Origin of the sequence: Kitasatospora indigofera, assembly GCF_014655955.1 — a bacterium.
Classification (GTDB): Bacteria; Actinomycetota; Actinomycetes; order Streptomycetales; family Streptomycetaceae; genus Kitasatospora; species Kitasatospora indigofera.
In genome coordinates this window covers 56,050-113,144 of record NZ_BNBO01000021.1, presented here as the reverse complement: position 1 = coordinate 113,144, position 57,095 = coordinate 56,050, and the positions used below count along the sequence as shown (strand labels likewise).

49 protein-coding genes, 1 other RNA gene and 1 pseudogene (2 of these 51 only partly in view) are annotated in these 57,095 nt (G+C 75.3%); 21 read left to right on the top strand and 30 right to left on the bottom strand.

Translation table 11 applies throughout. The features are described 5' to 3' along the window. The 4 genes and pseudogenes from IE329_RS19560 to IE329_RS19545 all read right to left on the bottom strand — a co-directional run. A pseudogene (locus IE329_RS19560) lies at positions 1 to 828 on the bottom strand (YCF48-related protein); its annotated part reaches 1,773 nt to the left of the window's first position; the annotation flags it as partial. A 153-nt stretch (positions 829 to 981) separates the two neighbouring features. Further along, positions 982 to 2,175, bottom strand: a complete 1,194-nt coding sequence (locus IE329_RS19555) for an MFS transporter (RefSeq protein WP_229927596.1) — start codon at positions 2,173 to 2,175, stop codon at positions 982 to 984. Between the two features lie 314 nt (positions 2,176 to 2,489). Then, entirely contained in the window at positions 2,490 to 3,161 is a 672-nt protein-coding gene (locus IE329_RS19550) for a response regulator (protein ID WP_190212212.1), read from the bottom strand. Beyond that, positions 3,158 to 3,979 carry a sensor histidine kinase gene (locus IE329_RS19545; RefSeq protein WP_190212211.1) on the bottom strand — a complete coding sequence of 274 codons (822 nt, stop codon included), beginning with the start codon at positions 3,977 to 3,979 and terminating at the stop codon, positions 3,158 to 3,160. The genes IE329_RS19550 and IE329_RS19545 overlap by 4 nt, the downstream gene beginning before the upstream one ends. 379 nt (positions 3,980 to 4,358) lie before the next feature. On the opposite strand from IE329_RS19545, the gene IE329_RS19540 reads away from it, so the two are divergent. Continuing rightward, on the top strand, positions 4,359 to 4,889 hold the full coding sequence (locus IE329_RS19540) for an NUDIX hydrolase (RefSeq protein WP_229927595.1): 531 nt from the start codon (positions 4,359 to 4,361) through the stop codon (positions 4,887 to 4,889). A 251-nt stretch (positions 4,890 to 5,140) separates the two neighbouring features. Here IE329_RS19540 and IE329_RS19535 read toward each other — a convergent pair whose 3' ends face one another. Then, complete coding sequence (locus IE329_RS19535; RefSeq protein ID WP_190212210.1) at positions 5,141 to 5,473, bottom strand: hypothetical protein; 333 nt, start codon at positions 5,471 to 5,473, stop codon at positions 5,141 to 5,143. 240 nt (positions 5,474 to 5,713) lie between these two features. On the opposite strand from IE329_RS19535, the gene IE329_RS19530 reads away from it, so the two are divergent. Beyond that, complete coding sequence (locus IE329_RS19530) at positions 5,714 to 8,929, top strand: hypothetical protein (protein WP_190212209.1); 3,216 nt, start codon at positions 5,714 to 5,716, stop codon at positions 8,927 to 8,929. A 114-nt stretch (positions 8,930 to 9,043) separates the two neighbouring features. On the opposite strand, the gene rnpB is transcribed toward IE329_RS19530, so the two are convergent. From rnpB to IE329_RS19515, 3 genes are all read right to left on the bottom strand, one after another. Beyond that, positions 9,044 to 9,446: RNase P RNA component class A (gene rnpB, locus IE329_RS19525), an RNA gene on the bottom strand. A gap of 13 nt (positions 9,447 to 9,459) precedes the next feature. After that, entirely contained in the window at positions 9,460 to 10,953 is a 1,494-nt protein-coding gene (locus IE329_RS19520; protein WP_190212208.1) for an MFS transporter, read from the bottom strand. Positions 10,954 to 10,980: 27 nt separating this feature from the next. Then, on the bottom strand, positions 10,981 to 12,432 hold the full coding sequence (locus IE329_RS19515) for an RNB domain-containing ribonuclease (RefSeq protein ID WP_190212207.1): 1,452 nt from the start codon (positions 12,430 to 12,432) through the stop codon (positions 10,981 to 10,983). Positions 12,433 to 12,630: 198 nt separating this feature from the next. Here IE329_RS19515 and IE329_RS19510 point away from each other — a divergent pair, with 198 nt between their 5' ends. Together IE329_RS19510 and yaaA are read left to right on the top strand one after the other, a co-directional pair. After that, positions 12,631 to 13,071 carry a DUF3995 domain-containing protein gene (locus IE329_RS19510; protein WP_190212206.1) on the top strand — a complete coding sequence of 147 codons (441 nt, stop codon included), beginning with the start codon at positions 12,631 to 12,633 and terminating at the stop codon, positions 13,069 to 13,071. Positions 13,072 to 13,229: 158 nt separating this feature from the next. Then, positions 13,230 to 14,027: a peroxide stress protein YaaA gene (yaaA, locus tag IE329_RS19505; protein ID WP_190212205.1), complete on the top strand. Its 798-nt coding sequence runs from the start codon at positions 13,230 to 13,232 to the stop codon at positions 14,025 to 14,027. Positions 14,028 to 14,182: 155 nt separating this feature from the next. Here yaaA and IE329_RS19500 read toward each other — a convergent pair whose 3' ends face one another. Genes IE329_RS19500 through IE329_RS19490 form a run of 3 tightly spaced genes read right to left on the bottom strand, consistent with a single transcriptional unit; the run spans position 14,183 to position 16,941 of the window. After that, positions 14,183 to 15,334: a bifunctional RNase H/acid phosphatase gene (locus IE329_RS19500; protein WP_190212204.1), complete on the bottom strand. Its 1,152-nt coding sequence runs from the start codon at positions 15,332 to 15,334 to the stop codon at positions 14,183 to 14,185. Positions 15,335 to 15,337: 3 nt separating this feature from the next. Further along, entirely contained in the window at positions 15,338 to 16,081 is a 744-nt protein-coding gene (locus IE329_RS19495) for a zinc ribbon domain-containing protein (protein WP_190212203.1), read from the bottom strand. 23 nt (positions 16,082 to 16,104) lie between these two features. After that, positions 16,105 to 16,941 carry a Nif3-like dinuclear metal center hexameric protein gene (locus tag IE329_RS19490; protein ID WP_190212202.1) on the bottom strand — a complete coding sequence of 279 codons (837 nt, stop codon included), beginning with the start codon at positions 16,939 to 16,941 and terminating at the stop codon, positions 16,105 to 16,107. A 742-nt stretch (positions 16,942 to 17,683) separates the two neighbouring features. Between IE329_RS19490 and IE329_RS19485 the strand changes: the two genes are divergently transcribed. The 6 genes from IE329_RS19485 (at position 17,684) to IE329_RS19460 (ending at position 25,129) form a co-directional block, all read left to right on the top strand. Then, positions 17,684 to 20,014, top strand: coding sequence for a S9 family peptidase (locus IE329_RS19485; protein WP_190212201.1), 2,331 nt, complete (start codon positions 17,684 to 17,686; stop codon positions 20,012 to 20,014). 278 nt (positions 20,015 to 20,292) lie between these two features. After that, positions 20,293 to 20,448 carry a hypothetical protein gene (locus tag IE329_RS19480; RefSeq protein WP_190212200.1) on the top strand — a complete coding sequence of 52 codons (156 nt, stop codon included), beginning with the start codon at positions 20,293 to 20,295 and terminating at the stop codon, positions 20,446 to 20,448. A 236-nt stretch (positions 20,449 to 20,684) separates the two neighbouring features. After that, positions 20,685 to 21,347, top strand: a complete 663-nt coding sequence (locus IE329_RS19475) for a class I SAM-dependent methyltransferase (RefSeq protein WP_190212199.1) — start codon at positions 20,685 to 20,687, stop codon at positions 21,345 to 21,347. A 557-nt stretch (positions 21,348 to 21,904) separates the two neighbouring features. After that, on the top strand, positions 21,905 to 22,984 hold the full coding sequence (locus tag IE329_RS19470; RefSeq protein WP_190212198.1) for a hypothetical protein: 1,080 nt from the start codon (positions 21,905 to 21,907) through the stop codon (positions 22,982 to 22,984). Between the two features lie 7 nt (positions 22,985 to 22,991). Continuing rightward, positions 22,992 to 24,023: an N-acetylmuramoyl-L-alanine amidase gene (locus IE329_RS19465; RefSeq protein ID WP_229927594.1), complete on the top strand. Its 1,032-nt coding sequence runs from the start codon at positions 22,992 to 22,994 to the stop codon at positions 24,021 to 24,023. 173 nt (positions 24,024 to 24,196) lie between these two features. Then, positions 24,197 to 25,129: a hypothetical protein gene (locus IE329_RS19460; protein WP_190212197.1), complete on the top strand. Its 933-nt coding sequence runs from the start codon at positions 24,197 to 24,199 to the stop codon at positions 25,127 to 25,129. A gap of 97 nt (positions 25,130 to 25,226) precedes the next feature. On the opposite strand, the gene IE329_RS19455 is transcribed toward IE329_RS19460, so the two are convergent. The 3 genes from IE329_RS19455 to IE329_RS19445 form a co-directional block, all read right to left on the bottom strand. Then, entirely contained in the window at positions 25,227 to 26,285 is a 1,059-nt protein-coding gene (locus IE329_RS19455) for a prenyltransferase/squalene oxidase repeat-containing protein (protein ID WP_229927593.1), read from the bottom strand. Beyond that, positions 26,282 to 27,040 (bottom strand): class I SAM-dependent methyltransferase, encoded by a 759-nt coding sequence (locus tag IE329_RS19450; RefSeq protein ID WP_190212196.1) that lies wholly within the window; start codon positions 27,038 to 27,040, stop codon positions 26,282 to 26,284. Before IE329_RS19450 ends, IE329_RS19455 begins: the two co-directional genes overlap by 4 nt. A gap of 92 nt (positions 27,041 to 27,132) precedes the next feature. Beyond that, a complete protein-coding gene (locus IE329_RS19445; protein ID WP_190212195.1) occupies positions 27,133 to 28,440 on the bottom strand; it encodes a glycosyltransferase family 4 protein in 1,308 nt (435 codons plus the stop codon). 263 nt (positions 28,441 to 28,703) lie between these two features. Here IE329_RS19445 and IE329_RS19440 point away from each other — a divergent pair, with 263 nt between their 5' ends. From IE329_RS19440 to IE329_RS19415, 6 genes are all read left to right on the top strand, one after another. Further along, on the top strand, positions 28,704 to 29,318 hold the full coding sequence (locus IE329_RS19440) for a TetR family transcriptional regulator (protein ID WP_073927489.1): 615 nt from the start codon (positions 28,704 to 28,706) through the stop codon (positions 29,316 to 29,318). 340 nt (positions 29,319 to 29,658) lie between these two features. After that, positions 29,659 to 30,945, top strand: a complete 1,287-nt coding sequence (locus IE329_RS19435; protein WP_229927592.1) for a prenyltransferase/squalene oxidase repeat-containing protein — start codon at positions 29,659 to 29,661, stop codon at positions 30,943 to 30,945. After that, positions 30,942 to 31,607 (top strand): SCO2322 family protein, encoded by a 666-nt coding sequence (locus tag IE329_RS19430; RefSeq protein WP_229927591.1) that lies wholly within the window; start codon positions 30,942 to 30,944, stop codon positions 31,605 to 31,607. Before IE329_RS19435 ends, IE329_RS19430 begins: the two co-directional genes overlap by 4 nt. A 100-nt stretch (positions 31,608 to 31,707) precedes the next feature. Next, on the top strand, positions 31,708 to 32,811 hold the full coding sequence (locus IE329_RS19425) for an energy-coupling factor transporter transmembrane protein EcfT (RefSeq protein WP_229927590.1): 1,104 nt from the start codon (positions 31,708 to 31,710) through the stop codon (positions 32,809 to 32,811). Further along, the gene (locus IE329_RS19420; protein ID WP_190212194.1) at positions 32,808 to 34,457 is read left to right on the top strand and encodes an ABC transporter ATP-binding protein; all 1,650 of its coding nucleotides are present in this window, start codon (positions 32,808 to 32,810) and stop codon (positions 34,455 to 34,457) included. The genes IE329_RS19425 and IE329_RS19420 overlap by 4 nt, the downstream gene beginning before the upstream one ends. Further along, complete coding sequence (locus IE329_RS19415) at positions 34,397 to 35,413, top strand: ECF transporter S component (RefSeq protein WP_373311237.1); 1,017 nt, start codon at positions 34,397 to 34,399, stop codon at positions 35,411 to 35,413. Before IE329_RS19420 ends, IE329_RS19415 begins: the two co-directional genes overlap by 61 nt. Positions 35,414 to 35,424: 11 nt before the next feature. On the opposite strand, the gene IE329_RS19410 is transcribed toward IE329_RS19415, so the two are convergent. The 4 genes from IE329_RS19410 to IE329_RS19395 all read right to left on the bottom strand — a co-directional run bounded on the left by IE329_RS19410 (position 35,425) and on the right by IE329_RS19395 (position 41,058). Next, positions 35,425 to 36,636 (bottom strand): beta-ketoacyl-[acyl-carrier-protein] synthase family protein, encoded by a 1,212-nt coding sequence (locus IE329_RS19410; protein WP_190212232.1) that lies wholly within the window; start codon positions 36,634 to 36,636, stop codon positions 35,425 to 35,427. A 233-nt stretch (positions 36,637 to 36,869) separates the two neighbouring features. Continuing rightward, a complete protein-coding gene (locus IE329_RS19405) occupies positions 36,870 to 37,202 on the bottom strand; it encodes an antibiotic biosynthesis monooxygenase family protein (RefSeq protein ID WP_190212192.1) in 333 nt (110 codons plus the stop codon). 257 nt (positions 37,203 to 37,459) lie between these two features. Beyond that, positions 37,460 to 38,812, bottom strand: a complete 1,353-nt coding sequence (locus IE329_RS19400) for a type III PLP-dependent enzyme domain-containing protein (protein WP_190212191.1) — start codon at positions 38,810 to 38,812, stop codon at positions 37,460 to 37,462. 167 nt (positions 38,813 to 38,979) lie between these two features. Next, positions 38,980 to 41,058, bottom strand: coding sequence for an MDR family MFS transporter (locus IE329_RS19395; protein WP_190212190.1), 2,079 nt, complete (start codon positions 41,056 to 41,058; stop codon positions 38,980 to 38,982). A 311-nt stretch (positions 41,059 to 41,369) separates the two neighbouring features. On the opposite strand from IE329_RS19395, the gene IE329_RS19390 reads away from it, so the two are divergent. After that, entirely contained in the window at positions 41,370 to 42,401 is a 1,032-nt protein-coding gene (locus IE329_RS19390) for a peptidoglycan-binding domain-containing protein (protein ID WP_190212189.1), read from the top strand. Positions 42,402 to 42,491: 90 nt separating this feature from the next. On the opposite strand, the gene IE329_RS19385 is transcribed toward IE329_RS19390, so the two are convergent. The 4 genes from IE329_RS19385 to IE329_RS19370 form a co-directional block, all read right to left on the bottom strand. Beyond that, complete coding sequence (locus tag IE329_RS19385) at positions 42,492 to 43,076, bottom strand: TMEM165/GDT1 family protein (protein WP_229927589.1); 585 nt, start codon at positions 43,074 to 43,076, stop codon at positions 42,492 to 42,494. 210 nt (positions 43,077 to 43,286) lie between these two features. Further along, positions 43,287 to 44,075: an ABC transporter permease gene (locus tag IE329_RS19380; RefSeq protein ID WP_190212187.1), complete on the bottom strand. Its 789-nt coding sequence runs from the start codon at positions 44,073 to 44,075 to the stop codon at positions 43,287 to 43,289. Between the two features lie 6 nt (positions 44,076 to 44,081). Then, positions 44,082 to 45,692: a dolichyl-phosphate-mannose--protein mannosyltransferase gene (locus tag IE329_RS19375; RefSeq protein WP_190212186.1), complete on the bottom strand. Its 1,611-nt coding sequence runs from the start codon at positions 45,690 to 45,692 to the stop codon at positions 44,082 to 44,084. A 196-nt stretch (positions 45,693 to 45,888) separates the two neighbouring features. Further along, positions 45,889 to 47,181, bottom strand: coding sequence for an MFS transporter (locus IE329_RS19370; protein WP_190212185.1), 1,293 nt, complete (start codon positions 47,179 to 47,181; stop codon positions 45,889 to 45,891). Positions 47,182 to 47,353: 172 nt separating this feature from the next. On the opposite strand from IE329_RS19370, the gene IE329_RS19365 reads away from it, so the two are divergent. Beyond that, positions 47,354 to 47,914, top strand: coding sequence for a MarR family winged helix-turn-helix transcriptional regulator (locus IE329_RS19365; protein WP_190212184.1), 561 nt, complete (start codon positions 47,354 to 47,356; stop codon positions 47,912 to 47,914). A 72-nt stretch (positions 47,915 to 47,986) separates the two neighbouring features. Here IE329_RS19365 and IE329_RS19360 read toward each other — a convergent pair whose 3' ends face one another. The 6 genes from IE329_RS19360 to IE329_RS19335 form a co-directional block, all read right to left on the bottom strand. Beyond that, entirely contained in the window at positions 47,987 to 49,168 is a 1,182-nt protein-coding gene (locus tag IE329_RS19360) for a hypothetical protein (protein WP_190212183.1), read from the bottom strand. A gap of 78 nt (positions 49,169 to 49,246) precedes the next feature. Beyond that, a complete protein-coding gene (locus IE329_RS19355; protein ID WP_190212182.1) occupies positions 49,247 to 49,777 on the bottom strand; it encodes a SigE family RNA polymerase sigma factor in 531 nt (176 codons plus the stop codon). Positions 49,778 to 49,974: 197 nt separating this feature from the next. Beyond that, positions 49,975 to 51,792, bottom strand: coding sequence for a glycosyl hydrolase family 18 protein (locus IE329_RS19350; RefSeq protein WP_190212181.1), 1,818 nt, complete (start codon positions 51,790 to 51,792; stop codon positions 49,975 to 49,977). Positions 51,793 to 52,100: 308 nt separating this feature from the next. Then, entirely contained in the window at positions 52,101 to 52,613 is a 513-nt protein-coding gene (locus IE329_RS19345) for a Uma2 family endonuclease (RefSeq protein WP_190212180.1), read from the bottom strand. A gap of 185 nt (positions 52,614 to 52,798) precedes the next feature. Then, a complete protein-coding gene (locus tag IE329_RS19340) occupies positions 52,799 to 53,419 on the bottom strand; it encodes an FxLYD domain-containing protein (RefSeq protein ID WP_229927588.1) in 621 nt (206 codons plus the stop codon). A gap of 149 nt (positions 53,420 to 53,568) precedes the next feature. Then, a complete protein-coding gene (locus tag IE329_RS19335) occupies positions 53,569 to 54,129 on the bottom strand; it encodes a DoxX family protein (RefSeq protein WP_190212179.1) in 561 nt (186 codons plus the stop codon). 142 nt (positions 54,130 to 54,271) lie between these two features. Between IE329_RS19335 and IE329_RS19330 the strand changes: the two genes are divergently transcribed. Continuing rightward, positions 54,272 to 54,595, top strand: a complete 324-nt coding sequence (locus tag IE329_RS19330) for a barstar family protein (protein ID WP_190212178.1) — start codon at positions 54,272 to 54,274, stop codon at positions 54,593 to 54,595. Positions 54,596 to 54,637: 42 nt separating this feature from the next. Further along, complete coding sequence (locus tag IE329_RS19325; protein ID WP_190212177.1) at positions 54,638 to 55,270, top strand: MarC family protein; 633 nt, start codon at positions 54,638 to 54,640, stop codon at positions 55,268 to 55,270. 137 nt (positions 55,271 to 55,407) lie between these two features. Here IE329_RS19325 and IE329_RS19320 read toward each other — a convergent pair whose 3' ends face one another. Together IE329_RS19320 and IE329_RS19315 are read right to left on the bottom strand one after the other, a co-directional pair. After that, a complete protein-coding gene (locus IE329_RS19320) occupies positions 55,408 to 55,941 on the bottom strand; it encodes an NADPH-dependent FMN reductase (RefSeq protein WP_190212176.1) in 534 nt (177 codons plus the stop codon). A 24-nt stretch (positions 55,942 to 55,965) separates the two neighbouring features. Further along, positions 55,966 to 56,400: an Lrp/AsnC family transcriptional regulator gene (locus tag IE329_RS19315; RefSeq protein WP_190212175.1), complete on the bottom strand. Its 435-nt coding sequence runs from the start codon at positions 56,398 to 56,400 to the stop codon at positions 55,966 to 55,968. Between the two features lie 248 nt (positions 56,401 to 56,648). Here IE329_RS19315 and IE329_RS19310 point away from each other — a divergent pair, with 248 nt between their 5' ends. Continuing rightward, positions 56,649 to 57,095, top strand: partial view of a tryptophan 2,3-dioxygenase gene (locus IE329_RS19310; protein WP_190212174.1) — the 5' portion only. Its footprint extends 384 nt past the window's final position; only the first 447 of its 831 coding nucleotides appear in the window; its start codon is at positions 56,649 to 56,651; its stop codon lies beyond the right edge, outside the window.

Sequence of the window (57,095 nt, the reverse complement as noted above, 5' to 3'; positions counted from 1 at the left end):
GGAGTCGCCGACCGCCCAGCCCTGCCGGGCGTCGGGGGCGAAGGCGAGCGCGACCACGTCCTTGGCCGTGCCGCTGGGCTGCGGGGACCAGCTCCGGCCGCCGTCGTGGGAGGCGAGGACGACGCCGTCGTCACCGGAGGTCCTGACCTCTCGGCCGTCGGGCGCGGCCCACAGCCCGTACAGGTCGAGCCCGGTGCCGGCGTCCGCGGCGGCCCAGGTGGCGCCGCCGTCCTCGGAGCGCAGCACGGTGCCCGTCCGGCCGACCGCCCAGCAGAGCCGGGGCGAGACGGCGTGGATGCCGCGCAGGTCCACCGTCGTGCCGCTGTCCTGGACGACCCAGGTCGCGCCGCCGTCGGTGGTGGCGTGGACCGCACCGCGCTTGCCGATGATCCAGGCGGTCCGCTCGTCCAGCGCGAAGCAGCGGGTGAAGTGGGTGTCGTCGGAGCGCTGCGGCTGCCAGCTCGCCCCGCCGTCGACGGAGACGAGGACGGTGCCGCTGTCGCCGACCGCCCAGCCGGTGCGGCCGCCGGGCGCGAAGGAGACGCCGTAGAGGTTGCGGTCGGTGCCGGTCTCCCGTGCCTCCCAGTGCCGGCCGCCGTCGGTGGTGTGCAGGAGGGTGCCGTCGCGGCCGGCGATCCAGCCGCGCGCGGTGTCGGCGAAGCAGACGGCGCGCAGGTCCTTGTCGGTGCTGCCCTGCGCGTGCCAGCGGTGGCCGCCGTCGCCGGTCGCGAGGATCATGCCGCCGTCGCCGACGGCCCAGCCGTGCGCCTCGTCGACCAGGCAGACACCTTGGAGATTCACGCTCCGCGGAGCGATGGTGCGGGTCATGGGTGAACCTTCGCTGTGGGTGAGGGTGGTGGGGGTACTCGGCGCAAGGGCGGGGCCGGGCGGGGCCGTCGGGCGGGACGAGCCTCAGGCCGGCACGGGACCGCAGGCCGGGACGGGCTTCAGGCCGGGACGGGCTTCAGGCCGGGACGGGCTTCAGGCGCTCGCGGCGACCGGCTCCGCCGCCGCGGCGCGGGCGCGGGAGCGGGTGCCCCGGGCCACCACGGCCGGCATCGCGGCGCCCAGCACGGCGTACGAGACGCCCAGCACGATCCAGCCGGCCGCGCCGTGGTCGATGACCAGCCAGGCGAAGACCGCGGGGGCGAACATCTTGCCGATGTCGCCGCCCATCTTGTAGGTGCCCTGGTACTGGCCCTGGGCGTGGTCGGGCGCGAGGTCGAAGGCGATGGTCCAGCTCCCCGCCGCCTGCCGGATCTCGCCGAGCGCGTGCAGCAGGGCGCCCAGCACCAGCAGGGCGCAGGCGAGGGCCAGGCCGGCGCCGCTGGTCATGGCGAACACGACGCAGGCGACCGCCACGCAGCCCGCGCCCTGGAGGCTCGCCCAGGACGCCGACCTCGGGTTGTCGGTGCCGCGCGCCACCCTGGTCTGGAAGGCCACCACGAAGGCGGTGTTGATCAGCAGGATGACCGCGCTCATCCAGCGCGGCGCGCCGGTGTGGTGGATCACCCAGAGCGGCAGCACCAGGTCGAGCAGCAGGGCGTGCGTGACGAGCAGCCCGTCCAGGGCGGTGAACATCAGGAACGGCACGTCGCGCAGCACCGCGAAGGCCGCGCCCGCCGAGGCCGGCACCGGTGGCACCGGGGCCTCCTTGGCGGTGAGCAGCCCGGTGACGAGGAAGCAGACGGCGGTGAGCACCACGGCCCCCTGGTAGCCGGCCCGGGCGCCCCAGGCGAGGACCAGGCCGGACAGGCAGGCGCCGATCGCGATGGTCACGTTGAGTGCCGCCCGGATGTACGCCATCACCCGGACCCGGTCGCCCTGCGGCACGTTGGCCGCGATCATCGCCTTGCGGGCGTTGTTGCCGGAGCGGTAGGCGAGCCCCTGGACGGAGGTGACGACCAGGTACGACCAGAAGCCCTCGACGAGCAGCAGCGCGGCGGTCAGCGGGGCCAGTGCCAGGAACGACCACATCTGGACGGTCCGCGGCCCGGCCCGGTCGGCGAGGTGGCCCAGCGGGATGCTGGACACCAGGACCAGGGCCGCCGTGATGCCCAGGCTGACGCCGAGTTCGCCGGGCGTGAGGTGGACCATCGTCACCGCGTAGATCGCGTTGATGGCCATCCAGAGCCCCTGCCCGAGGGCCATCACCATGGTGATGAACGTGAGCATCCTGGCGGGTCCGGGCGGGGGAAGAATACGGGTCAGCACGGATCGGTTTCCTGTCGCATCATCCTGGCGCGGAAATTCCTGGGAAATTCCTGTGCCCTCGGTCCTGGCTCTGGATTCTTCCTGGAGGCTAGGTCATCACGAGGGCGCCGCAATCGTTGTGAGCGCAAACCGACTTGACTGCGGAAAGTGGGTTCTGCTCATTTGTCCAACGGCCGGTCGGGCTCCACCCGGCGGCCCCGGCCGGCCGCGCCGGGACACCGGTCCGGCGGCCCCGGAGATGCCCCGGCGTTGCCCCGGCCCGGCCGCGGTCGGCCTCAGCCGCCGGAGTACATGTGCTCGGGCCGCCCGCTGTCGCCGTAGCGCAGGGTCATCTCCAAGGTGCCGGTCTCCGCCAGGTACTTGAGGTAGCGCTGGGCCGTGGAGCGGCTGATCCGGGCCTGCTCGGAGACCTCCTGGGCGGACACCTGGCACTCGGCCCCGGTGACGATGCAGGAGATCAGCTCGGCGGTGCGCTCCGAGTACCCCTTGGGCAGGCAGTGCGCGGCCTCGGGCGTGCGCAGGCTGCCCAGCATCCGGTCGATCCGGGCCTGGTCCATCTCGGTGCCGTCGTCGATGGTGCCGCGCACCTGGGCGTAGGCCTCCAGCTTGCTGCGCAGCCCCTGGCTGGTGAACGGCTTGACCAGGTAGTGCAGGACGCCGGCCCGCATGGCCTCGCGGACGGAGGCCGGCCGGCGGTCGGCGGTCACCATGATGACGTCGATGTCGTGGCCGAGCTGCCGGAGCCGGCGGGTGAGGGAGAGTCCGCTCTCGTTCGGCAGGTGCTGGTCGAGCAGGATCAGGTCGATGCCGCCGCGCTCGACGGCGGCGAGGGCGGGGGCCGCGCTGTGCGCGATGCCGGCGACCCGGAAGCCCGGGACCTCGGACACGTAGTGGGCGTTGATCCTCGCCACGTAGAAGTCGTCGTCGACGACCAGGACGTCGATCACGCCGCGCCCCGCTCGCCGCCCCGGGAGGTCACGGGTGTCCGTGCGGACCTCGGCGGGGCGGCCGGCACCCGCACGGTGAAGACGGCGCCGCCGCCCTCCCGCCCGGCCACCGTGACCGAACCGCCCCGCTCCTCGGCGACGGCCCGGACGAGCGCCAGGCCGAGCCCGCGGTTCGGTGCGTCCGCGCGCCGCTTGGTGGAGAAGCCCAGGCCGAAGACCGACTGCCGCAGGTGCGGTGCGACGCCCGGCCCGTTGTCGGCCACCCGCAGCTCGACCGCGCCCGCGGCCAGCCCGAGCCCGACCTCGACCCAGGGGTCGGCCCGGCCGGACTCCAGCACCGCGTCCGTGGCGTTGTCGATCAGGTTGCCGAGCACGGTGACGATCTCACCGGCCCGGACGGGACAGCTCGGCAGCGAGGCGTCGGGGCTGAGCCGCAGCCGCACCCCGCGCTCCGCGGCGGCGAGCAGCTTCCCCACCAACTGGGCCCGAACCAGCGGGTCTTCGACCCGGGCCAGGACCTCGGAGACCGCGACGAGCGGAACGCCGGGCGTCGCGGCGATCAGCTCGGGCCGTCTCTCCGCGTGTCTGGCGAGTTCCATCAGCCCGTACAGGGTGTGCAGCGTGTTGCGCCGCTCGTGCCGGCGGACACCCGCATCGGTCAGGTACCGGCCGCCGGGCGCGTCCAGCAGGGCGGGCCCGACGGACAGCAGGGCGGCGTCGGCCTCGCCCCGCCGGGCACGGGGACGCGCCGCGCCCGCGTTCCGGTTCCGTCGTGCGGCCGGTGACTGCGTGACGTCCGGGGGTGTGTGATGAGTCACGTGGAACAGCTTTCCTGTGGCATGCACCTGCTGAAGAGAGAACCATTACATCCAGATCACGGGCCGATCAGCAAGATCGGGAGAGTAAAGAGATCGCCCGGACGCCACCCCTGGAATGCAACCACGGCAAAATCCTGAAATGCCCGATTCGACCGCGTACTTCGGCCCGGTGATTACCCTCCGTGAGTTCACTCCCCCCGGCGGGACCGTGCATTCCGGAGCCCCGCGCGGCCGCCGTTCCGACGGGCCGGGCGGGGCGGTGCCGGGCTCCCGGCCCGCCGTTCCGGCTGCTCACCGGCGGGCAGGGCGCGCCTCGCCGCCGGGGAAGGACCTCTGACAGGATGACGCCCACCGGCGTCGACATTCCTGAGAGGTCCCGTTGAGCGAGTGGACGATCCACGGCAGCCGCACCGTCTACAGCAGCCCGTGGATGGAGCTGGCCCTGGTCGACGTCGAGCCGCCCGGGTACCCCCGCTACGAGCACCACCTGGTGCGCTGGGCACCGGTCGCGGCGACGGTCGTCCTGAACGAGCGGGACGAGGTGCTGATGATGTGGCGCCACCGCTTCACCACCGACACCTGGAACTGGGAGATCCCCTGCGGCATCGTCGAGGACGGTGAGGAGGTCGCGGCCGCCGCCGTCCGCGAGGTCGAGGAGGAGACCGGCTGGCGCGTCGGCGCGGTGGAGCCGCTCGTCTACACCCAGCCGGTCGGCGGGATGAGCAACGCCGAGCACCACGTCTTCCTGGCCCGGGGCGCCGAGTTCGTCGCCCCGCCCGTCGACACCCACGAGGCGGACCGCATCGAGTGGATCCCCCTCGACCGCGTCCAGGCCATGATCAACCGGCGCGAGATCGTCGCCGGCGTGGCCCTCACGGGCCTGCTCCAACTCCTCGCCCGCCGGCCCTGACCCGAACCGGCCGGGCGCCCCCGGGCACGGGCGTCCGGGCAGCGCACAGCCGTGGCCTCCGCCCGCGCGGCGGGCCGGTTCCCCGCCGACCGTGCGTCCGGTGCCCGTCGGGCGACGGCCGGCAAGGTGCCCGGTCGGCGACGTGCCGGGCCGGCGAGGTGCCCGGCCGGCGAGGTGCCGGACGACCCACGCGTCCGGCCCGGTCCCACCCACGCTGTTGGTCAGAGCCGGGCCGGACGCCGGGCGGTGGCTCAGTCGCTGATCTGCGTGTGTGCCGGTCCCGAGTCGTAGCGGTCGAGGAACTCGTCCGCCGTGAGGTCGAGCGCGTGCAGTTTGGAGAACACCTCCGTCCCCACGCCCAACTCCTCGTCACCGTCGGAGATCCGGTGGGCCTGCACCATGTCGAGGACTTCGAAGTCGCTCTCCCCGGCGTACTCCGCCGCCTCCCGCTCGGCCAGCCCGATCGCCTCGTCGAGGGACCGGGCGCGGAACAGCACGACGCGCTCCTCGTAGGGCCGGTTCTCCCAGGGCAGCCATCGGTAGAAGGTTCTGGCGCTGTACCACGCCTTCGGCTCTTGATTCATTGCGCCACGCTCTCCGCTGCGTCGTCTCCGGGGCACCCTCACCCCGGAGGGGCGGACCCGGCGCACGGCCGGGCCCGCCCCTGGTCGGGTTCGCTTCCTCCCTACCACCCCGTGACCGGAGGATCGGGCCCTGCGCCCCGCGTCAGGTACGGAAAACCGGTTGCGCACCGCCGGGGCCGACGCCATGATCACGCCCATGATGATCCGAAAGGCTGGCCTCGCGAACTCCCGGTGATCGCGATGACCTACGACGTTCCCCAGCATCCCGCCCTGTTCGACCGGCTCCCCCGGCCCGCGCGCCAGGCCGCTCTCGCACACCACGCCAGGGCCCTTGCCCCTGACGCGTACGAGGAGCTGCGCGCGGCCCTCGACTCCGGCGACTCCCAGGACCGGCACACCGCACTCTTCTTCGCCGTGGTCCGGCGCGACCTGGCGAGAGTCGTCACGGCTCTCCACGATCCGCTGCTCCGCCCCCGCGCCCTGGCGGCCGCCGGCCGGCTGCCCGTCCCGGACGAGGTCCTGGCCGAGGTCGCCCGCACGGCGCCGCGGGCCCACCGGCACGCCCTCTACCGGCTGCTCCGCCGGAGCAGGCGCCACGCCCTCGCCGACCGCCTGCTCCCCGAGGTGGACCAGCTCCACGGCGGCCAGGAGGCGGCCCGGCTCCTGCCCGCCTGCACCCCCGCCCTGGTCGACGCCTGGCTGCCCCGGCTGCCCGTTCCCGAGGGAGTCCTCTGCTCGCTCGCCCGGACCGCCCCCCGCGCGCTGACGGAGTACCTGCTGCACCAGGCCGACCGACCCGCCGACGCCCGGCTCCCCGTCCGGCAGCGCGACCGGCTGATCACCGGGGCGGCCCGCCGCGACCGGGGGGCCGGACTGGCCGTCCTCCACCACCGCCCGGACCTGCTGCCCGCCGAGGCCGTCGTCCACCTGCTCGCCGAACCGGCCGCGCTGGTGGCCACCGTCCGGCGGAACGCGGTCGACCTGCCCGTTCCGGCCGGCGAACTGCCGGAGCGGGTCCGCCGGGCCCTGCGTGCCCTGCCGGCCGAGGAGCTGGCCCTGCTCGCCAGGGCCTGCCGTCCGCGAGCACCCCTCGGCCCGTTCCGGCAGCCGAGGCCCGAGCCCGTGCTCCAGCTGCTCGAACCGTCCGAGCGGCACCGCGTCGCCCGTGAACTGCTCGCCGCCCAGCCGCGCAACCGCCCGCACGGTCCGCTGCTGCTCGCCCTCGACCCGCGGGAACGGGCCCTCGTGGTGCGCGACCACCTGGCCGGCCGGAAGGGCCGGGAGAACCGCCTGGCCGCCACGGTCAGGTTCCTTCCCCTCGCCGAGGCCGAGGACCGGCTCGCCCGGCTGGCCGGGGACCACAGCCGGCACATGCGCTGCTACGGCTGGTCGGCGCTGCTCCAGTGCGCCGCGCTCAACGGCGATCCCGCCGAGTACGCCCGGGTGCTGCGGCGCAGCGAACGGGCCTGGCACGACCACCCCGAGGTCCGGGAGCTCGCGCTGCTCCGGGCGGCCGAGACGCCGGAGGAGTTCCTCGCCGCCGTGCCGGAGGACGTCCTGCGCGACGCGGCCATGACCGTCCTCCAGGCACGCGACTCGACCGCGCGCTGCCTCGACGCCACCGCGCGCTGGCTCGCCCGGACGATCCGTCAGGCCGCCGGGGCCCGCGACACCGGCCGGGTCGCCGAACTGCTGGCCGTCCTCGCCCAGCTGCGGGAACACCCGCGCTGCACCGAGCCGGTCGGGCCATTGGTCGGGCACCGGCCCTTCGCGTGGAAGGTCTGGGCACGCCTGCGTTCGGACCCCCGGCTGCGCGGGCCGGAGCGGCTGCTGTCGGCGGCGGAGATGCTTCCCCGCCTTCAGGTGGTCGATCACTGGTCGCTGGGGATCGTGAACGGCGAGGACGACCTCGCGGTCCGCGCCCGCGCGGTCCGGCTGCTGCTGCGGAAGAAGTGGACCCGGGAGCGCCGCTGCGAGCAGGTGGTCCGGGCCGACCCGGCCCTCGCCGCGACGGACGAGGTGTGGCGGGTGCTGGTCCGGCGACGGACCGACCTGATCGGCCCCGTCCTGACCGCCCATCGCCGGCTCGCGCTGCCCTGGGTGCCGGCCCTCCCCGCGGACGCCTCCCGTACGGACCGGGCCCTGCACACCGCGCTGGTGGCGCCCCTGGCCCACGGCGAGGACCGGACGATCACGCTGCGCACGGCCGCCGCCGCCGTCCTCACCGACCCCTCCGACCTGCTGGAGGTGATCGGCCGGGCACCGCAGCCGGTGGCCGCCGCGGCCCTGCTGCGGCTGGCGGAGGTCGGCGATCCCGCGAGGACCCTGCCCGTGCTGCTCGCCCAGCTGGGCGGCGGGGTCCGCGGCCGGGCCGCCGCCCGCGGCCTGCGCCGGGTGCTCGCCCGCACGCCGGACGGCGAGGCCGTGGCGCTGCTGCGCGGGACGCTGCTCGCGCCGGACCTCCCGGTCGGCGTCGGCAAGGAGCTCGCCCGGGCCCTCGCCGACCTCCCGCCGGACGCGGCTGCCCGGACGGCCGTCGCCGTCTGGGACCACCCGGGCCTGCACCGCGATGTGCGGGCGGCGCTGGGCGAGCTGATGGTGTGCCTGCTCGACCGGCCGGGTGTGGGCGACCGGCTGCACGGATGGCTCGGTGAACCCGCCGTGCGGGAGGCGGTGCTGGCGGCCCGCGCGCGTCCGCTGCCCGGACCGGCGCGGGCGGCGTGGGAGGAGTTCCTGGCAGCGGCGGCGGTCCATCCCGACCCGGACGTGGTGGAGGACGCCTTCGGCGCGGTGGTCCGGCGCGGCCGTACCGGCGAGGCGGCGGCCCGCGCGGCGGCGGCGCAGCTGCTGGCCTTCGGCCGGGCGGACCGGGTCTGGCGGAAGGCCGCGACGGTGTTCTCCCTCCGCCCGGAGGAGCCGGCCGTGCGGGCCCGGTGGCCGGAGGTGGTCTCCCGGCTGGCCGAGCTGGCCACCGGGGGCGACGGCCGACGGGAGCAGGCCCGGCTGCGGCTGGCCGGACTGGCCGGCGGCACCTTCGGCACCCTGGCGCCGGAACTGCTGGACGGCCTGGTCGAGCCGCTCACCCGGGCCGGCCTGACGGGCCGGGCGGCGCGCGCGGCGCAGATCGTCGCGGTCCGCGCCCTGACGGCCGGCGATCCGGCGCCGCACCTCTGGGACCGCTGCCTCGACCTGGCGGAGGGCCATCCGCTCCGGCTGGCCCAGGTCGCCCAGGACTCCGGCCTCGCCTGGGACGACCGCCCGCCGCCCGAGGCCGCCCTGGCGGTGCTCCAGCATCTCCGGGCCCGCGCCACGACCGCCGCCGCCGCGCTCGCCGTGGAGCTCGTCAGCACCATCGGCGGGCGGGAGTCCTGGCCCCCGCACTGGCAGGAGGAACTGGCCCGCTGGCAGGCCCACCCGGACCCGGACGTCGCGGAGGCGGCCCTGCTCGCCCGCTGAGCGGACGGGCTGCCGTCACGGCCCGGAGCGTCGGCGTCCAGACAACCGGGGCGGACGCAGAAAGGCCCCCTGGCCTGCACGAATGCAGGCCAGGGGGCCTTCTCGGCTGAGCGACGGACGAGCCGGCCTGTACGCCGGGTTTTGTCTCCCGGGGTGCTTGCGCGGCCCGGGGAGGCGGTCATCCATCTAGGGCTGCCGTTGCCGACAGCCTCGTGCGGTCTACCCGCGAGCTCGGGCGAGCAGCCCTCGAACACTCGCGCACGGTGCCCGGAGGCACCGATCTTGACCTTGCTCCGAGTGGGGTTTACCTAGCCGGCCGAGTCACCTCGGTCGCTGGTGGTCTCTTACACCACCGTTTCACCCTTACCGGTGGCCGAGGCCGCCGGCGGTCTGTTTTCTGTGGCACTGTCCCGCGGGTCACCCCGGGTGGGCGTTACCCACCACCCTGCTCTGTGGAGCCCGGACGTTCCTCGGCGGGCCCCCAGAAGGGACCCGACGCGACCGCCCGGCCGGCTCGTCCGCCGTAGTGGTCATCGTAGCCGCTCGGGCGGCGCGTCCCCTACCCCGGCCGGGTCGGGGGTCCGTCCGGGGAGGCGGTCGGGGCCGAATCCGGCGGCGACCTCGGCCGCGGTGCGGGCGGCCCAGCCGGTGGTGGTGACCAGGCCGAGCAGCAGGACGGCGAGGCCGAGGCCGATGATGATCCACCAGCCGGCGTGGCTGGCGGCGGCGAAGCCGGTGGCCACCGGGCCGACGACGGCCGAGGTGACGACGGTGCCGATCACGGCGACCCCGAGGGACTGGCCGACCTGACGGCTGGTGGAGGCGACCGCGGCGGCGACGCCGGCCTGGGCCCGCGGCATGCCGGAGACGGCGGTGTTGGTGATCGGCGCGTTCACCATGCCGAACCCGAAGCCGAACAGCGCGTACGCGACGAGCAGCAGTGCGGCCGGGGCGTCCGCGGTGAGCCTGGTCAGCAGCAGGCCGCTGGCGGCGAGGCCGAGCCCGGCGGCGACCAGCGGCCCGCGCGGGCCGCGACTGCCCACGATCCGCCCGGAGAGCGGGGCGCAGACCAGCATCATGCCGGCCATCGGCAGCGTCCAGAGTCCGGCCTCGACCGGGCTGTAGTGCCGGACGTCCTGGAGGTAGAGGGTGTTGAGGAAGAGGAACCCGCCGAGCGCCGCGAAGGCGCAGACGGCGGTGACGGTGGCGCCGGTGAACGGGACGCTGTGGAAGAACCGCAGGTCGATCAGCGGCTCCGGGACCCGCCGCTCCCAGAGCGGGAAGGCGGCCAGGGCGGCCAGCGCGACGGCCGCGAGGGTCAGGATCAGCGGCGAGGTCCAGCCGTGCTCCGGGCCCTCGATGATGGCGGCGGTGCCCGAGCCGAGCAGGACGATCATCAGCAGCTGTCCGACCGGGTCGAGCCTGCGGGGCTTCGGGGAGCGCGACTCGGGGACGTAGCGGGCGGTCAGCAGGCAGGCGACCAGCCCGACCGGGACGTTGATCAGGAAGACCGACGGCCAGCCGGCGCCGGCGACCAGGAAGCCGCCGAGCAGCGGGCCGAGCGCCATGCTGATGCCGACCACGCCGCCCCAGATGCCGATGGCCCGGGCCCGCTCGCGGGGGTCGGTGAAGGTGTTGGTGATGATCGACATCGCCACCGGGTTGAGCATCGCCCCGCCGACGGCCTGCAACGCCCGGGCCGCGATCAGCCACTCCAGGCTCGGCGCGAGGCTGCAGAACAGCGAGCCGAGGACGAACAGCAGCAGCCCGGTCTGGAAGACCCGGCGGCGGCCGAAGCGGTCGGCCACCGAGCCGAACAGCATCAGCAGGGCCGCGAGCACCAGGGTGTACGCGTCGATGATCCATTGCAGCCCGGAGGCGGGGGCGTCCAGGTCCTTCTGGATCGCCGGGAGCGCGATGTTCACCACGGTGTTGTCCAGACCGACGATGAACAGACTGAGGCAGCAGATCCCGAGGATCAGCTGCCGGCGGCGGCGGCCCGGCGGGGCGGTGAGTTCGACCACCCGCTGATCATCGCACCCGCCGGGGCGCTACGCGGGGGCGAAGCGGACCGTACGGGTGGCGGGGTCCGCCGCCGTCAGCCGGACCCGGATCAGCTCGCCCAGCGGCAGCCGCCGCCCGCCGTCCCCGTCGCACCTGGCCCGGACGGCCGGCTCGCGGAGCTGGACGGTGCCGGTGGCCGGCTTGCGCTCGTCGACGTCGATGACCACCGCGTCGAAGTCCTCGCCCTCGCGGCCGTGCAGGAGTTCGGCCTCCACCAGGTCCACGCAGGCCCGCTCCACCTCGTTGGCCCGGCGGTCCCCGCCGGCCATCAGCGCGGGCAGCAGGGGCAGTGCCCCGCGCACCCAGGACGGCACGTCGGCTCCCCCGGCGACGGCCACGCAGATCTCCAGCGCGAAGCGGTCGGCCAGCCGGCGCAGCGGCGCGGTGCAGTGCGCGTACGGCGCCGCGAGGGCGGCGTGGCCCGGGTCGGCGGGCGCCGGCAGGCCCTGCGACTCGTCGAAGGAGTGGTAGCCGGCGCCGCGCAGCAGGCCGGTGCACTCGTTGAGGAAGGCGGCGTTCAGCGGCACGTGCGGGTCCAGCGAGCGGATCAGCTCCGGGTAGCGCACGGTGTCCGGCCAGTGCACCCGCAGGGCCTCGGCGGTCCGGCGCAGCCGGGCGTAGGCGGACTCGGGCGCGGCGGGCAGGGTGCGGAGCAGGCCGACGCCCGCGTCGAGCATCAGGTCGGCCGCCGCCATGCCGGTGAGCAGGGAGATCTGGGCGTTCCAGCCCTCCACCGGCAGCTGGGCCCGGTAGGCGAGCCGGTAGCCGTGCGGGCTCTCCTCCACCTCCTGCTCGGGGACGGGCAGGCTGATCCCGCCCCGGGCCTGTTCCTGCTGCTCGCGCAGCCGGCCGACGGTGGCGAGCAGGGTCTGCTGCTCGTCGGCGGTGCCGGAGTCCAGGGCCTGCTGGACGCCCGCGTAGTCCAGGCGGCGGCGCGAGCGGACCTGGGCGCGGCGCAGGTCGGCCAGGACCACGGCGCCGTCGGCGTCCAGGTCGATCTGCCAGAGCAGGGCCGGCCGGACCTCGCCCGGCAGCAGGCTGGCGGCGTCCTCGGAGAGCCGGGCCGGATGCAGCGGGACGCGGCGGTCGGGGAAGTAGAGGGTCTGCACCCGGCGCCGGGCCTCGGCGTCGACGGCGCCGCCGGAGCGGACGAAGGCGGCCACGTCGGCGATCGCGTAGTGCACCCGGAAGCCGCCGGGGCGGTGCGCCAGGTGCATGGCCTGGTCGAGGTCGCGGGAGCCCGGCGGGTCGACGGTGAACAGCGGCAGGTCGGTGGCGTCGTGGCCGGGCACCCGGGGTGCCCCGGCCACCTCCTCGGCCTCGGCCAGCACCTCGGCGGGCCACTCGGCGTGGATGTCCAGGCGGCTGCGCAGCTCGGCCAGCTCCGCGTTGATCCGGGCGGAGTCGGCGGCTACGACGCTCAGTTTTCGACGGGGCATGCGCGCAGAATAGGACGTTCCGGGTGATTCCCGGTGGATCTCGGCGACCGGACCGGCGGCGCCGCGGGACGGCGACCGCCCCTGGGGACCCTCCGGCACCCGGCCTGACGGGTCGTCGGGACCGTGGCCCCGGGGCGGGGGCGGCCCGGAGCGGCGATCTGACGGGTCGTAGGGTGGCGGTGTCGAAAGGGGCGGACGATGGACGCGGTACGGGGCACGGGCACGGCGGTGGCGGGGGCGCTCGCGGCGACCGGCGCACTGCACGCGGTGTGGGCGGCGACGCCGTGGCCGCTGCGGACGCGGGAGGACTTCGCGGACGCGGTGGTCGGGGTCGGCGTGGAGGGCCTGCCCTCGCCGTCGGCCTGCCTGGCGGTGGCGGGTGCGCTGGGCGCGGCCGCGTACCTGGTGGGCGCCCGGGCCGGTGCGCTGCCCGCGGCCGGCCCCCGGTGGGCGCGCAAGGCGGGCTCGGGGACGGTCGCGGCCGTCCTGCTGGCGCGGGGCGCGGGCGGGCTGCTGCTGTTCGCGGGCGGGCGGATCGAGCGGACGGAGCGCTTCCGGCGGCTGGACCGCCGCTACTACTCGCCGCTCTGCCTGGCACTGGGCGCGGGCGCGGGCCTGGTCGCGGCCGCCGGGGACTGAAGCCTCGCGCGGGGGCGCGGACCGGGCCCCGGCGACGCCCCCGGGCGGCGGACGGGGGCGCGGTGGCGTCCCCCGGCGCCGGACGCGGTTCCGCACGCCGGGCCCGGGTTGCGTAGGGTGTCGGGGTCAGCTGCCACAAATTGTTGAGGAGTGCCGCCGTGCTGGTCCTGTTGCCGCCCTCGGAGGGCAAGGCCGCGTCCGGGCCCGGGGTGCCGCTGGCGCTCGGCGGGCTGTCGCTGCCGGGGCTGACCGGGGCGCGCGAGAAGGTGCTGACCGCACTGGTGGAGCTGTGCTCGGGGGACACCGACCGGGCGGCCGAGGTGCTGGGCCTGAGCCCCGGCCTGCGCGGCGAGGTGGCCCGGAACGCCGGGCTGCTGACGGCGGGCGCCCGCCCGGCCGGCGAGGTGTACACCGGGGTGCTGTTCGACGCGCTGGGCCTGGCGACGCTGGACGAGGCCGCGTACGCGCGGGCCGAGCGCGCACTGCTGGTGTTCTCGGGGCTCTGGGGTGCGGTCCGGATCAGTGACCGGATCCCGTCGTACCGCTGCTCGATGGGAGTGAAACTCCCGCCGCTGGGGGCGCTCGGGGCGTACTGGCGGAGTGCGACGGCGACCGTGCTGCCGGAGGTCGCCGACGGGCTGGTGCTGGACCTGCGCAGCTCCGCCTACGCGGCGGCCTGGAAGCCGGCCGGCGAGCTGCTCGCCCGGACCGCGACCGTGCGGGTGCTCCAGGAACGCGAGGTGGACGGGGTGCTGAAGCGCTCGGTGGTCAGCCACTTCAACAAGGCCACCAAGGGGCGGCTGGTGCGCGACCTGCTGGTCGCGGGCGCCGAGCCGAAGACGCCCGAGGCCTTGGTGGACGCGCTGTTGGCGCTCGGCTACCGGGTCGAGGTGGCCGCCCGCGGCACCGCCCGCAAGGCCTGGCAGCTGGACGTCGTGGTCACCGAGATCCACTGACCCGGACGCGGTACGCGGAGGAGGGGCGGCACGTACTCGCGTACCGTGCCGCCCCTCCTCCGCGTACCGCAGGCCGTACCCCCGGCCGGCCCGGCGGCGGACGGTCAGCACGAATGGCCGGTCAGGGCAGGTGGCCGGTCAGGGCAGGTGGCCCGTCAGCGCAGGTGACCCGTGTCGTTCAGCAGCCGCACCGAGGCGTTGCCGTCGGTGTAGTACTGGACGGCGGACAGCGCCGCCGCCGAGAGCTCCATCCGGTACAGCGCGTCCGGCGGGGCGCCCAGGGCCAGCCGGACCAGCGTCTTGATCGGGCTGACGTGCGAGACCACCAGGACGGTCCGGCCCGCGTACCGGGCCAGGATCTTGTCCCGGGCGACGCCGACCCGGTGGGCCAGCGTGGTGAAGCTCTCGCTGCCGCCGGTCGGCTTCGCCTTCGCGGAGGCCAGCCAGGCGTCCAGGTCCGCCGGGTGGCGCTCCTGCACCTCGGCGAAGGTGAGGCCCTCCCAGTCGCCGAAGTCCAGCTCGCGCAGGCCCTCCTCGATCCGGACGTCCAGGCCCAGCCGGGCGGCCACCGTCTCGGCGGTCTGCCGGGTGCGCCGCATCGGGGAGCTGACCACGGCCTGGATCGTGCCGCGCGCGGCCATCGCCTCGGCCGCCCGCCCGGCCTGCCAGCGGCCCTTCTCGGACAGCTCCGGGTCGCTTCCGCCGCTGCCGGAGAAGCGCTTCTCCGGGGTGAGCGCGGTCTCGCCGTGCCGCAGCAGGACGAAGGTGGTGGGGGTGCCGAGGTCGGCGGGGGCGGCCCAGCCGGCCTTCGGGGCGGCGGTCTCCAGCGGGGCCGCGGGCTCCGCCCCGGCGGGCACGGCGGCCTTGGGCGCCCTGGGCTCCCACTGCTTGCCGGCCTTCCCCGCGTCCATCGCCTCGTTGGCCAGCCGGTCGGCGTCCTTGTTCCGCTCGCGCGGGATCCAGGTGTACGAGACCTGCCCGCGCGGCAGCACGGTCTTCGCCTCGGCGGCCAGCGGCTGCATGTCGGGGTGCTTGATCTTCCAGCGCCCCGACATCTGCTCGACGACCAGCTTGGAGTCCATCCGGACGTCCACCTCGGCGCCCGGGTCGATCTCGCGGGCGGCCCGCAGTCCGGCGATCAGGCCCTTGTACTCGGCCACGTTGTTGGTCGCGTGCCCGATGAACTCGGCCGCCTCGGCGATGATCAGGCCGGTGTCACCGTCCCGCACCACCGCGCCGTAGCCGGCCGGCCCCGGGTTGCCCCGGGAGCCGCCGTCGGCCTCGACGATGAACCTGCGACCCGCCATGGGTCAGACGCCCGACTCGGCGGTGCGGACCAGGATCCGGCCGCAGTTGTCGCAGCGGACGACGGCGTCCTTCGGCTCGGCCTTGATGGCGTTCAGGTCGGAGACGGCGAACTCGACCCGGCAGCCCTCGCAGCGGCGCTGGTACAGGCGGGCCGCGCCGACGCCGCCCTGCTGGTCGCGCAGCCGGGTGTAGAGCTTGATCAGGTCGGCCGGGATCACCACGGCGACGGCCTCGCGGTCGCGCCACACCTTCTCGGCGTCGGCGTCGATCTCCGCGAAGGCGGCGTCGCGCCGGGCCTCGGCCTCGGCCAGGGTGACGGTGGCGTGCTCCAGGCGGGCACCCAGCTCGGTGACCCGGGTCTGGGCGGACTCCATCCGCTCCATGATCTCCAGGACCACGTCCTCCAGGTCGGACTGGCGCTTCGCCAGCGAGCCGACCTCGTGCTGGAGGTTCTCCAGGTCCTTCGGCGAGGTGATCGCGCCGGAGTCCAGGCGCTGCTGGTTGCGGGCCGAGCGGCTGCGGACCTGCTCGACGTCCTGGTCGGCCTTGGTCAGCTCGCGGGTGGTGTCGCCGAGCTGGGCCTCGGCGGCCACGACCAGCGACTTCAGCGCGCCGTGGTCGGCGGTGGCCTTGTCGATCTCGGCGTGCTCGGGCAGGCTGCGGCGCCGGTGGGCCAGCTGGTCGAGGCGGGAGTCGATGGCCTGCAGGTCGAGCAGGCGGATCTGGTCGGCGGGCGCGGCGTTCAAGCGGAGGGCTCCTGTGAATCGGGTCAGGCGGTGTAGGGCATGGGGGCGTGCGCGGTCCACGGGTCGGTGACCCGGTGGGAGACCTTGGTCTCCAGCTGCCAGTCGTGCTTGTCCGAGACGGCGGCCAGCGACCGTGCGGCGAGGTTCAGCCAGGGCCACTCGGTGGCCCAGTGCGCGGCGTCGACCAGCGCGAGCGGCGCGGCCTCGGCTGCCTCGGAGGCCGGGTGGTGCCGCAGGTCCGAGGTGACGTACGCGTCGACGCCGGCGGCCCGGGCGTCGGCGAGGAAGCTGTCACCGGCACCGCCGCAGACCGCGACCCGGCTGATCAGCCGGTCCGGGTCGCCGGCCACCCGCACGCCGGTGGCGGTGGCGGGCAGGCCCAGGGCGACCTGGGCGGCGAAGGCGGCGAGCGTGAGCGGCGGCTCCAGCAGGCCGATCCGGCCGCTGCCGCGGCGGCCGGCCGGGTCGGCCGGGTCCGGCACCAGTGGGCCGGTGACGCGCAGGCCGACGGCCTCGGCCAGGGCGTCGGAGACGCCCGGGTCGGCGTGGTCGGCGTTGGTGTGCGCGACGTGCAGGGCGATCCCGGAGGAGATCAGACGGTGCACCACGCGGCCCTTGAAGCCGGTCGCGGCGACGCTGGTGGTGCCCCGGAGGTAGAGGGGGTGGTGGGTGACCACCAGGTCGGCCCCCCACTCGACGGCCTCGTCGACGACGTCCTGGACGGGGTCGACGGCGAACAGGACGCGGCCGACCCGGGCTTCGGGATCGCCGCAGACCAGGCCGACGGCGTCCCAGGACTCGGCCCACTGCGGCGGGTAGAGCTCTTCCAACGCGCTGATGACCTCGGACAGATTCGGCACCTGTCGAGACTACCGTGCGCACGGGGCCGTCCGGGCGCACGGCCGCCCGGCCCGGGGCCGCTACCCGCCCCCGTCCGCAGGCCCACCGGCGGGCCGGGGACCGGGCGGAGAGGAGCGGACGCGGACGGACGGGGGCCCGGAGGAGAGGACGGCCGGGGACGGGCGGCCGCCGTCAACGCCGTACGACGGGGCGCCGGACGGCGCGCGGACGCACGTACGGGCCGGCGGGCGGCCGGGGAGCGGCGGGGCGGGCCTGCGGGTAACGCCCGGCGGGCCGCGCACACCGGAGCCCCCGCGCAGGGGCGAAAGCGGAACCGGATCACCCTTATGAGTGAAGTGACCCGCTTCTCGTTGAACCCGCCCGTCCCCGTCAGTAACTTCACTTCAGCGAACGGGAGTTGCCTCGGCCAGGGGTCGGGAAAGGGTACTCCGCCGCAATCTCGGCCCGCGTGGTCAGGCTCCTCGGGCCGCCGCCTCCGGAGCCGGGCCGAGCGGCCCGCGAGGGCCGGCGGAGGCGGCCGGGGCGCTCCCGTTCCCGCCGCTCCTCCGATCACCGCGGAGCGGCTCCGCCCGCGGAGCGCGCCCGCCCCGTCCAAGGGCCTCCCGGCCGGCTGCCGGCCCTCCCGCGAGGGCCGGAGCAGCGGCCGCGGGGGCCGCGGCCGCCCGGCCGGGAGCCGAGGACGACCACCGCCCCCGCCCTGCGGGAGGGGGCCGAGCTGGGAGAGGTACCGGTGAGCACCAAGTGAACGTGGCCACCCGCCGCTCGACCCTGGCCCTGCGCCGGCTGGGCTTCACCTTCGCCTCCGACGGCTCGCACGCGGCCTGTCTGGCCTCCGGCACCGACGGCGGCTGGTACGCGGAGAGCTGGCGGCTCCCCGTGGACGGCCCGGCCCGGCCGACGGCGCTGCCGCTGCCCGGCCACCGCTCGGAGAGCCTGCACTCGCAGCTGGTGTCGCTGGCCGACGGGACGGTCCTGGTCCGCCGGCACGACGGCGACCGGCACGACCTGGTACTGCTGTCGGCCGGCGACGACGACCCCGGACCGCCCGGGCCGGACCAGGCCGGCGGCCCGGCCCTCGCCGGGACGGCCCCGGACCGAGCGGCCTTCGCCGGGACGGCCTTCGCCGGCACCCCCTTCGGCGGGACCTCGTTCGACCTGACCACCGCCGCCGGGAGGCCCCACCACCAGGCGTCCTACGACCAGGCGGCCGCCGGCCGGGCACCCTACGACCAGGCGGCCGCGGCGGCCGCCCCGGCGACCCGGGAGCGGCACCTCGCCACCCTGCGGCTGCCCGGCCTGCGACTGCTGCCGCTCCCCGCCGCACCCGCCCTCACCGGCGCCCCCACGTTCCTCCCCGGCCGCCCCGGCGACGCACCGGTGGCAATCGCCCTGGGCACCGACGCCCGGCCGGTCACCACGGTCTGGCTGGTCCGCACCGACGGGAGCGCCCCCGAACAGGTGGCCGAACTGCCCGGCCTGCACGGCGGCGGGGTCTGGCTGGACCGGGCCGGGCGGCTGCTCGGCCTGGACCGGGTGCACGAGGGCGTGGTCCGGAGCGTGGTGCTGGACCTCGGCCTCGGCGAGGTCACCCCGCTGCTGGAGATCGGCGAGCGGAGCAACGACCGGCTGGTCCTGTTCGACCCCGACTCCCGCTTCATCATGGTGCGCAGCGACGCCCCGGGCGCCGACCGCCTCGGCTGGGGCGTGCTCGGCGGCGCGGTGCCGCTGCGCTTCCCGGACTGCCTGCACGTCCCCGGCGTCTTCCTGCGGCCGGTGGCCGTGCGGTACGCGCCGCCCGGTCCGGCCGGCGGGCCGGAGGCCGTCCCCGGGAGCGTCCCCCGGACCGGCGCCGGCGGCGGCACCGGACTGCCCGAGGACGTCCGGGTCGCGCTCCAGATCGACCACGGCGCGAGCTCCGCGCTGGCGCTCTGGCGGCCGGCCGGCCACCGGCTGGACCCGCTGCCGGTGCCGCCGGGCCGGCTGGGCGCCGTCGCCCACTGGTCGGCGGGCGGCCTGCGAATGCCGTACTCCTCGCCCGACCAGCCCGCCGCGCTGGCCACCCTGGACGTGGACGAGCTGCTCGGCGCGGGCCCGGCGGGCGCGGCCGGCGCGGTACCGCTGCCGCTGCAACTGGCGCCGCTGAGCGGCAGCCTGCCGCAGCCCTGGCGGGAGGCCGCACCGGCGCCGCCCTCGGGCGGCGGGCCCAGGGCCGCCCGGTCCGCGCCGCCCGGCTGGCGGCTGGACGGCAGCGCGCGGCCCGCCGGCGGCAGCCGCTGGCACTCCGCACAGAGTCTCGAACTGGCCGGACCAGCAGGCCCGTTGGAGGCCGTGGTGTACGGCGGGGACGCCTGGCTGAGCAGTCCGCAGCTGGTCCTGGCGTTGCACGGCGGCCCGGCGGACGCCTGGCTGCTGGAGTTCGACCCGACCTTGCAGCGGATGGCGGCCGAGGGCCTGGCGGTGGTCGCCCCCAACCAGCGCGGCAGCACCGGCTACGGCGCCGGGCACGCGACGGCGGTGCACGGCGCCTGGGGCGGGCCCGACCTGGAGGACGTGCTCGGGCTGCTGGAGGGCATCGCGGGCCAGCGCTCGGCCCTCGGCCTGGAACCGCCCGCCCTGTTCGGCGTGAGCTACGGCGCCTTCCTGGCCCTGCTGACCGCCGCCCACGCCCCGCCCGAGCAGGTCGCGCGCTGCGCGGTGGTGGCGCCCTTCCTCTCCGGCGCCCGGCTGCTGGCGGAGGCTTCGGCGCCGGTCCGGGCGCTGACCACCCGGCTGGGCGGCCACGAGCCGGTCACGGACGGGCGGGGCCCGCGCGACGTGCTCCAGCTGGCGCACCGGATCGGCGTGCCGCTGCTGATCCTGCACGGCGACCGCGACGAGGTCGTCCCGGTGGGCCAGTCGCGTTCGCTGCGGCACGAGCTGATCCGGCTCGGCCGGGTCGAGGGGGCCGGCCTCCGGGCCGACTTCCGCTACGTGGAGGCGGCCGGCGCCGGGCACGAGCTGCTCGCCGAGGAGGGCGCGGCGGTGCTGCAGGAGTTGCTGGCGGGCTTCCTGCGGACCGGCAGGACGGGCTGACCGGCCCGCCCGCGCGGGGCCCGCGGGCGCTTCCCGGGGGCACCCGGACGGTTGCCGAAAGTTACCGGGCGGTCGGCACCGGGCGTCCGCGGGGCCCGAGCCGGTCGATAGGATCTGGCTCGTTCCGGCCGTTAGGGTGGCCGGGGCAGAGGCCGTGATCATCCGCCTCCGACGCTCCTTCGGGCGTCCCGCCCGGGGCTTTCCGCCCGGGCGTCCTGCCCTCACCGGTGCCGTGCGGCGGCACCTGACACCCGTACCCTCGCACGGAAGACGATTTGATGTCCGACACCCTCTCCGACACCACCAGCCCCGGCACCGGCGCGAGCAGCACCGAGGACGCCGCGCACGGACGGCACCGCGGCCTGACCGCCCCGGACGACAGCCCCCGGGCGGACGCCCACGGCCGGCACCGCCTGGCCGCCGAGCAGCGCTGAGCGACGGCCCCACCGGCCGGACGCGAACGGCACCGAACCACCCCGCGAGGGCCCGGCACACCGCCGGGCCCTCGCGGTGCTCCCCGGCACCGCCCCGCCGTCGTCCCGGCCGGCGGCGGTCAGGAGCCGCCGGGCGCCCCGGTGCCCTGACGGGCCCCGCCCTACCGTCGAGTAGGGTCCAACCGCCGGGCACCGCCCCGGCCCCACCACCCGCGCCGTCTGCAAGGAGCACCGCGATGTCCGACCTCCGGGAGAGCACCCGCCCCGCACCCGAGGTGCTGGCCGCGTTCGAGGCCGCGACCGGGTTCATGCCGGTGGACGAGGGCCTCGCGCTGTACGCGGTCGCGCTCGACGCGGCCCGGCGCACCGGCCGGCCGCTGCTGGAGATCGGCACGTACTGCGGCCGCTCGGCGATCCTGCTGGCCGCCGCCGCCCGCGAGGCGGGCACCGTCGCCCTGACCGTGGACCACCACCGGGGCTCCGAGGAGCAGCAGCCGGGCTGGGAGTACCACGACCCGACGCTGGTGGACCCGGAGGTCGGCCGGATGGACACCCTGCCGCGGTTCCGCCGGACCTTGCACGCGGCCGGCCTGGAGGAGCACGTGGTGGCGCTGGTCGGCCGCTCGCCGCAGATCGCCGCGCTGTGGGGCGGCCGGCTGGGCCTGGTCTTCATCGACGGCGGGCACACCGACGAGCACGCCACCGGCGACTACGAGGGCTGGGCGCCGCACCTGGACCAGGCGGGCGTCCTGGTGGTGCACGACGTCTTCCCCGACCCGGCGGACGGCGGCCAGGCGCCGTACCGGGTGTACCTGCGGGCGCTCGCCGAGGGGTTCGAGGAGGTCTCGGTGACCGGCTCGCTGCGGGTGCTGCGGCGCGCCGTCCCGGCCGCCGGCTGACCCCGGCCCCGCCACCGCCCGGCCCGGCCCGGGACGGGACGGGCCCGCCAGGTCCCGCCACGTCCCGCCCACCGCTCCCGTCCCGCGGAACGGCCAACCACCCCCGCACCGATCACGGATGCTCTAACGTCGTGCCACGTCGCATGGTTGTCCGGGTGCCGGGGCACCCCGGCCGGGACAGTCCGGGTACGGTGGCCGCGCGGAACTCCGGCGCCGCAGCGACGACACGGCAACGCACGGCGAGGCAGGACGGCGGGGGCGAACGCATGACGGACCAGAACAACACCGCTCCGGCGGTCTGGGACCCCACGGCCCGGGGGGGCGCAGGCGGCTGGGTACGAGGCGGCAGCCAACCGGGCGGACGGAGCGGCGACCAGGGCGGCGCGCCCGGCCCGGACCCGGACGGCCGGCCGGTGCACGACCGGCAGACCCAGCTGCGGCCCGCGCAGGAGCCGCCGGGACAGCCCGGACAGCCGGGACAGCCGGGACAGCCGGCCGGAGCGGGGCAGCCCGGTCCGCCCGCGGGCCCGCCGGCCGGCCGGCCGTACGGTCCGCCGGTGCCGGGGCACGACGCCCCGACCAGGCTCGCGCCCGCCGTGCCGCCGGCGGCTCCCGGCGGCCACGGGTTCCCGCCGCAGGCGGCGGCGCAGGGGCAGGGGCAGCAGCCCTTCCCGCCGCAGCCGCCCCAGCAGGCCCCGTCGTACCCGCAGTCCGCCCCCGGCCAGGGCTTCCCCTCGCACGCCGGCGGCGGCGGGCCGGCCGGCCCGCCCCCCGGCCCGTACCAGCAGGACCAGTTCCCGCCGGACATGTTCCGCCAGGACGCGTACCCGCCGGACCAGTTCCCGCAGTACCAGCAGGGCCCCTACCCCGGCGGGCAGCCCGGCCACGCGGGCTACGAGGCGATCGACCTGGACGACGAGGAGCGCCGGCCCCGCAACCGCACCCCGCTGCTGGTCGCGGTGGGCCTGCTGCTGGTGCTCGGCCTCGGCGGCGGCGTGGTCTGGGCGGTGCAGAACTCCAGCGACGGCCCGGACCGGAAGGCCGCGGCGCCGGCGAGCACCGGGACGGGCGGCGAGCAGCCCGCGCCGCCGCTCAGCGGGGACGCCTCGGCGCCCGCGAGCGGGCCGGCCCCGACCGCCGCGAGCCCGGCCGCGAGCCCCAGCGCCGACCAGGTGAAGGCCCAGACCCAGGCCAGGGCGCTGGACGAGCTGCTGGCCCGCGCCGAGGGCGCCAAGGCACCGATCGGCAGCGCGGTGGCCAAGGTCTCCAGCTGCCCGGCCAAGGCGGACATCGAGAGCGCCGCGCAGGTCTTCGACACCGGCGCCCAGCAGCGCGAGCAGCTGCTCGGCGAGCTGGCCAAGCTCGACGTCGCGGACGTGGCCGGCGGCGCGGACGCCGTGCAGTCGCTGCGGACCGCCTGGCAGCAGTCGGCCGAGATCGACCGGGCCTACGCGGCCTGGGCCAGGGCGGTCTCCGCCCAGGGCTGCCCGGGCAGCAGCGCGCCGACCACCGCCGAGAAGAAGCGGGCGGACGAACTCAACCCGCAGGCCACCCTCGCCAAGAAGGACTTCGTCGCGAAATGGAAACCGGCCGTCGACACCTACGGGCTGACGCCGCGCACCTGGGACAGGATCTGAACGACTCGTGACCGGCACCACCCCTCAGCACCCCGACCCCTCCCGCTCCCCCGACGGCCCGGCGGCCGAGGCCCGGCCCCGGCGCACCCGGCTGCACGTGGTGGCCGTCGTCGGCGCCGTGCTGCCGCTCTGCTTCGCGGGCTGGCTGGGCTGGCAGGCGGTGTCCGGGCAGACCCCCGACGCCTCGCCGGCCGCCGCCTCGGACCCGCTGCCCGACACCGGGCTCCCGACGCCCCGCCCGGCCGGCGCGAGCCCGGCGGGCGCCGGCGAGGGGTCGGCACCGGCCGTCGCCCCGGCGGGCGGCCCCTCGGCGGCCCCCTCCGCGCCGGCCGTCACGACGGCCCCGGCGGCGCCCTCGGGCCGGGTGCTGGTGGGGCGGACCGTACTGATCGACCCCGGGCACAACACCAACAACTCCGCGCACACCACCGAGATAAACCGACAGGTCGACATAGGCAACGCGCGCAAGGAGTGCGACACCACCGGCACCTCGACCAACGCCGGCTACTCCGAGGCCGAGTACACCCTGGACGTCTCGCGGCGGGCCCGGGCGATCCTGGAGGCGCGCGGCGCGACGGTGGTGTTCACCCAGGACGGTGACAAGCCGTGGGGGCCCTGCATCGACGAGCGGGCCAAGGCCGGCAACACCGCGCACGCGGACGCCGCGGTGTCCGTGCACGCGGACGGCGGCCCCGCCTCCGGCAGCGGCTTCCACGTGATCATGCCGGCGAAGGTCGCCGCCGGGCGGGCCGCGAACGCCGCGATCGTCGCGCCCTCGCACCGCCTGGGCCTGCTGCTGCGGGACGGCTTCAAGGCCGCCACCGGCGAGCCGTTCGCCGACTACATCGCCTCGCAGGGCCTGGACACCCGGTCCGATCTGGGCGGGCTGAACCTCTCCACCGTCCCCAAGGTCTTCATCGAGTGCGGCAACATGCGCAACGCGGGCGACGCGCAGCGGATGACGGACCCTCAATGGCGCCAGCTGGCGGCGCAGGGCATCGCCGACGCACTGACGACGTATCTGACCACACCGGGCTGACCAGCGGGGCTGGCTTTTGCAACGACTTCGCCCCATTACGGAGCCCGCCGTGCACACGCTCGGGCGTTGGCCCTAGGCTCTTGGTCCGTTCGGGAGTTTTCCCGTCCGGTGACCGGTCCGGCAATCCGGACACGCAAGCTGCCGTCCACGACACACCAACGAGGGGAACGTTAGTGAATCTGCGCGCTCTCACCAGGGGAGACGCCGCCGTCGCAGGTGCGGCCGTCCTGCTGTTCATCGCCTCCTTCCTGCCGTACACCACCTTCGACGCCTGCTCCGGCGTCAAGAGCCCGACCTGCTACTCGGCCTCCCAGAACGCCTGGAACACGGGGCTGTTCCCGATCCTGCCGTCGGTGTTCCTGCTCGGCCTGGCCGCCGCCGCCCTGATCCTGGTGCAGCGCTTCCAGGGCCCGGCCGCGACCACCCGCCAGGTCCTCGGCCTGCGGCTGGACCAGTGGGGCATCGCCTTCGCGGTCGCCGCGCTCTGGACCGGCGTCTGGGCGCTCGGCGGTGGCGGTGACAGCTCGGCGTACGGTCACGGCTTCGGCGCCTGGCTGGCCGTCCTCGCGCTGATCGTGCTGGCCGGTGCGGCCGCCGCCGGCCCGCTGGTGCCCGCCCTGCAGGCCCCGCTCGTCACCGACAAGCCGGCCGTCCAGCCCGGCTACCCCGGCGCGGCCGGCTACCCGGCGCCCGGCGCGGCCCAGGGCCAGCCGCAGCCCGGCCAGTACGGCTACCCCGCCCCCGGCCAGGAGGCCGCGCAGCCGCCGGCCTACGGCCAGCCGCAGCAGGGCGGGTACGGCTACCCGACGCCCGGCCAGCCGCAGGACGCCTCGCTCGGCGGCCAGCCGGCCCAGCCGCAGCCCGTCCAGGCCCAGGCGGCGCCCGCCCAGGCCGCCCCGGCGGCGGACTTCGCCCCGTTCTGGTTCGCCGTCCCGGAGCAGCGCCAGCTGGCCCCGAAGGACAACCCGCACGGCGGCCCGGTCGGCGACCTCGTCCCCGGCACCTGGTACCTCGCGGTCGAGCAGCGCGGCGCGGCCCTGGTCGCCCAGCTGCAGGACGGCAGCCAGGGCGTGCTGAACGACACCTCGGGCATCCAGCGCGGCTGACGCCCGGAACACGAGTGGGGCGGGACCGGATCTCCGGTCCCGCCCCACTCGTGTTCCCGCCCTCCGCCGCGTCGCCGGGCCCGCGGGCCCGGCAGGCTCAGCAGCAGTCCTGCACCAGCAGCCCCGCGGGCAGCTGGTCGCCGCCGAAGACCGCGACGGTGGCCGGGTCGCCGCCCAGCGCGGCCACCGCGAGCAGCAGCGCCCCGGCCGTCCAGGTGGTGCGCTCCTCCGGCCAGACGGCGTCGTCCTCGAAGACGTACCCCGTCCAGTAGGAGCCGTCGGTGTGCCGCAGCCGCTGGATCCAGCGCAGGATTTCCACCGCGCGGTCGGACTCGCCGACCGCCCACAGGGCGAGCGCGAGTTCGGCGCTCTCCCCGCCGGTCACCCAGGGGCGGTCGCTGACGCAGCGCACGCCGAGGCCGGGCACCACGAAGCGGTCCCAGTCCCGTGCTATCCGCTCCAGCGCGGCCGGGCCGCGCAGCGCGGTGCCGAGCACCGGGTAGTACCAGTCCATCGAGAAGCGGTCCTTGTCGAGGAACCGCTCGGGGTGGCGGGCCACCGCGTGCCGCAGCCGCCCGGCGGCCAGCTCCCAGTCGGGCTGGGGCTCCTCCAGGTAGTCGGCGACGGCCAGCCCGCAGCGCAGCGCGTGCAGGATGCTGGACGAGCCGGTGAGCAGCGCCTCGTCGGGCGCGGTGCCGTCCTCGTCGAGCCGCCAGGCGATCGGGCCGCCGGGCAGCCGCAGGCCGACGGTGAAGTCCAGGGCCCGTCTGACCGTGGGCCAGATCCACTCCAGGAAGGCGTCGTCGCCGGTGCTGAGGTGGTGGTGCCAGACCCCGACCGCGATGTACGCGCAGAAGTTGGTCTCCTTCGACGCGTCCGTGACCTCGCCGTCGGTGTAGCCCGCGTACCAGGAGCCGTCCGGGTTCTGCCGGCCGGCCAGCCAGCGGTAGGCGGCCTCGGCGGCGGCGTGCTCCCCGGCGGTGTCGAGGGCCATCGCGGCCTCGGTGTGGTCCCAGGGGTCCAGGTGGTGGCCGGAGAACCAGGGGATGGCACCGTCCGGCCGCTGCTCGGCGAGGATGCTGCGGACGGTGGCGGCGGCCTGTTCGGCGTCCAGCACCCCGTCCAGCAGCAGGGCCTCCGGGACGGCGGCGGTCACGCGCCGGCCTCGCCGGCGGACCGGGCCGAGGGCCGCTGCGGCTTGCTCGCGTAGGCGACGAAGCTCTTGCCGATGACCGGGTTGAGGGCCTTCTCGGCGGCCTTGGTGAGGGTGCTGATCACCGGCGTGCCGACGATGTCCCAGACCAGCAGCTGGTGGTAGGCCTTGACCGGCAGGGCCTTGTCGTTGTCGACGCCGACCGCGCACTTGATCCACCAGTACGGCGAGTGCAGCGCGTGCGCGTGGTGGGTGCCGTACGGGGTGAGGCCGGCGTCGGTCAGCTTCTCCAGCAGTTCGTCGCCGCGGTAGATCCGGATGTGGCCGCCCTCGTTGGCGTGGTACTCGTCGGAGAGCGCCCAGCAGATCTTCTCCGGCAGCCAGCGCGGCACCGTGACGGCGAGCAGGCCGCCGGGCTTGAGCACCCGGAACATCTCCTGCAGCACGCCCTTGTCGTCGGGGATGTGCTCCATCACCTCGGAGATGATGATCTTGTCGAAGGACTCGTCCTCGAACGGCAGCGCCAGCGCGTTGCCCTCCACCGCCACCGCGGACGCGCCGGCCGGGGCCTCGCCCGCCTCCGCCATCGCCGCGAACCACTTCCGGACCTCGGCGATCTCCTCGGCGTTCTGGTCGAGGGCGACCACGTCGGCGCCGCGCCGGTAGCACTCGAAGGCGTGCCGGCCCCCGCCGCAGCCCAGGTCGAGCACCCGGTCGCCGGGGGCGAGCGGGAAGCGCGAGAAATCGACGGTCAGCACTGCGGGGCTCCCATTCCTTGGTACCAAACGTTCTTGACGTCACGTCACTCGGGCGACGTCACGGCCGGCGGTCGCCGCACGCGACCCGGCCGTCAGGCGACGTAGCGCCAGCCCGCGCCGGCCCTGGCCCGCTGCCCGGCACCGGTGGCGATCGCCGCCCGGTAGCGGTCCGCGGTCAGCTCGGCCGCCCGCTCCCAGGTGAACCGGGCCAGCACCCGTTCACGGCCGGCCGCGCCGAGCGCCGCCCGCAGCTCCGGGTCGTCCAGCAGCCGCCCGAGCGCCGCCGCCAGCGCGCCGGCGTCGCCCGGCGGCACGGCCAGGCAGGTCTCCCCGTCCGGGCCCGCCACCTCGGGGATCGCCCCGCCGGTGGTGGCCACCAGCGGTGTGCCGGTGGCCATCGCCTCGGCGGCCGGCAGCGAGAAGCCCTCGTACAGCGACGGGACGCAGGCCACCTCGGCGGAGCGGTAGAGGTCCACCAGCTCCTGGTCGGTCAGCCCGCTGCGGAACTCGATGTACGGCTCCAGGCCGAAGCGCCGCACGGCCTCCGCCACCGGGCCTTCGCCGCGCTGCTTGCAGACCACCACCAGGTGCGCGTCGCGCTCGGTGCGGACCTTGGCCAGCGCCTCCACCAGGTGCACCAGGCCCTTCAGCGGGACGTCCGCGCTGGAGGTGGTGACGATCCGGCCCGGCACGGCGGCGACCTCCGGGGAGGGCGACCAGAGCCGGGTGTCGGCGCCGATCGGCACCACCGAGATCGCGCCCGGGGCGGCGCCCAGGTGCTCGGCGATCTCGGCCTTCGAGGTGCCGGAGACGGTGATGATGTGGTCGAGCCGGGCGGCGACCCGGCGCTGCATCCGGGTGAAGGAGTACCAGCGGCGCAGCGAGAGCCGGCGCAGCCGGGTCGGGGCCGCGTCGAGCTCCAGCCGCCGGTCCACCGTGATCGGGTGGTGGATCGTGGTGACCAGCGGGAACCCGTGCCGCTCCAGGCCGAGCAGGCCGTAGCCGAGGGTCTGGTTGTCGTGCACGACGTCGTAGCGGCCCTTGTGCGCGGCCAGGTACTGCCGGGCGCGCAGCGAGAAGGTCAGCGGCTCGGGGAAGCCGCCGGTGCGCATGGTGGCGACCTCCAGCACGTCCACCGGCCCGCGGTACTCCGCGAGCGCCGGGGTGCGGAACGGGTCGTCGGCGCGGTAGAGGTCCAGGCTCGGCAGCTCCACCAGGCGCACCGAGCCGGGGCCGGGCACCTCGTCCAGCACCGGGTAGGGCTGCGAGCCGATCACGTCCACGTGATGGCCCAGCCGCGCCAGCTCGCGGGACAGGTGCCGGACGTAGACGCCCTGACCGCCGCAGAACGGGTCGCCGCGGTACGACAGCAGGGCAATCCGCAGCGGCTGCGCGGTCATCCTCGGCCCCTTATCTCTGCTGCTCGGGTCTGCTTCACTGCTCCGGACCGGGGGCGGCCCACGGCGCTAAAGTAGATCAGGTTTCACTGTGGCGTGGAGTTCGTCATTGAGCATGTGAACAATGAGAGACCTTGAAGATACCGGCCCGTAGCTTGTGGTTCCGAGCCGGGGAAGGTGATTCACGCCACGCCCGCGAGCCGCCTCGCGACCCGTCCTGCGACCGACCTCGCGACCCACCGTGACCTCGCGCCCTGGGGGCCCTCTTGCCGACCACCACGCCCGACCCGGCCACCACCCCGCCGGCCGGCCTGCCGCTCACCGCGCGGCAGGCCGAGCGCCGGCTGCGGATCCTGCGCGCCGCCACCGCGCTGGCCGGCCGGGGCGGGTACGAGGCGGTGCAGATGCGCGAGGTCGCGGACGGCGCGCAGGTCGCGCTCGGCACGCTGTACCGCTACTTCCCCTCGAAGGTGCATCTGCTGGTCGCGGTGATGCAGGAGCAGCTCCAGCAGCTGCTGGAGCAGGTCAGGCGCCACCCACCGGCCGGGGAGGACCCGGCGCTGCGGGTCGCCGAGACGCTCACCCGGGCGTTCCACGCGCTGCAGCGCGAACCGCTGCTGGCGGAGGCGATGGTCCGGGCGCTGTCCTTCGCCGACCGCTCGGTCAGCGCCGAGGTCGACCGGGTCAGCGGGCTGACCGCGCAGATCATCCTGGACGCGATCGGGCAGGCCGGCCCGCCCAGCGAGCAGCAGCGGGCGGCGGTCCGGGTGATCGAGCACACCTGGCACTCCGCGCTGGTCTCCTGGCTGTCCGGCCGGGCCTCGATCGCCGAGGTCCGGGCCGACCTGCGGACCGCCGCCCGGCTGCTCGCCCTGCCCTGACCGGGCCGCGGCGGGCCCGCCCCGGGCGATAACCGGTTCTTGTTCGCCCCGGCCCGGCGGCGCAGGCTGCGACCGAGCCCACACCGCATCGGCACACCGGCGCCGGAGGCTGCGGCTAGAGTCGACGGGCACCACCACAACTGCATCCGCCGCCCTCCGGGGAAAGCCGGTGCGACACCGGCGCTGACCCCGCAACCGTGAGCCCGCGCCCAGGCGCCGGGCGAGCCGGACCGCCCGGGGAGCGGCGAGCGGCCCGGCCGGGCGTCCGCCCGGCACCGTCGAGGTCTACGGACGGCCCCTCCCGGGGCCACCCACCGCTCATCGAAAGGCTCCACCCACCATGCTGACCGCCGCCCGTACGGGCGCCGCCGTGCTGTCCGCCCTGCTGCTGGCCGGCACCGCCGCCGCGCCGGCCCTCGCCGACAGCCCCTCGCCCAGTGCCACCGTCGCCGTCCCGAGTGGGCTGTACGGGCAGGGCGACCCGACGTACGACGGCGTCTGGCGCCAGTCGCTGGCCCTGGCCGCGCTGGCCGCGGTGAAGGCCGTCCCCGCCGACAGCGCCGTCGGGTGGCTGACCGGCCAGCAGTGCGCGGACGGCGGCTGGCCGTCCTTCCGCGCCGACACCGCCGCCGCCTGCGACGCGGCCACCGAGGACAGCAACGCCACCGCCGTCGCCGTCCAGGCGCTGGCCGCGCTCGGCGGGCACCAGGACGCGGTGGACAAGGGCGTCCAGTGGCTGAAGGCCAACCAGAACGCGGACGGCAGCTGGGCCTACAACCCCGGCAACCCCGGTGACGCCAACTCCACCGGCCTGGCCGTCACCGCGCTGATCGCCGCCAAGGCCGACCCGGCCACCGTCGCCAGGTCCGGCCGCAGCGGCTACGACGGCCTGGCGCTCTTCCAGCTCGGCTGCGCCGCGCCCGCCGACCAGCGCGGTGCCTTCGCCTACCAGCCCGACCCCGCCGGCGCCCTGGCCGCCAACGCGCTGGCCTCCGCGCAGGCCGCGCTGGGCGCCGCCGGCGGCCGGCTGCCGGTGACCAACACCAACACGGTCGACGCCGCGCCGAAGGCCCTGGCCTGCCCGGCCGGCGCCGCCGCGCAGCCCGTGCCGCGCGCCGACTCGGCCGAGGCCGCCGCCGCGTCCCTGACCGACCGGCTGGCCGCGGGCGAGCAGCACCTGATGCTCACCCTGCCGGGCGCGACCCCCACCCCCGACTGGACGGCGACCGCCTGGGCGGTGCTGAGCCTGGTCCAGTCCGGCCACGCCAAGCAGGCCACCGGCGCCGTCGACTGGCTGGCCGCGCAGGGCAGCACCTGGACGAAGGGCGGCACCGACGCCTCCGCCACCGCCACCCTGGTGCTGGTCGCCAAGGCCGCCCAGCGCGACCCCTCGAACTTCGGCGGCACCGACCTCGTCCAGCAGCTGACCGCGGCCGGCCCGGCGCTCAAGTCGGGGCCGTCCTCCGCGACGGCGGCCGCCACCACCGCCAACAAGGACGACAAGGGCGGCGTCTCCACCCTCTGGGTGATCGGCGTCGGCCTGCTGATCGGCGTCGGCGGCGGCCTGCTGCTGAGCCTGCAGCGCCGGCGCGGCGCCCAGGGCTCCGCCGGGAAGCCCGGCAAGTGACCCGCCGGGCACACCCGCGGGCGGTGGCGGCCGCGCTGGCCGCCACCGCCCTGCTGGGCCTTCTCGGCGTCCTCGCCGCCGCCCCCGCGCACGCGACCGGCTACCGCTACTGGTCGTTCTGGAAGTGGTCCGGCGGCGCCTGGGCGTACCAGCAGCAGGGCCCGGCCGGGTACGTCCCGCCGGACGGCTCGGTGGACGGCTGGCGCTTCGCGGTCAGCCCGGACGGCGGCCGGGACGCCGCCCGCCCGGGCGCGCCGGGCGACTTCGAGGCCGCCTGCGCCGCCACCGCGGCGCAGGCCGGCCGCAAGCGGATCGCCGTCGTGCTCGACTTCGGCACCGCCGCCGACGCCCCGCCCGGCGCCCTCGCGGCCGGGTCCGCACCGCCCGCGGCGCGCACGGGCTGCGCCTCGGTGCCCACCGGTGCCAGCTCCGCCGAGGTGCTGGCCGCCCTGGCACCGCCGCTGCGCTACGACGGCGCGGGCATCCTGTGCGCCATCGCCGGCTACCCGGCGGCGGGCTGCGGCGAGGCACTCGCCGGGACGGCTCCCGCCCCGGGCGGCCCGGACGGCTCCGCCGGCCCGGACCTCGGCCTGATCGCGGGCGGCGCCGCCGTCGCGGTGCTGGCCGCCGGGGCCGTCTGGCAGGCCCGCCGGCGCCGCTGACCACCACCGGCCGGCCGCCGCGCAGCGCCGCGTCCCGTCCGGTCCCGCCCGACCACCCGCCCTGCGCCCGCCGACCGCGCCCGCCGACCAGGAACCCGCCGTGACCTCACTCCGACGCACCCGCCCGGCCGCCGGACCACGCCACCTGCACCCCGGGGCGTGGTGGCTGTGGGCACTGGGCCTGGCGGCGGCGGCCTCCCGCACCACCAACCCGCTGCTGCTCCTGCTGATCATCGCGGTCGCCGGGTACGTGGTCGCGGCCCGGCGCAGCGACGCCCCCTGGTCGCGTTCGTACGGGACCTTCCTCCGGCTGGGCCTGCTGGTGCTCGGCATCCGGCTGCTGTTCGCCGTGCTGCTGGGCTCCCCCGTCCCCGGCACCCACGTCGTGTTCACGCTGCCCGAACTGCCCCTGCCCGCCTGGGCGCAGGGCGTCCGGGTGGGTGGCAAGGTCACCGTCGAGGGTCTGCTGTTCGCGCTGTACGACGGGCTGAAGCTGGCCACCCTGCTGATCTGCGTCGGCGCCGCCAACGCGCTGGCCAGCCCGGCCCGGCTGCTGCGCGCCCTGCCCGGCGCGCTCTACGAGGCCGGGGTCGCCGTGGTGGTGGCGATGACCTTCGCGCCGAACCTGGTCGCGGACGTGCAGCGGCTGCGGGCCGCCCGCCGGCTGCGCGGCCGCTCCGACCGGGGGGTGAAGGCCCTGCTGAGCGTCGGACTCCCGGTGCTGGAGGGCGCGTTGGAGCGCTCCGTCGCCCTGGCCGCGGCGATGGACACCCGGGGGTTCGGCCGCACCGCCGACGTTCCCCCCAGGATCGCCCGGACCACCGCCGCGCTCACCCTGGCCGGCCTGCTCGGGGTCTGCGCCGCCGCGTATGGGCTGCTCGGCTCGGCCGGCACCGGCTGGGCGCTGCCGGTGCTGGCGATCGGCCTGGCCGCCGCCGGCGCCGGGCTGCTGCTCGGCAGCCGGCGCGCCGCCAGGACCCGCTACCGGCCGGACCCGTGGGCCTGGCGCGAGTGGGCGGTGGCCGGGTCGGGCGTGCTGGTCGCCGTCCTGGTGATCAGGCTGGCGGCGCTGCACCCGGCCGCCTTCGCCCCCTCCTTCGTCCCGCTGACCGCGCCGACCCTGCCGCTGGCCGCCGCGCTGGCGGTGCTGGTCGGCCTGGTGCCCGCCGTCGCCGCCCCGATCCCGCCCCGGAGTGCCTCATGATCACCTTCGAGCAGGTCTCGGTCAGCTACCCGGGCGGCGCCGCGCCCGCCCTGCACGGCCTCGACCTGACCGTCCCCGAGGGCGAACTCGTCCTGTTGGTGGGCCCGTCGGGCTCCGGCAAGTCCACCCTGCTGGGCACCGTCAGCGGCCTCGTCCCGCACTTCACCGGCGGCGTCCTGCACGGCCGGGTCACCGTCGGCGGCCGCGACACCCGCACCCACCGCCCGCGCGAACTCGCCGACCTGGTCGGCACCGTGGGCCAGGACCCGCTCGCGCACTTCGTCACCGACACGGTCGAGGACGAACTCGCCTACGGCATGGAGTCGCTGGGCCTGGCGCCGGAGGTGATGCGCCGCCGGGTCGAGGAGACCCTCGACCTGCTCGGGCTCGCCGAACTGCGCGGCCGGGCGCTCACCTCGCTCTCCGGCGGGCAGCAGCAGCGGGTCGCGATCGGCTCGGTGCTGACCGTCCACCCCAAGGTCCTGGTGCTGGACGAACCGACCTCCGCCCTCGACCCCGGCGCCGCCGAGGAGGTGCTGGCCGTCCTGCAACGGCTGGTCCACGACCTCGGCACCACCGTCCTGATGGCCGAGCACCGCCTGGAGCGGGTGGTCCAGTACGCCGACCAGGTGCTGCTGCTCCCCGGCGGCGGGCGGGCCCCGGTGCTGGGCGACCCGGCCGAGGTGATGGCGCACTCCCCCGTCCGCCCGCCGGTGGTGGCCCTCGGCCGGCTGGCCGGCTGGTCCCCGCCGCCGCTGTCGGTCCGCGACGCCCGGCGCCGGGCCGCCCCGCTACGGGCCCGGCTGGACGGCCTGCTGCCGCCCGGCGCCTCCGCCGGCCCGCCCGGCCCCGCCGGGGACCCGCCCGCCGGGGAGCCGGTCGCCACCGTGCGGCGTCTGGTCGTCCGGCGCGGACCGGTGCCCGCCCTGCGCGGCGTCGACCTGGCACTGCACGCCGGCACGATCACCGCCCTGATGGGCCGCAACGGCGCCGGCAAGTCCACCCTGCTCGGCAGCCTGGCCGGCCTGCACGCCCCCGGCTCCGGCACCGTCCTGGTCGGCGGCCTCACCCCGCACCAGGCCCGCCCCAAGGACCTGGTCCGCCGAGCCGGGCTCGTCCCGCAGGACCCGCGCGACCTGCTGTACGGCGAGAGCGTCCGGGCCGAGTGCGCGGCCGCCGACCAGGACGCCGGCGCCGGGCCCGGCAGCTGCCGGGCGCTGGTCGAGCGGCTGCTGCCCGGCATCTCCCAGGACACCCACCCGCGGGACCTCTCCGAGGGCCAGCGGCTCAGCCTCGCCCTGGCCGTGGTGCTGACCTCCCGGCCGCCCCTGCTGCTGCTGGACGAACCCACCCGCGGCCTGGACTACGCGGCCAAGGCCCGGCTGGTGGAGATCCTGCGCGGGCTGGCCGCCGACTCGCACGCCGTCCTGCTCGCCACCCACGACGTCGAACTCGCCGCGGCGCTCGCCCACCGCACGGTGATCCTGGCCGACGGCGAGATCGTCGCGGACGGCCCGACCCCGGAGGTCGTGCTCTCCTCCCCCGCCTTCGCCCCCCAGGTCGCGAAGATCCTCAGCCCGTCGCCCTGGCTGACCGTCGAGCAGGTCGAGCAGGCGCTGGCCGGCACCGCGGGCGGCCCGGCATGAGCGGCGGGCCGACGCCCGGCGGCGCCGCCGGCCCCCGGACCACGAAGGCGGCTCTCCCGGCCTCGGCGGCCACGGCGGCCGCCGCCGACCGGGCCAGGCTGGCCCGGCCCGTCCCGCTCGGCCGGCGCTCGGCCGGCACCCTGCTGCTGATCTCCGCGATCGGCCTGGTCGCCTTCGGCTGGCCGCTGCTCGCCGCCACCGACTCCGCCCTGGTCGGGCACGCCGCCGACGCCCCCTGGCTGTTCGCCCTGCTGCTGCCACTGCTGCTGGCCGTGGTGGTGGCCCAGATCTCCGAGGGACGCTCCGCCGACGGCGAGCCCGGCCTGGACGCCAAGTCGGTCGCCCTGCTGGGCATGCTGGCGGCGGCCGGCGCGGCGCTGCGGCCGCTCGGCGCCGGGACGGCCGGCCTGGAGCCGATGTTCTTCCTGATGGTGCTCTCCGGCCGGGTGCTCGGGCCCGGCTTCGGCTTCGTCCTCGGCTCGGTCTCGATGTTCGCCTCCGCGCTGCTGACCGGCGGCGTCGGCCCGTGGCTGCCGTTCCAGATGCTCTCGATGGGCTGGGTCTGCCTGGGCGCGGGCCTGCTGCCCGGCCCCGCCCGCCTGCGCGGCCGCCGCGAACTCGCGCTGCTGGCGGTGTACGGCGCCTGCTCCGCCGTCGGGTACGGGACGATCATGAACCTCCAGGGCTGGCCGTACATCGGCGGCCTGTCCAGCTCGGTCTCGTTCGAGGCCGGCGCACCGCTGAGCGAGAACCTCCCCCGCTTCGTGGCCTACTGCCTCACCACCTCGCTCGGCTGGGACCTCCCGCGCGCCGCCCTCACCGTGGTGCTCTGCCTGACCCTCGGCGGGCCGGTGCTGCGCACCCTGCGCCGGGCCGCCCGCCGCGCCGCCTTCGGCGCCCCGGTCGTCTTCACCGGGGCACCGGAGGACGGGGACCACGGCACGACGGCGGGCTGACCCGCCCGGGGTCAGCCCGCCGCGGTGAACACCAGCGAGGCGTTGTGGCCGCCGAAGCCGAAGGAGTTGACCAGCGCCGCCCCGGCCACGCCCCGGCGGGGCGCGCCGGCCACCACGTCCAGTCGCACCCGGGGATCCTGCTCCTCCAGGTTGCGGACGGCGGGCACGACCCGCTCGCGCAGCGAGAGGACGGCGGCGACGGCGCCCAGCGCCCCGGCCGCACCGAAGAGATGACCGGTCATCGACTTGGTGGCGGTGACCGCCGGACGACTGCCGACCGCCTCCTCGATCGACCCGGCCTCGGTGAGGTCCCCCAGCTGTGTGGAGGTCGCGTGCGCGTGCACCTGCCCGATCCCGGCCGGTCCCAGCCCGGCGGCCGCCAGCGCCAGCCGGATCGCCCGGACCTGACCGTCCTGGTGCGCGGCCGTGATGTGGTGGGCGTCCGAGGTGACGCCGGCGCCGGCCAGCACCGCGTGCACCCGGGCGGCGCGGGCGGCGGCGAACCCGGCCCGCTCCAGCACCACCAGGGCGGCCCCCTCGCCGATCACGAACCCGTCCCGGCCGGTGTCGAAGGGCCTGGAGGCCCGCCCCGGCGCGTCGTTGCGGGTGGAGTGCGCCCTCGCCTGGGCGAATCCGGCCAGCGGCAGCGGGTGGATGCAGGCCTCGGTGCCGCCGGCCACCACCACGTCCGCACGGCCGAGGCGGATCAGGTCCAGCCCCGTCGCGATCGCCTCGGCGCCGGACGCACAGGCGCTGACCGGGGTGTGGGCGCCGCCCCGGGCCCCCAGCTCGATGCTCACCCAGGCCGCCGGCCCGTTCGCCATCAGCATCGCAACGGTGTGCGGGGAGACCTTGCGCACGCCCGAGGCCTCCAGGACGTCGTCCTGTCCGAGCATGCTCAGGGCGCCGCCCGTCCCGGTGCCGATCACCACCGCCAGCCGCTCCGGCTCGACGCCGGGGCGCCCGGCGTCCGCCCAGGCCTCCCGGGCGGCGACCAGCGCGATCTGCTCGCAGCGGTCCAGCCGCCGGGCCTGCACCCGGTCCAGCACCTCGGTGGGCTCGACCCGCAGCCGGGCCGCGATCCGCACCGGCAGCGCGGCGGCCCAGTCCTCCTCGACGGCCGCGATCCCGGACTCCCCGGCCAGCATCCCGGCCCAGGTCGAGGGGACGTCCCCGCCGAGCGGCGTGGTGGCCCCCAGCCCGGTCACCACCACGTCCTCCATGTTCAGCCTCACCACAAGAACCCCCTTGTCGAAGTGATACACATCACGCACGACCGCCGGAAGGCCGCCGGCCGCTGCATCAACCACTCTGCCAAGGGACTTACTGTTCGTCGGATGGCGAACGGTACGGAGTCACCGCAAGACCTTTTGTAGGGTTTCCATAGTTCGGCCCGGGAGATCCGGCCTCGCCGGCCCGGCCCCGGGGGCCGGCGAGGTGCTCCCGCGGCCGGTTCTCAGGCCTTCGGGCCGGCCGACTGGACGACCTCGAAGGACCACAGCGTGGAGCCCGAGGCGGCCGGACGCTGCGCGGCCCCGCCCTCGGCCGGCGGGCCCTGACGGTGGGCCGCCTGCATCGGGCCCTCCATCCACGCCTTGAAGTGCTCCTCGGACGCCCACCGGGTGTACACCAGGTACTGGTCGGTCCCCTCCACCGGACGCAGCAGCTCGAACCACTCGAAGCCGTCCGAACCCTCCACCGCCCCGGCCCGCGAGGCGAACCGCTTCTCCAGCACCTCGCGCTGCTCCGCCGGGACCGTCAGGACGTTGATCTTCACGACGCTGGCCATACGACACCTCATCAGTTGCACGGCCGGCCGCGAGGGCGGTCCGGCCTCGACGATGTGCGTGCGGTCCGGTACGAACCGGAGCGCACGGCACCGGGCGGCCCGAAGGCACCGCCCGGGGCCCAGCGTACGAAGCCCGGGGCGCCGGCGCGGCCGAGGGGCCGGGGCAACGCCGGGCCGGCCCCGGCAACGGCTCGTCCGGACGCGGCGGCCCGGGCTTCGGGAGCGGCGCCCCGTACGGCGGGGCGCGGACGCTGCGGTCAGCCGCCGGTCCGGGCCAGGAGCTCCTCCACCGTCTGCGCCCGGCGCAGCGGACGGAACCGCACCGTGCCGTCGGACGCCACCCGGACCCCGTGCACCGCCGGTTCGAGCAGGCCGTTGTAGGCGAACGGGGTCGTCGCGTAGTAGGCACCGGTGTCCAGCAGCACGACGATGTCCCCCGGCTCCAGCAGCGGCAGCGCCCTGGCCCGCGCGACCAGGTCGCCGGCGAAGCAGGCCGGGCCGGCGATGTCCTGTGCCACCGGCTCCCCGCGCTTCTCCGCCCCGGTGGCGTCGTGCGCGCTGATCCGCAGCGGCCAGGACTCGGGGGCGAAGACCGTCCGGGTGGCCACCTGCACGCCGGCGGAGGTGATCGCGATCGCCCGTCCGCCGGAGGTCTTGGTGTACTCGACGTAGGCGGCCGTGAAGCCGCTCTTGGCCAGCACCGAGCGGCCGAACTCGGTCACCAGCCGGAACCGGCCGGAGAACAGGGCCGGTACGTGGACCCGCAGCCGCTCCACGTACTCGTCGTACCCCGGGCCGGCCAGGTCGCTGTGGAAGTCGACCGGCAGGCCACCGCCGATGTCCAGGCCCACGACCTGCCGGCGGCCGAGTTCGCCGTTGATCCTCCGCGCGAGGCCGGCGACCGCCGCGACCCCCTCGGCCATCAGGTCCGGCGTGCAGCCCTGGGAGCCGACGTGGCAGTGCAGCCAGGTGAGCCAGGGGCGCGCCCGGAAGGCCTCGACCAGCCGCTCGGCGTTGCCCTCGTCGGCCAGGGCGATGCCGAACTTGGAGCTTGCGGTGGCGGTGCTCATCGCGCCGATGGAGCCGCCGCCGACCTGCGGATTGATCCGGACCCCGATCCTGGACCGGGGCTCCGGGGCCCCGTGCTCCGCCCGGTCCGCCGTATCCGCCCGGTCGGCGAGGAGTTCGTCGATCCGGGCCAGCTCCTGCCAGCTGTCGATGTTGACGGCGACTCCGAGGTCCAGCGCGCGCCGCAGCTCGCGGCGGGTCTTCGCCGGGGAGTCGAAGACGATCCGCTCCGGGTCGAAGCCGGCGGCCAGGGCCTGGGCGAGTTCACCGGGGCCGGCCACCTCGCAGCCCATCCCGAGGCCGCGCAGCTCCGCCAGCACCGGGACCAGGCTGTTGGCCTTGGCCGCGAAGGCGTGCAGCACGTCGACGGAGTCCGGGAAGGCGCGGTGCAGCGAGCCGACCGTCGCCGCGACGGCGTCGAGGTCGAGGAACCCCGCGAGCAGCGCGTCCTCGGGGTCGAGAAGCCCCTCGCGGACGGCGGCGCGGAGAATCGACTCGCGCCGCTCGGGGCTCCGCAGGGCCGTCGGCCGGGGATCGGTCATGGTGCCACGCTCCGCATGGTCGTCTCGGATGCACGGCCGCCGGAGCCGGCCGGCGCCGGCGGGCGCCGGCGGGCCGGACCGCCCGTCAGAGACTGGGCGCGGGCTCGTGACGGTCCGTCGCGGGCCCCGGCCGGCACCGCCGGCCGGGGCCCGCGCGGGGTGCGGCCTCAGAGGGTGCGTCCCTCGTTGTGCGGGACGTGCTGCGCCGGCGTCGGGTCGGGCCGGTCCCGGGTGTCGGCGCAGAGGCCGGAGCTGAGGCGGGTGAGCAGCCCGGCGAGATCGGCGTACTGCTTCTCGTCCCAGTCGCCGAGCAGTTCGGCGAGCTGGGCGCGCCGCGCCGCGACCAGCCGCAGTGCGGTCTCCTCGCCGGTCCCGGTGAGCCGCAGCCGCAGGCCGCCGCTGGTCCGGACGGCCAGCTTGCGGCTCTCCACCTCCCGGGCGGCCGCCTCGACGACCGCGATCGGGACGACCCGGCGCTCCGCCAGGTCGGCGGGCTCGACGGTGTGATGGTGGTGCATCTGCAGGATCAGCCAGCTGGAGGCGGGGGCGAGGTCCAGTCCGGCGGTGGCGGTGATCCGGCGGAAGAGGTCACGGCGGGCCTCGCGGGTGCCGAGCGAGGAGAGCGCGCGGGCGATCTCGTCCAGCGAGCTGCGTTCCACGGGGTTGACCCCGATCGACTCGCCCAGGTCGGGGGCGGTGACCGTGGAGCGCAGCGGCTGTTCGCGCAGCAGCAGGGAGAGCACGAAGGCGACCAGGACGACCGGGACGGCGAACAGGAAGACCCGGGTGATCGACTCGGCGTACGCGTGGTGGATGTCGTTCTGGACGGCGGCCGGCAGCTCGGTGATGGCCTGCGGGTCGGAGCTGATCGAGCCGGCGCTGAAGCCGGGCGGCAGCGGCACCCCGGCCAGCGCGTCGGCCAGCCGGCGGTTGAGGCCGCTCGCGAACACGGCGCCGAAGACCGAGACGCCGAAGGAGGCCCCGATGGAACGGAAGAAGGTCGCGCCGGCGGTGGCGACGCCGAGGTCCTGGTAGCCGACGGCGTTCTGCACGGCGAGCACCAGGACCTGCATCACCAGGCCGACCCCGAGGCCGAAGACCAGGAAGCAGAGGCTCATCTGGGTGGTGGAGCTGTTCTCGGTGAGCAGGGAGAGCAGCAGCAGGCCGACGGCGGTGAGCGCGGTGCCGATGATCGGGAAGATCCGGTAGTGCCCGGTGCGGGAGACGATCTGGCCCGAGCCGATGGAGGTGAGCAGCATCCCGAGCACCATCGGCAGCATGTGGATGCCGGACATGGTGGGCGAGACGCCCTGCACGACCTGGAGGAAGGTCGGCAGGTAGGTGAGCGCGCCGAACATGGCGAAGCCGACCACGAAGGAGATGACGGCGACCAGGCTGAAGGTGCGGATGCGGAACAGCCGCAGCGGCAGGACGGGCTCCTCGGCCCGGCGCTCGACGGCGATGAAGACGGCCAGCAGGACGACGCCGAGCACGCCCAGGCCGATGATCCGCCAGGAGCCCCACGGCCAGGTGGTGCCACCGAGCGAGGTCATCAGGACCAGGCAGGTGGCGACCGCGGCGATCAGGAAGGTGCCGGGGTAGTCGATCCGGTGGCGGCGCTTCACCTCGGTGCTGTGCAGCACCGCGGCGATCACCACCAGGGCGACGGCGCCGATCGGGACGTTGATGTAGAAGACCCAGCGCCAGCTGAGGTTGTCGACGAAGACGCCCCCCAGCAGCGGCCCGAGCACGCTGGTGACGCCGAAGACGGCGCCGAACAGGCCCTGGTACTTGCCGCGGTCCCGGGGCGGGACGAGGTCCCCGACGATGGCCTGGGTGAGCACCATCAGACCGCCGCCGCCCAGCCCCTGGAGGGCCCGGAAGCCGATCAGCTGGCCCATGTTCTGGGCGAGACCGCAGAGGACCGAGCCGATCAGGAAGATCACGATGGACGACTGGAAGAAGCGCTTCCGGCCGTACATGTCGCCGAGTTTGCCCCAGAGCGGGGTGGCGGCGGTGGAGGCCAGCAGGTAGGCGGTGACGACCCAGGAGAGGTGTTCGAGGCCGCCGAGGTCGCTGACGATGGTGGGGAGCGCGGTGGACACGATGGTCTGGTCGAGGGCGGCGATCAGCAGCGCCAGCAGCAGGGCGCCGATCGGGAGCCAGAGGTTCTTCGCGGCGGTCGCGGGGGGCGCGGCGGCCTGGGCGGCCGGGATCCGGCCGGGCTCGGCTTCCGGGTCGGCCATGGCGCGACTCCTCGTGGCTGGGGGCCCCGGCCGGCCGGGCACCGCTGACTGGTCGTTCCCATCGACCACATTGTCAGATTTGCCCGGCTATGCGGCATCTGATTGCGCCATCCGTAACGCGCCCGGCCACGGCCCGGCGGCGCCGGGGCACTGATTGTTCATCGGGTCCAATCGGCATCAACCGTCACAAGAGCCTCGTTGACGGCCGGTCTCCCCTGTCCCCCCTTCGGGAACGTCATGCATAATCGGGCGCGTCCGCCTCCTGAACCGATCGGGCGCGCCCACCATCCCAGACCGAGGAGGACCGGCCGATGCCGGACCAGCACTGCCCCGCGTGCGGCGCCGTACGGACCGCCGGCAGCTGCGGGTGCTCCTCGGACCTCTCCGACACCGCGGTGCTGCCGCACATCGAGGGCCCGCCGCTGGTCCGCCCGTACGTGCCGCGAGCGGTCGGACAGGTCGGCGCGGAGCCCGGGACGGCCCCCGGCCACGACGCGTTCGGCGCCACCGGGGCCTCGCCGGCCACCGGGTACGACGACTTCGGCGGCCGGGCGGGCGCCGGCTACCGGACGACGCTGATGCCCCCGGCGCCGGCCTCGCCGCCGCCGTACGGGTCGCCGCCCCCGCAGCCCGGGCCCGCGCCGGACGAGTTGGGCCTCTTCGCCTTCGACCACGCCATCGACGCCCCGCCGCAGGCGCCCGGCGCCGGCCAGGCCGGGCGCCGCCGGGAGCAGCAGAGCCCGCTCGCCCGGCGCCGGGGCGCGATCCTGGCGGCGGGCGCCGGCGTGGTCGTGCTCGGGGTGGGCGCCGCCTTCCTGGCGTCGCCCTCGGGCAGCCCGGACCAGAAGGCGCTGCCCTCCCCCACCGCCGTCCTGACGCCGACCCTGACCGCGCCCACGGACCTGCCCAGCGCGGGGCCCCCGAGCCCCAGCGCGGCGCCCTCCGGGTCCGGTACGGCCGCGCCCTCCCCCAGCCGTACCGCGAAGCCGACCAAGGCACCCACCACCGCCCCGGCGACCACCGAGGCCGCGCCGCCCGCGCCGGCCGCACCGGCCCCCACGACGCCCGCCGGCACGCCCAGCCCGTCCCCGAGCCCGTCCGCGACCGTCCGGATCCTGGAGCGGGACATGAAGGGCGACGACGTCAAGCTGATGCAGCAGCTGCTGGTCACCGAGAGCTGCGGGACGGTCGACAAGTCGCTGATATCCGGCACCTTCGACTGGTGGACCGAGTTCGTGCTGAAGTCGTTCCAGGACAGCCGGAAACCCTCCCTCAAGAGCGAGTCGGGCAAGTACGGCCCGCGGACCAAGGCCGCCCTGGAGACCGCACCGCCCGACTGCTGAGCGGCTCCGGCCCCGGCCGGAACCGCTCCGCCGGGGCCACCGTCGGCCCGTCGCGGCCCCGGCCGGCCCGTGAGCCCGTCACGGCCCCGGTCAGCCGGTCACGGCCTTGAACAGGCTGAACCCGCCCATCAGCAGCATCACGCCGGCCGCCACCCGGACGATCACCTTCATCGGGACGTACTGCAACAGCTTCTGCCCGCCCGCGATGGCGATCCCGGCGACGGCGCAGAGCGCCAGCCAGGCACCGAGGCCCACGGCCAGCGGGTCGTCGTACTTGGCGGCCAGGTTGGCGGTCATGATCTGGGTGAGGTCGCCGAACTCGGCCACCGCGACCACCGCGAAGCTGGCCCCGGCGACCTTCCAGAAACTGTTCGAGGACGGCTCCTTCGCGGCGTGGCCCTCCTCGTCCCCGCCGTGGTGGAAGAGCAGCATCGCGGCGCCGGCCAGGAACAGCAGGCCGGTGACGCCCTCCACCCAGCGCTGCGGCAGCAGGGCGAGCAGTTGGCCGGCGACCAGCGCCAGGCCGACCATGACGGCCATCGCGGCCGCGACGCCGGCGAAGACGTAGCTCGCGCGGTAACGGGTGCCGAGCACGAGGCTGGCGAGGGCCGTCTTGTCCGGCAGTTCGGCGAGGAAGACGATGCCGAAGGTGATGGCGAGAACGGTCAGACTCACGAGGTCAGGATTCCCTAGATCGGGCTGCCCGGCCTCAGCAGCTCCGTCAGGGGACGCCTCGGCCCGACAGCGCTGGTTGGTAGGCACAGCACTGCGGCCGAAGGTCTCGCCGGCACCCGGACCTGCCGGACGCCCCGGGCGCCGGGCTCCGTGAGGAGCCAGTATGTCGACGGTCCGGTGGAGGGCTACTCCCCTTCAACGTCGTCGAGTCTACCTGACCGCCCCGGGGGCCCCGGTGCCCACCAGCCCCCGGCCGACCAGCTCCAGCACCGCCACGATCGCCACCGACTCCACCAGCAGCAGGGCGACCAGCACGAACAGCTGCACCGCGCCGGCCTCGACGGGCGAGGCGCCGCCGAGCAGCATCCCGACGAAGGCGCCGGGCAGGGTGACCAGCCCGACCGTACGGGTCTGGTCCAGCACCGGGACGAGCGAGGTGGCGGCGGCGGTCCGGCAGATCTCCAGCCGGGCGTCCCGCTCCTCCAGCCCGAGCGCCAGCGCCGCCTCCACCTCGCCGTGCCGCTGGCGCAGCTCGTCCAGGGCCCGGCGGCCGGCCAGCGAGGTGGCGGTCAGCGCGCCGCCGATCAGGATGCCCGCCACCGGGATGACCGCGAGGCCCCGGGCCGGGAGCAGCCCGGTGGCCAGCAGCAGCGCCAGGACGGGCAGCACCGCGGCGCCGACCGGCACGGCGGCCCAGACCCAGGCGGGTCCGTCGGTGATCCGCCGGCCGGCGGTCCGCACGGCCACGGCGAACATCAGCAGCACGAACAGGGCGGACGTCCAGAGCGACCCGACCACCCAGGTGATGACCAGCGCGACCAGCGCGAGCTGCAGCACCGCCCGCCCGCCGGCCCGCAGCACCGCGTGCCCGTACCCGAGCAGCCCCCGGCCGGCCACCGCGACCGCGGCGGCGAGCAACAGGGCGATCGCCACCCCCAGGGCCGGGGTGACCGGCAGCAGCTGACCGCCGGCCGCGAGGGCCCGGCCGACCGGTGGCATCCTCGGTCAGATCCAGCTGGTGAACCACATCCGGTCCTGCCAGTCCGTCATCGGGAACACCTCCCCCGTGTACAGGGGGTAGAAGAACGCGAAGCAGCCCATCACGGCGAGCACGACCAGCCCGGCCCCGGCGGCGCCGATCCGGCGGCGTTCGGGCGAGCAGCCGGGCGGGCCGAGCATCGCGCCGAGCATCTGGGCGACCGCCAGGCAGAGGAACGGCACCAGCACCACCATGTAGAACGAGAAGACCGTCCGCTCCTGGTACTGGAACCACGGCAGGTAGATGCCCGCCACGGCGCAGAGCACCGCGCCCGAGCGCCAGTCCCGGCGGAAGAACCAGCGCCAGAGCAGGTAGACCAGCGCGAAGCAGGCCGCCCACCACAGCACCGGGGTGCCGAGGCCGAGGATCTGGCTGGCGCAGCCGCCGGGCGCCGTGCAGCCCTTCTGGCCCTGCGGCAGCTGCTCCCAGTACATCGAGACCGGCCGGCCCTGGACCAGCCAGCTCCACGGGTTGGACTGGTAGGTGTGCGGCGTGCTCAGGCCGGTGTTGAAGTCCCACATCTGCGAGTGGTAGTGCCACCAGCTGCGCAGCGCGGCGGGCACCCAGGTCAGGTCCACCTGCGGCAGCGGCACGCCGAACAGCTTGTCGGCGGAGAGCCCGGACCGGCCCTCCGCCCAGTGCCGGTCGTAGCCCCCGCCGGTGGCGAACCAGCCGCTCCAGGAGGCCAGGTACACCACGGCGGCGGAGCCGACGGTGGCGAGCAGCGCCGGGCCGGCGTCCCGGCGCAGCATCGAGCGGTACGGGTGGCGGGCACCGGCCCAGCGGCGGCGGGAGGCGTCCCACAGCACGGTCAGCAGGCCGAAGGCGGCCAGGATGGTCAGGCCGTTCCACTTGGTGGCGCAGGCCGCCCCGAGCAGCGCCCCGGCGGCGATCCGCCAGGGCCGCAGGCCGAGCCGGGCGCGGTCGCCGTCCGGCCGGGTGCCGTCCGGCCCGGCGATCCGGGCCCGCGCGTGGTCGCGGTCGACCAGCAGGCAACCGAAGGCACCGAGGACGAAGACCGTCTGGACGCCGTCGAGCAGGCTGACCCGGCTCATCACGAACGCCAGGCCGTCCACGGACATCAGCAGGGCCGCGGTGCAGCCGATCAGGGTGGAGCCGAACAGCCGGCGCCCGATCCGGGCCAGCATCAGCACGGCGAGGGTGCCGAGCAGGGCGGTCATGAAGCGCCAGCCGAACGGGTGCAGGCCGAACAGCTGCTCGCCGAGCGCGATCACCCACTTGCCGAGCGGCGGGTGGGCGATGAACTCGGGCGCGGGGGTCAGCGGGATGCGCTGCGGGACGCCGAGGACGTCGGCGTTGGCACTGTCCGGCCAGACCCCCTCGTAGCCCTGCCGGAGCAGGGACCAGGCGTCCTTCGGGTAATAGGTCTCGTCGAAGACGAAGGCGTTGGGGTAGCCCAGCCGCCAGAACCGGAGCAGTCCGGCGAACAGCGCCACGGCGACGGGCCCCAGCCAGCCGGACCGGTCGACGGCCCAGGACACCAGCCCCCGCCGGGCCGGTTCGGGGCCCGCGGGGGCTTCCGGTGCCGGGGTGTGCGTGACTACCGCTTGTGTCATTGCCTCGCCGATTCGCTCACTCGCCTGCTCGGCCCAGGGCACTCCCGGCCCCGCGCCAACAGCGACTGACACTATGTGGCTCCCGGCGCGAAACCAAGCGTGTCGGGCCGTCCGGGGGCGATCCTGCACGAACCCCGCGAACGTCCGGCGGTGCCCCGGGCCGTGGCCCGGGGCACCGCACGGCTCACCGCGGTGCTCAGGCCGCGGTGCGCAGCTCCCGGACGTCGGCGAACTGCGGCGCCGCCGCCTGCCGGGCGTTGTCCTGAACCGGGGTCAGGTGGCCCCGCAGCCGGAGGGCCATGACGACGATCAGCAGGGTGCAGAGCGCCATCGCGGCCAGGTACAGCGGCCAGGTGCCGGAGCCGACCAGCAGGACGCCGACGGCCGGGCCGACCGCGACGGCGATCTGCTTCACCAGGGCGTAGCCGGCGTTGTAGGTGCCGAGCAGCCGGGCGGGCGCCAGATCGGCGACGATCGGGCCCAGGGTGGGCGCGAGCAGCGACTCGCCGACGCCGAACAGCGCGTAGATCGAGACGATCGAGACCGTCGCGGCCAGGGCTTCGGCCCGGACGAGCCCGGCCACCAGGGCCATCGTCCAGGCGCCGAGCCAGACCAGGCCGGCGGCGGCCATCGCGGTGGTGCGGCGGCGGCGGGCGGTGATCCGTACGACGAACATCTGCAGCACCACGATGGTCAGCGCGTTGGCGCCGATCGCGAGGCCCAGGGTGGACGGCGCGACGCCGACGGTGTCGGTGGCGAAGGCCGCGACGCCGGACTCGAACTGGCCGTAGCAGGTGAAGAAGATCAGCGCGGCGAGCACGCAGAGCCGCAGCATCGCCTTGTCGGCGACCAGCGCGCGCAGCCCGCTCGGGCCGGACCGCTCCCCCGCGGGCGTGGGCTCGGCGGCCGGGATCCGCGCGCTGCCGGCGACCAGGCCCATGGCCAGCAGGGCGGCCGCCTCGATGGTGAACAGGGTGGTGAGGCTGCCCGGGTCGGTGACGTCGACGATCTGCCCGCCGATCAGCGCGCCGATCCCCATGCCCAGGTTGACCAGGGTGAACTGCAGCGCGAAGGCGTGCGACCTGGTGGCCCGGGTGGAGCTGCGCACGATCATGGTGGCTAGCGCGGGCTGGCAGGTGGTGAAGCCGGCCCCGAACAGGAACGAGAAGAGGATCAGCCCGGCGGTGCCGGTGGCGTGCCCGAAGGCGAAGGCACCGGTGGCCGCGACCGCGGCGCCGGCCAGCAGCACCGGGCGCGGTCCGTAGCGGTCGATGCCCCGCCCGGTCAGCGGCAGCACGGCGAGCGCGGCCAGCGCGAAGACGGTGAACACCATCCCGGCGGCGAGCGGGCCGAGGCCGCGCACCTGGTCCACGTAGACGAACATGTACGGCATCGTGAACCCGCTGCCGAAGGCGCTGAGCGCGTTGCCGATCTGGACGCGGCGCAGCGGGCCGCCCGCCCCATGACGCCGCTGCCTCTGCTGCTTCACCGTGCCGGTCACCGTGCACACCCTTTCCCTGGAGCCCGCTCCGGACCATCGCCGACGGGACTTTCGCTGGATACGCTTAACTGCGCAAGATTTCAGAGCTAAACTCTAAGGATCGGAAGTCTCTCGTGTCAAAGGCTTAAACAGTGCACCCCGCACGTGCGACACTGTCCCCATGAGCGCACGCAAGCCCGAGCCGCCCGCCGCCGGCGAGCTGGGGATCTCCGAGCAGGTGGCCGTCTACCAGCGGGAGTTCCCCTTGGTGGACCCTCAGGTCGAGACCATCGTGCAGACCCTCTCCCGGGTCACCCGGCGGATGAACGTGGCCTACACCCGCCAGCTGACTGTGCTCGGAATCACCTCCGCCGACTGGGAGGTGCTCAAGGCCCTGGTGATCGCCGGCAGCCCGTACCGGCTCGGCCCCGGCGACCTCGCCAAGCGGCTCGGCCTCACCCCGGCCGCGATGACCCACCGGATCGACCGGATGGTCGCCGAGGACCTGGTCACCCGCGAGCGGGACGAGAGCAACCGGGTCCGCGTGATCATCGAGCTGACCGAGAACGGCCGCGACAAGTGGCTGGAGTCGATGCGGATGGCCGCGGTCTTCGAGGAGGAGCTCCTCCAGGACGTCGTCGGCGAGGAGCGCGCGGTGCTCTCCGGCATGCTCGGGCGGATGCTGCGCCGGATCGAGGAGAGCCAGCCGGACGCCCTCGGGCGCACCGACGACCTGGACTGACCCGGAACGCACGACAACGAGAACGGCCCGCCCCTGCCAGGGCGGGCCGTTCTCCTGCGTCGGACGGCCGGATCAGGAGCGCCAGGCCCGGTCGGCCGCGATCGCCGTCAGCTGCTCGACCGTCAGCGCCGGCGTCCCGGGCCTGAACTCGTACCCGTTCGCGCCGTTCCACTCGCTGACCCGGATCCGCCGCCCGTCCGGGCGGAAGACCTCGACGGCCCAGTTCACGTCCGGACCACCGCCGCTCTTGGAGGCGCCGCTGACCCGGACGTCGACGGCGCTGCCGTCGGGCAGCCGGGTCACGGCGGGGTCCCGTTCGAACATTCCCTTGGCCTCGCGGTTCTCCTTCGAGGCCGGGTCCACCGAGACCAGCAGCATGCTGGTGCGCCCTTCGAAGGTCACCTCCAGATGGGCCCGGCCGGCGCTCTCCTGCGTCTGCGGCCCGCCGACCACGGTGCCCGGCGGCAGCAGCGGGGTGACGGTCGCCAGGATCTCGGCGGGCGCGGGCGAGGCCGCTCCCGGCGACGGCGGCGGCGAGACGTCGGAGGCGGAAGGCGCGGAAAGGCCCGCGAACACCGCGTCCCAGCTCGGGCTGGTCACCACGGCGGTCAACTGCTCGGCCGACAGCGGCGGCTCCGGGCGGGTCGTCGGCGGCCCGGCGTTCACCGCGTTGTAGGAGCTGAGGAGTACCTGCTTGCCCCCGGGCGTCGCATAGACGGCCCGCCACTCCTTGGGCTGGTCCGCGCTGCGTCCGTTCATCTTGTCGATCACGACGACCGAGCCGTCGGGCCGCACCGTCCGGTCGCAGGACTCGGTCGGCGTGTCGAAGGAGTCCATGCAACGTGCCGCGTCCGGGCCGGACACCCGCTCGACGAACAGGGTGATCGTCGACGCACCCCGGCCGTCGTCGTAGAGCAGATGGACCACCCGGTTCGATCCGGTGTCGACCCCCGCCTCGCTGATCCTCCCGGGCGGCAGCAGGTCCGTCAGCAGGCCGAGCATCTGCGCATCGGACACGGCCCGCGAAGTGACCTGCCCGCCGGACGGAGCGACGGCGACGCCCGGACCGTGACCGAGCAGCACGGTGCCCAGGACCGCGACCGCCAGCACCCCGGCCGTGCCCACGAGAACGCCGCGGGTGCGCCGGCGGCGGGCCCGCCGGACGGCGCCGGCCGCGAGCACGACGGCGCCGGTGTCGGGGGCGAGCTCCGCGGCGGAGCGCAGTGCCAGGGGGAATTCGTCTTCGAAGGTCATGTCAGAGCACCGCTTCCTCGGTCGATGGTCCGGTTCGGGACGGGGCCGGAGCTGTCCGGCGGGGCTTCTCGGGCCCGTTCAGGACCACAGGAGGGCCGCCGACTCCTCGCCCAGCCGCGCCCGCATCCGCACCAGCGCCCGGCTGCTGCGGGAGCGGACGGCGGTGGGGCTGAGGTGGAGTGCGGCGGCCGTCTCCTCCACGCTGCGGTCCTCCCAGAACCGCAGCACCAGCACCGCCCGGTCCACGGTGGGGAGTTCGCCGAGCACCTGCAGCAGGGTCAGCCGCAGCGCCGGGTCGGGGTCGCCGGCACCGGTCTCGGGGATGGTGTCCGTCGCCCGCTCCGTGCTGCTGCGCCGCCGCCGGTACGACAGGAAGGTGTTGGCCAGGACGGTCTGCGCGTACCCGGCCGGGTTCGCCATGCGCGAGATCCTGCGCCACTTCCTGTACACCCGCCCGAGCGCCTCCTGCACGAGGTCCTCGGCGAGGTACGCGTCACCGCCGGTCAGCAGGAACGCCGTCCTGAGCAGGTGCCGCCCCCGCGCCGCGACGAAGTCGGGGAACTCCAGTGGCTCCCGCAGCGCCGTACCCTTGCCCGTTGTCTGGTCCATACCCCTATAACGCGACGGACGGCCTGTCATGTGGCAGGCCGTCGCGGTACATCACTGCTGTCCGGGCCCGGACAGCCCTCCGGCCCGCCGGGTGGGTACCCAGCGGGCCGGATTCGCGGACGTCCGGGGCGGCCCGTCCGAAGGGGATTCATCGTGGTGCGGGCTCCGTCAAGTGCCCTTCACTCAGCTACGCGTGGTCAGCAGGCGCCGTTGTCGGTCCAGACGCCCCACTGGCCGCTGAGGCTCGGGTCCTCGTTCGTGGTCCACCACTTGTTGGTGTAGTAGTGGCCCTTCCAGGAGACCTTGGTCGGGGTCGCGTAGACGGCCGAGGCGCTCCAGCTCGGGGCGGTGCAGGCGCCCGAGGTGGCGGTGGCGGTCGGGGAGACCGTCGCCGTCGGGGAGGACGTCGCGGTGGCGGTGGCGGTCGGCGACGCGGTGGTCGACGGGGTCACGGTCGGGGAGACCGTGGCGGTCGGCGAGGCCGAGGTGGTCGGGCCGGCCGGGCAGTTCGCGGCGGAGCCGTCGGTGGCCGAGGCCATCTTGTCGAACAGCGCGGTCTGGGTGCCCATGTCGTACAGCGAGAAGGCGAAGGAGCCGCCGAGGCCGTTGCAGTGGGCGTAGTCGACCTTGGCCTGGATGGACTGGGCGTTCTCGCCGGACCAGAAGGTGGTGCCGTCGTAGAAGTAGGCAGCCTTGGCCGCGTCGTCCCAGTAGGTCTTCGACGGGTTGTCGACGAAGCCCGCGAGCTCCTTGTACATCTGGATGCCGGGGACGCTGCCGGACATCGCCGCGCCGGCCGCCGGGCCGGTGGCGGTCTGGAAGAGGCCGTTCTTGCCGTTGTTCGGCACGCCGGTCCAGCCGCGGTAGTAGAACGGCACGCCCATGTTGATCTTCTTGGCGGGGAAGCCGCCGGGGATGCCGTACTGCGCGTCACCGACCGTGAAGGCCTTGATGGCGTTGTCGATCGAGTACTTGCCGGTGCCCGGGGTGACCGGGGTCATCGGGTCGTTCGGACCGGAGTAGATCGGGGCCTGGTGGTTCGTCGGGCCCTTCGCCTCCCAGCCGCCGTGCATGTCGTACGTCATGACGTCGAGGAAGGTGAGGTACTGACCGATCTTGTCGGTCTCCAGGTTCTTGATCTTGTCCTGGCCGGCGCCGACCGCCGCCGCCGTGGCGTAGGTCTTGCCGTCGGCCGCACCCTGCGCGTCCAGCTGGGTGCGCAGCTCCTTGAGGAGCAGGGTGAAGTTGGCCTTGTCGTTCGGGCTCTCGTGGTTGCCGAGGTGGCCGCCGCCGCCCGGATACTCCCAGTCGATGTCGATGCCGTCGAAGATGCCGGCCGCCGAGCCCGCGCCGCCGTAGCCGGCGTCGACGGGCAGGTTGCCCTTGATGAACATGTCGATGCAGGACGAGACCAGCTTCTTGCGCGAGGCGTCCGTGGCGGCCGCGTCGGAGAAGTACTTGGAGTACGTCCACCCGCCGAGCGAGATCAGGATCTTGAGCTTGGGGTTCTTCGCCTTCAGCTTCTTGAGCTGGTTGAAGTTGCCCGCGATCGGCTGGCCCCAGGCGTCGCCGACGCCGTCGACCGAGATGTCCGGACCGAAGGACTTCTGGTAGTCGGCGAACGCGTCCGCCGCACCGTCACCCGCGCTGGGGTTGTTCTCGTCCTGCGAGGCCGCCTTGGTGGCCTGGAAACAGGAGAGCGTGGTGGGGTTGATGTTGGCGAAGTCGTAGATCAGGTAGTCCAGCTTGCCGGCCACGCCGGTGTCCTGAATCGTCTTCGGGTAGTACGCGTTGCCGTAGATCGACCACTGGTCGAAGTAGGCGACCTTGATGCCGCCGGAGGTCGCCGGGGCGCCGGTGGTGTTGGTGGCGGCCGCGCTGGCGGTGCCGCCCGAGGTGAGCGCGAGGCCCGCGCCGAGCAGCAGGGAGGCGGCGGTGCCGGCCGCGACCGCGACCAGGCTCTTCGGCCGCCGCCTGCGAACCGGCTCCTGGGCCGGGGAAACAGAGCGAAGCATGGGTGCGTGACTCCAGGGTTGTGGGGGCTCCGCCACAGCCCTGGCGCGATTCGCACGGGGTGGGGCCGCGCGACCAGGGACATGACAGAAGGGAATCGAGCTGGGGCATGCCTTGACGGACGCCGGGGTGCGCCGAACCGGCGCCAGAGGTCTGGACCTCCGACGCCGGCTCAGGGGCTCCCTGCACCTGGGGATTAAAATGGACTAGACCAACTCACGCGTCAAGAGGCCCGGTTGACCCTTGAGTCGCCCTTAAGGTTGCCCGATTCCCCTCACCGCATCTGACCTGCGGGTAAACCCTGGGAACCTTAGAGACGATCGATCTCTGTCAGGTCGATGTCGACCGGGAACGGCACCCCGACCTTGAGCCGGTCGTGGTGGATCCCGTTGACGGCGTACGTGTCCGTGGCCGGGTCAAGTTCGTAGACGTAGACCACCGGCCGGCGCCCCTCGGCCTTCTCCACCCGCCAGAAGTGCGGAATGCCGGCCTGCGCGTACTTGCGCGGCTTGGTGTCCCGGTCCCGCTCCACGGAGTCCGGCGACACCACCTCGACGGCGAGCACCACGGCGGACGCGGGGAACCCCGTCTCCTCCGCCTCCTCGGTCACGGCGTCGGCCCGCACGACCGAGAGGTCCGGCTCGGGCCGGTCCCGGCGGCCCAGCACCACGCTCATCTCCCGCACCACCCGCAGCTCGGGCGGAGCCGTCGCTCGGAGGCCCTGCTCCAGCAGATACCTGGCCGGCGAATGAACGTACTTCTGCGGGCTCCTGAGGACGAGGCTCCCGTCGATCAACTCCGTGTGCGGCGGGAGGCCGGGCATCCTGTCGAGGTCGTCGGCGGTGAACCCGCCCCCGGCGGGATGAGCCGGTCAGGCACGGCAGTCATGGTTGCTCCCATGTGCGAGATCCTCGCCGTCACAGCCGGCCTACCCATGCCCGCAGGCACGACATCCACCTCTTCGGGCGACCCGCGATCCGCGCGTTGACGTCCGGACCCGTCCCCGGGTCAGTACCGCACCGCCCGGGCGACCACGGCCTTGACGTCGCCCGAGAGGTCCCGGTTGCTGACGGCGGTGGCCTGCGCGCTCTGGCCCGCCGCCACCTCGGGGACGCTGACGACCGTGGCGTCCAGCACGTTGCCGGACTGGTCGGTGAAGTTGACCTGGACGCTGTAGCGGTAGGACTGGGACTGGCCGTTCTTGACCGTGAGCTGCACCTGGGCCCGGCCCTGCGAGTCGGTGGTGACGTCGCCGAGGGTCAGGTCGCCCTTGGCCTCCAGGCCGCCCTTCACGCTCGCGAGCGCCGAGGAGGCGGCGGCCTCGGCCGAGGCGGCCGCGGAGGCGAACTCGGAGGCTCCCGAGGCCAGCGCCGACTGCGCCGCCGAAGCGCCGGAGGCGAGCGCGGACTGGGCGGCCGAGGCGGCCGCCGACAGCGCCGACTGGGCCGCCGAGGCCACCGCCGACACCGCGGAACTCGGCGTGCTGTCCGAGGAGCAGCCGGCCAGCGCGGCCGTGCCGAGCGCCATCGCGGTCACGGCCGCCGCCGCGCCCGCGAGCGCCGCGCGGGGGCGGCGGACGGTGGGCGCACCGGTGTCCTGACGGGTCGGGCGGGGCTGCTGACGCTCCATGATGTCCTCTTCTCTCCCGGGTCCTCCCGGGCCTGGTCCCCCGCGGCCCGGGTCGCCCGGGCCGGCTGTTCGCGGGTGTCCGCGGGTGTCCGCGGCGGTTCGCTCGGTTCGCAGCGGTTCGCGGGCCACCCCGCCGGCCACGGCGGGGTTCAGGAGAGCCCGGCGCCCTCCTGGCCCGCGTCCATCGCGGCCCGCTCCTCGCGCAGCCGCATCACGTGCCGTCGGCGGGACACCACCGAGTACGCCCCGAGGGCACTCGCGACGAAGGCGAGCACCCCGATCCAGGGCCGGTCCACCCGGTGCCCGAGCGCGTGGTCCAGCGAGTACCGGCCCGCCCCCGACAGCCCCAGCGACAGGCCGGCCGCGCCGAGCAGCGCGGGGTACTCGTAACCCCCGGCCGTGCTGAAGAACCCGGCCGGGGCGTGCACCGAGATCGCGCCCGCCATGGTGCCGGCCACGATCGCCCCGGCCGCCGGGGTCGCCAGCCCCGCCACCAGCATCGCGCCGCCGCCCGCCTCCCCCAGGCCCGCGGCCATCGCGCTCTGCCGCCCCGGGTGGAAACCCATGTGGTCCATCGCCTGCGCGGTGCCCTCCAGGCCGCCGCCGCCGAACCAGCCGAACAGCTTCTGCGTGCCGTGGGCGATGAGTACCCCGCCCACCGCGCCGCGCAGGGCGAGCAGACCGAGATCCTTGCGATTGAGACAGGTCATGTCGGGCCTCTGTTCGAACGGCTGATGATCCTGCTGCCCATCCCAGCCCAAAGGTCGGCCCGGCTCGACCCGGCGCCGCCATCCGGGCGAAGATCGTGCTGCGACCCGGGCCCGCCGGGCGCGGCCGAGGACGGGGACGAGCATGGCGGGGATCGAGACGGCGCGGCCGTCGCCGGAGCACCACCTGGACGGGTCCGGGATCACCGACCGGGCCACCTGCTACGCCGCCCTCGGCGAGGCCGTCAACGGCCCCGGCGGCTACTACGGCAGCAACCTGGACGCGCTCGCCGACTGCCTGCGCGGCGGTTTCGGCGCGGAGCCGCCGTTCACCCTGGTCTGGCACGACGCGGCGGTGGCCCGCCGGCGGCTGACCGGTCCGGCAGTGATCGGCGGGCGCGAGCTGAGCTACTTCGAGGCGGTGCTCGACACCCTCCGCGCGGGCGGCGTCACCGTGCTGCTGCGCTGAGCCTCCGCTGCGCGGGAGCCCGGCTGCCGTCAGGCTTGGGCCATGTACGTCTTCGATCTCAGCAGTGCGTTCATCGCGTTCTTCGCGGTGGTCGGCCCGCCGAAGGTCCTGCTGTCCTTCGCCCAGCTGGGGGCCGGCCGCAGCACCGGCGACCTGCGCCGGCTCGCACTGTGGAGCACCCTGGTCGCCGCCGTGGTCGGCGGGGTGATGGCGTACACCGCGGACTTCGTCACCACGCTGTTCCACGTCAGCGACCAGTCGCTGCAGCTGGCCGGCGGGACGATCTTCTTCATCTACGCGGTGGCGCTGGTGCTCGGCATCCACCTGGGCGGCGGCGACTCGGACGACGAGCACCTGGCGAACCCCACGGTGGACGGCATCCGGGCGCTGCTGCTGCCCTACATCGCCAGCCCGCTGGCGATGACGGGCGTGCTGATCGGGTCGCTGAGCAAGGACACCTGGGGCTGGCACACCACGGTGGCCGTGGCGTACCTCGCGGTGGTGGCGATCAACTGCGTCTGCGTGCTGCTGCTGGCCCCGCTGCTGCAGCGCAGCCGGCGGACCTCGCTGGAACTGCTCTCGCGGCTGCTCGGGCTGCTGCTCGCCGCGGTCGGCGTCGAGCTGTTCCTGAACGGGCTGGCCGAGCTGGGCGTGCACATGGCCGTCGGACATTGAGCGGGCACCCGCCCGGGCGTACCCGGTTCCCCGAGGCCCGGACACCCGAGGCCCGGACAGTCGCCGCCCGGACAGTCGCCGCCCGGTTTCCCGAGGCCCGGACTCCCGCCGGGGCGGGCGTCCGGGCCGCCGCCGGGTCAGCCGGCCGTGAGCAGCTCCAGCACCCGGGCGATCTCCGCACGGGCCGCCGGATCGGTGATCACGCCGTCCGGGCCGACCGTCGCACGGTCCACCGGGACGGCGGCGCAGGCCTCCTCCAGCACGGCCGCGCCCGTGTAGCCCAGCACCAGGCGCAGGGTGGCCGCGGCGCCGAGGCCGCGGCCGGGGTTGGCCGCGTTGATCCAGGCCGTCGGCTTGTCGGAGATCTCGACCCCGCCGACCGTCCAGTCCAGCAGGTTCTTGAAGGAGCCCGGCAGGGTGCCGGCGTACTCGGGGGTGCAGACCAGGATCGCGTCGGCGGCCGCGACGGCCGCGCGGAGCTCGACGACCGGGGCCGGCAGCGGGTCGGTGTCGTCGTCCGGGTTGAAGTGCGGCAGGCCGGCCAGCCCTCCGTACAGGGTGGTGGTGACCCCCTCGGGGGCCAGGTCGGCGGCGGTGCGCAGCACCACCTCGTTGGAGGAGCCGGAGCGCAGGCTCCCCGGGAGCAGCAGGACATGACGGTTCGTCGGCATACCGGCCAACCTACCCGGCGGCCCTCACGGGGCGACCACGGGCCGCCAGGGGACGGGGCTGGAGAGGATCATCGAGCTGGCGGGCTGCCCGTACCCCGCCAGCCGGTCGATCAGCGCCTCGAACTGGGCCATCGCGGGCACCGCGACCAGCAGGGCGCAGCAGGCCCCGCCGGTCACCCGGTGCAGTTGCAGCACCTCGGGCCAGTCGGCCACCTCGGGGTCGCGCAGCAGGCAGCGCGGGCCGTAGCACTGGATCTGGACGAGCGCGGTGACCGGCAGGCCGGCCCTCGCGAGGTCGACGTGGGCGTGGTAGCCGCTGATCACGCCGTCGGCCTCCAGCCGGCGGACCCGTTCGGCGACGGCCGGCGGGGAGAGGCTGACCCGGCGGGACAGCTCGTTGTAGGAGAGCCGGGCGTCGGCCTGCAGTTCGGCGAGCAGCCGGCGGTCGACGGCGTCCATGATGGCTCCCTGCTGGTCGTGGTGGCCGGGGCGCCACCGGTGTGTCGGACGGGACGGAAGGGACGGTTTGCGTTCCTGAAGCCGAACGGCCGAAAGACCATGCGATCACAAGGCCCAACCGCCGATCCGGTGCCCGGAGCCCATTCAAGAGCGGACAGGGCCAGCCGCACAATAGGTCCGCCCGACCGGGACGGACCGGAGGCGCGGAAAGACCCGGCGCAGGGCGGGCTGTCAGGAAGGACCGGAACATGGGGCACGACGCGGTGAGCACACCCAACCTGTCGTTCGGACGGGAGGAGGAGCCCGGCAGCGGGACGCCGTACGCGCGCTACGTCCGGCTGGAGGAGCTGCACAGCCTGCAGCACCCGCGCAGCAAGGTGCCGGCCGAGCTCTCCTTCATCATCACCACCCAGGTGATGGAACTGCTCTTCGACCTGCTCCGGCACGAGTGGACGCTGGCCCAGCAGGCCCTGCGCGAGGACGAGGTGCAGGCCGCCCTGGCGGCGCTGCGGCGCGGCACCCACGTGCAGGACGTCCTGGTGAACTCCTGGGACCTGCTCGCCACCATGACCCCGCGGGAGTTCGGCTCCTTCCGCGAGGTGCTCGGCGAGGCCTCGGGCTTCCAGTCCTCCGCCTTCCTGCGCCTGGAGTTCCTGCTCGGCAACAAGAGCGAGCACCTGCTGCGGATGTACGAG

Coding starts and splice junctions, on each gene's coding strand:
- IE329_RS19555 (WP_229927596.1), bottom strand. CDS start 2,175: ATGCTCACGTTCATCACCATGGTGATGGCCCTCGGGCAGGGGCTCTGG.
- IE329_RS19535 (WP_190212210.1), bottom strand. CDS start 5,473: ATGAATCAAGAGCCGAAGGCGTGGTACAGCGCCAGAACCTTCTACCGA.
- IE329_RS19530 (WP_190212209.1), top strand. CDS start 5,714: ATGACCTACGACGTTCCCCAGCATCCCGCCCTGTTCGACCGGCTCCCC.
- IE329_RS19515 (WP_190212207.1), bottom strand. CDS start 12,432: ATGCCCCGTCGAAAACTGAGCGTCGTAGCCGCCGACTCCGCCCGGATC.
- IE329_RS19510 (WP_190212206.1), top strand. CDS start 12,631: ATGGACGCGGTACGGGGCACGGGCACGGCGGTGGCGGGGGCGCTCGCG.
- IE329_RS19500 (WP_190212204.1), bottom strand. CDS start 15,334: ATGGCGGGTCGCAGGTTCATCGTCGAGGCCGACGGCGGCTCCCGGGGC.
- IE329_RS19480 (WP_190212200.1), top strand. CDS start 20,293: ATGTCCGACACCCTCTCCGACACCACCAGCCCCGGCACCGGCGCGAGC.
- IE329_RS19475 (WP_190212199.1), top strand. CDS start 20,685: ATGTCCGACCTCCGGGAGAGCACCCGCCCCGCACCCGAGGTGCTGGCC.
- IE329_RS19445 (WP_190212195.1), bottom strand. CDS start 28,440: ATGACCGCGCAGCCGCTGCGGATTGCCCTGCTGTCGTACCGCGGCGAC.
- IE329_RS19435 (WP_229927592.1), top strand. CDS start 29,659: ATGCTGACCGCCGCCCGTACGGGCGCCGCCGTGCTGTCCGCCCTGCTG.
- IE329_RS19420 (WP_190212194.1), top strand. CDS start 32,808: ATGATCACCTTCGAGCAGGTCTCGGTCAGCTACCCGGGCGGCGCCGCG.
- IE329_RS19410 (WP_190212232.1), bottom strand. CDS start 36,636: ATGGAGGACGTGGTGGTGACCGGGCTGGGGGCCACCACGCCGCTCGGC.
- IE329_RS19405 (WP_190212192.1), bottom strand. CDS start 37,202: ATGGCCAGCGTCGTGAAGATCAACGTCCTGACGGTCCCGGCGGAGCAG.
- IE329_RS19400 (WP_190212191.1), bottom strand. CDS start 38,812: ATGACCGATCCCCGGCCGACGGCCCTGCGGAGCCCCGAGCGGCGCGAG.
- IE329_RS19395 (WP_190212190.1), bottom strand. CDS start 41,058: ATGGCCGACCCGGAAGCCGAGCCCGGCCGGATCCCGGCCGCCCAGGCC.
- IE329_RS19390 (WP_190212189.1), top strand. CDS start 41,370: ATGCCGGACCAGCACTGCCCCGCGTGCGGCGCCGTACGGACCGCCGGC.
- IE329_RS19380 (WP_190212187.1), bottom strand. CDS start 44,075: ATGCCACCGGTCGGCCGGGCCCTCGCGGCCGGCGGTCAGCTGCTGCCG.
- IE329_RS19375 (WP_190212186.1), bottom strand. CDS start 45,692: ATGACACAAGCGGTAGTCACGCACACCCCGGCACCGGAAGCCCCCGCG.
- IE329_RS19365 (WP_190212184.1), top strand. CDS start 47,354: ATGAGCGCACGCAAGCCCGAGCCGCCCGCCGCCGGCGAGCTGGGGATC.
- IE329_RS19360 (WP_190212183.1), bottom strand. CDS start 49,168: ATGACCTTCGAAGACGAATTCCCCCTGGCACTGCGCTCCGCCGCGGAG.
- IE329_RS19355 (WP_190212182.1), bottom strand. CDS start 49,777: ATGGACCAGACAACGGGCAAGGGTACGGCGCTGCGGGAGCCACTGGAG.
- IE329_RS19350 (WP_190212181.1), bottom strand. CDS start 51,792: ATGCTTCGCTCTGTTTCCCCGGCCCAGGAGCCGGTTCGCAGGCGGCGG.
- IE329_RS19345 (WP_190212180.1), bottom strand. CDS start 52,613: ATGCCCGGCCTCCCGCCGCACACGGAGTTGATCGACGGGAGCCTCGTC.
- IE329_RS19340 (WP_229927588.1), bottom strand. CDS start 53,419: ATGGAGCGTCAGCAGCCCCGCCCGACCCGTCAGGACACCGGTGCGCCC.
- IE329_RS19335 (WP_190212179.1), bottom strand. CDS start 54,129: ATGACCTGTCTCAATCGCAAGGATCTCGGTCTGCTCGCCCTGCGCGGC.
- IE329_RS19330 (WP_190212178.1), top strand. CDS start 54,272: ATGGCGGGGATCGAGACGGCGCGGCCGTCGCCGGAGCACCACCTGGAC.
- IE329_RS19325 (WP_190212177.1), top strand. CDS start 54,638: ATGTACGTCTTCGATCTCAGCAGTGCGTTCATCGCGTTCTTCGCGGTG.
- IE329_RS19320 (WP_190212176.1), bottom strand. CDS start 55,941: ATGCCGACGAACCGTCATGTCCTGCTGCTCCCGGGGAGCCTGCGCTCC.
- IE329_RS19315 (WP_190212175.1), bottom strand. CDS start 56,400: ATGGACGCCGTCGACCGCCGGCTGCTCGCCGAACTGCAGGCCGACGCC.